General features: G+C 52.4%; 49 protein-coding genes (2 of these 49 cut by a window edge). 11 read left to right on the plus strand and 38 right to left on the minus strand.

Annotation, left to right across the window (positions count from 1 at the left end):
* The 6 genes from LZ24_RS07635 to LZ24_RS07660 all read right to left on the minus strand — a co-directional run.
* A protein-coding gene (locus LZ24_RS07635; protein ID WP_144684203.1) for a flagellar motor protein MotB crosses the window boundary here: on the minus strand, nucleotides 1-348 show its 5' portion. The gene continues 300 nt to the left of window position 1, outside the view; the window shows 348 of its 648 coding nt (coding positions 1-348); the start codon lies at nucleotides 346-348; its stop codon lies off the left edge, out of view.
* Entirely contained in the window at nucleotides 345-1,025 is a 681-nt protein-coding gene (locus tag LZ24_RS07640) for a hypothetical protein (protein WP_144684205.1), read from the minus strand. Before LZ24_RS07640 ends, LZ24_RS07635 begins: the two co-directional genes overlap by 4 nt.
* Nucleotides 1,015-1,791: a motility protein A gene (locus LZ24_RS07645; protein WP_144684333.1), complete on the minus strand. Its 777-nt coding sequence runs from the start codon at nucleotides 1,789-1,791 to the stop codon at nucleotides 1,015-1,017. The genes LZ24_RS07640 and LZ24_RS07645 overlap by 11 nt, the downstream gene beginning before the upstream one ends.
* A 207-nt stretch (nucleotides 1,792-1,998) precedes the next feature.
* A complete protein-coding gene (locus tag LZ24_RS07650; protein ID WP_144684207.1) occupies nucleotides 1,999-4,740 on the minus strand; it encodes a flagellar hook-basal body complex protein in 2,742 nt (913 codons plus the stop codon).
* Between the two features lie 65 nt (nucleotides 4,741-4,805).
* Nucleotides 4,806-5,888 carry a FlgD immunoglobulin-like domain containing protein gene (locus LZ24_RS07655; RefSeq protein WP_144684209.1) on the minus strand — a complete coding sequence of 361 codons (1,083 nt, stop codon included), beginning with the start codon at nucleotides 5,886-5,888 and terminating at the stop codon, nucleotides 4,806-4,808.
* Between the two features lie 16 nt (nucleotides 5,889-5,904).
* Nucleotides 5,905-7,671, minus strand: a complete 1,767-nt coding sequence (locus LZ24_RS07660; RefSeq protein WP_144684211.1) for a flagellar hook-length control protein FliK — start codon at nucleotides 7,669-7,671, stop codon at nucleotides 5,905-5,907.
* A gap of 360 nt (nucleotides 7,672-8,031) precedes the next feature.
* Here LZ24_RS07660 and LZ24_RS07665 point away from each other — a divergent pair, with 360 nt between their 5' ends.
* The 3 genes from LZ24_RS07665 to LZ24_RS07675 all read left to right on the plus strand — a co-directional run bounded on the left by LZ24_RS07665 (nucleotide 8,032) and on the right by LZ24_RS07675 (nucleotide 10,383).
* The gene (locus LZ24_RS07665; protein ID WP_144684213.1) at nucleotides 8,032-8,679 is read left to right on the plus strand and encodes a hypothetical protein; all 648 of its coding nucleotides are present in this window, start codon (nucleotides 8,032-8,034) and stop codon (nucleotides 8,677-8,679) included.
* Nucleotides 8,680-8,686: 7 nt separating this feature from the next.
* Complete coding sequence (locus LZ24_RS07670) at nucleotides 8,687-9,139, plus strand: hypothetical protein (RefSeq protein WP_144684215.1); 453 nt, start codon at nucleotides 8,687-8,689, stop codon at nucleotides 9,137-9,139.
* Nucleotides 9,140-9,402: 263 nt separating this feature from the next.
* On the plus strand, nucleotides 9,403-10,383 hold the full coding sequence (locus LZ24_RS07675) for a hypothetical protein (protein ID WP_144684217.1): 981 nt from the start codon (nucleotides 9,403-9,405) through the stop codon (nucleotides 10,381-10,383).
* Here LZ24_RS07675 and LZ24_RS07680 read toward each other — a convergent pair.
* The 16 genes from LZ24_RS07680 to LZ24_RS07755 form a co-directional block, all read right to left on the minus strand.
* A complete protein-coding gene (locus LZ24_RS07680; protein ID WP_144684218.1) occupies nucleotides 10,373-10,933 on the minus strand; it encodes a MotE family protein in 561 nt (186 codons plus the stop codon). The genes LZ24_RS07675 and LZ24_RS07680 overlap by 11 nt on opposite strands.
* Nucleotides 10,930-11,379, minus strand: coding sequence for a flagellar export protein FliJ (locus LZ24_RS07685; RefSeq protein WP_144684220.1), 450 nt, complete (start codon nucleotides 11,377-11,379; stop codon nucleotides 10,930-10,932). The genes LZ24_RS07680 and LZ24_RS07685 overlap by 4 nt, the downstream gene beginning before the upstream one ends.
* Nucleotides 11,376-12,719, minus strand: coding sequence for a FliI/YscN family ATPase (locus LZ24_RS07690; protein ID WP_144684222.1), 1,344 nt, complete (start codon nucleotides 12,717-12,719; stop codon nucleotides 11,376-11,378). Before LZ24_RS07690 ends, LZ24_RS07685 begins: the two co-directional genes overlap by 4 nt.
* A gap of 1 nt (nucleotide 12,720) precedes the next feature.
* A complete protein-coding gene (locus LZ24_RS07695) occupies nucleotides 12,721-13,764 on the minus strand; it encodes a FliH/SctL family protein (RefSeq protein ID WP_144684224.1) in 1,044 nt (347 codons plus the stop codon).
* A complete protein-coding gene (gene fliG, locus LZ24_RS07700; RefSeq protein WP_144684225.1) occupies nucleotides 13,757-14,755 on the minus strand; it encodes a flagellar motor switch protein FliG in 999 nt (332 codons plus the stop codon). Before fliG ends, LZ24_RS07695 begins: the two co-directional genes overlap by 8 nt.
* Nucleotides 14,756-14,846: 91 nt before the next feature.
* On the minus strand, nucleotides 14,847-16,445 hold the full coding sequence (gene fliF, locus LZ24_RS07705; RefSeq protein WP_144684226.1) for a flagellar basal-body MS-ring/collar protein FliF: 1,599 nt from the start codon (nucleotides 16,443-16,445) through the stop codon (nucleotides 14,847-14,849).
* Nucleotides 16,446-16,475: 30 nt separating this feature from the next.
* Entirely contained in the window at nucleotides 16,476-16,778 is a 303-nt protein-coding gene (fliE, locus tag LZ24_RS07710) for a flagellar hook-basal body complex protein FliE (protein ID WP_144684227.1), read from the minus strand.
* A 110-nt stretch (nucleotides 16,779-16,888) separates the two neighbouring features.
* Nucleotides 16,889-17,389, minus strand: a complete 501-nt coding sequence (flgC, locus tag LZ24_RS07715) for a flagellar basal body rod protein FlgC (protein WP_222427578.1) — start codon at nucleotides 17,387-17,389, stop codon at nucleotides 16,889-16,891.
* A complete protein-coding gene (gene flgB / locus LZ24_RS07720) occupies nucleotides 17,389-17,796 on the minus strand; it encodes a flagellar basal body rod protein FlgB (protein ID WP_144684229.1) in 408 nt (135 codons plus the stop codon). Before flgB ends, flgC begins: the two co-directional genes overlap by 1 nt.
* A gap of 129 nt (nucleotides 17,797-17,925) precedes the next feature.
* Nucleotides 17,926-19,278 (minus strand): sigma-54-dependent transcriptional regulator, encoded by a 1,353-nt coding sequence (locus LZ24_RS07725; RefSeq protein ID WP_144684231.1) that lies wholly within the window; start codon nucleotides 19,276-19,278, stop codon nucleotides 17,926-17,928.
* Between the two features lie 93 nt (nucleotides 19,279-19,371).
* Nucleotides 19,372-21,846, minus strand: coding sequence for a tetratricopeptide repeat protein (locus LZ24_RS07730; protein ID WP_222427579.1), 2,475 nt, complete (start codon nucleotides 21,844-21,846; stop codon nucleotides 19,372-19,374).
* A gap of 744 nt (nucleotides 21,847-22,590) precedes the next feature.
* Nucleotides 22,591-23,649 carry a sigma-54 interaction domain-containing protein gene (locus LZ24_RS07735; protein WP_144684235.1) on the minus strand — a complete coding sequence of 353 codons (1,059 nt, stop codon included), beginning with the start codon at nucleotides 23,647-23,649 and terminating at the stop codon, nucleotides 22,591-22,593.
* A 147-nt stretch (nucleotides 23,650-23,796) separates the two neighbouring features.
* Entirely contained in the window at nucleotides 23,797-24,174 is a 378-nt protein-coding gene (locus LZ24_RS07740) for a chemotaxis response regulator CheY (RefSeq protein WP_144684237.1), read from the minus strand.
* Nucleotides 24,175-24,220: 46 nt separating this feature from the next.
* Nucleotides 24,221-24,682, minus strand: coding sequence for a chemotaxis protein CheX (locus tag LZ24_RS07745; protein ID WP_144684239.1), 462 nt, complete (start codon nucleotides 24,680-24,682; stop codon nucleotides 24,221-24,223).
* Nucleotides 24,683-24,807: 125 nt separating this feature from the next.
* Nucleotides 24,808-25,164 (minus strand): PilZ domain-containing protein, encoded by a 357-nt coding sequence (locus tag LZ24_RS07750; RefSeq protein ID WP_144684241.1) that lies wholly within the window; start codon nucleotides 25,162-25,164, stop codon nucleotides 24,808-24,810.
* Between the two features lie 359 nt (nucleotides 25,165-25,523).
* Complete coding sequence (locus tag LZ24_RS07755) at nucleotides 25,524-27,032, minus strand: HD domain-containing phosphohydrolase (RefSeq protein WP_144684243.1); 1,509 nt, start codon at nucleotides 27,030-27,032, stop codon at nucleotides 25,524-25,526.
* Between the two features lie 276 nt (nucleotides 27,033-27,308).
* Between LZ24_RS07755 and LZ24_RS07760 the strand changes: the two genes are divergently transcribed.
* The 3 genes from LZ24_RS07760 to LZ24_RS07770 all read left to right on the plus strand — a co-directional run bounded on the left by LZ24_RS07760 (nucleotide 27,309) and on the right by LZ24_RS07770 (nucleotide 31,020).
* On the plus strand, nucleotides 27,309-28,763 hold the full coding sequence (locus tag LZ24_RS07760) for a DEAD/DEAH box helicase (protein WP_144684245.1): 1,455 nt from the start codon (nucleotides 27,309-27,311) through the stop codon (nucleotides 28,761-28,763).
* 114 nt (nucleotides 28,764-28,877) lie between these two features.
* A complete protein-coding gene (locus LZ24_RS07765) occupies nucleotides 28,878-29,366 on the plus strand; it encodes an Lrp/AsnC family transcriptional regulator (RefSeq protein ID WP_144684247.1) in 489 nt (162 codons plus the stop codon).
* A 394-nt stretch (nucleotides 29,367-29,760) separates the two neighbouring features.
* Nucleotides 29,761-31,020 (plus strand): diaminopimelate decarboxylase, encoded by a 1,260-nt coding sequence (locus LZ24_RS07770; protein ID WP_144684249.1) that lies wholly within the window; start codon nucleotides 29,761-29,763, stop codon nucleotides 31,018-31,020.
* A 506-nt stretch (nucleotides 31,021-31,526) separates the two neighbouring features.
* Here the strand turns inward: LZ24_RS07770 and LZ24_RS07775 are convergent.
* Nucleotides 31,527-33,716: an acetyl-CoA hydrolase/transferase C-terminal domain-containing protein gene (locus LZ24_RS07775; RefSeq protein ID WP_144684251.1), complete on the minus strand. Its 2,190-nt coding sequence runs from the start codon at nucleotides 33,714-33,716 to the stop codon at nucleotides 31,527-31,529.
* A 619-nt stretch (nucleotides 33,717-34,335) separates the two neighbouring features.
* On the opposite strand from LZ24_RS07775, the gene LZ24_RS07780 reads away from it, so the two are divergent.
* Complete coding sequence (locus tag LZ24_RS07780; RefSeq protein ID WP_144684253.1) at nucleotides 34,336-35,685, plus strand: acetyl-CoA hydrolase/transferase family protein; 1,350 nt, start codon at nucleotides 34,336-34,338, stop codon at nucleotides 35,683-35,685.
* A gap of 49 nt (nucleotides 35,686-35,734) precedes the next feature.
* Here LZ24_RS07780 and LZ24_RS07785 read toward each other — a convergent pair whose 3' ends face one another.
* The 10 genes from LZ24_RS07785 to LZ24_RS07830 form a co-directional block, all read right to left on the minus strand.
* Nucleotides 35,735-38,803, minus strand: coding sequence for an efflux RND transporter permease subunit (locus LZ24_RS07785; protein WP_144684255.1), 3,069 nt, complete (start codon nucleotides 38,801-38,803; stop codon nucleotides 35,735-35,737).
* Nucleotides 38,800-39,909, minus strand: coding sequence for an efflux RND transporter periplasmic adaptor subunit (locus LZ24_RS07790; protein WP_144684257.1), 1,110 nt, complete (start codon nucleotides 39,907-39,909; stop codon nucleotides 38,800-38,802). Before LZ24_RS07790 ends, LZ24_RS07785 begins: the two co-directional genes overlap by 4 nt.
* A complete protein-coding gene (locus tag LZ24_RS07795; RefSeq protein ID WP_144684259.1) occupies nucleotides 39,906-42,332 on the minus strand; it encodes a TolC family protein in 2,427 nt (808 codons plus the stop codon). Before LZ24_RS07795 ends, LZ24_RS07790 begins: the two co-directional genes overlap by 4 nt.
* 287 nt (nucleotides 42,333-42,619) lie before the next feature.
* A complete protein-coding gene (locus tag LZ24_RS07800) occupies nucleotides 42,620-43,747 on the minus strand; it encodes an LPP20 family lipoprotein (RefSeq protein WP_186442993.1) in 1,128 nt (375 codons plus the stop codon).
* Nucleotides 43,748-43,962: 215 nt separating this feature from the next.
* Entirely contained in the window at nucleotides 43,963-45,798 is a 1,836-nt protein-coding gene (locus LZ24_RS07805) for a caspase family protein (protein ID WP_144684263.1), read from the minus strand.
* Nucleotides 45,795-46,160 carry an addiction module protein gene (locus tag LZ24_RS17185; RefSeq protein ID WP_222427580.1) on the minus strand — a complete coding sequence of 122 codons (366 nt, stop codon included), beginning with the start codon at nucleotides 46,158-46,160 and terminating at the stop codon, nucleotides 45,795-45,797. Before LZ24_RS17185 ends, LZ24_RS07805 begins: the two co-directional genes overlap by 4 nt.
* 162 nt (nucleotides 46,161-46,322) lie before the next feature.
* Complete coding sequence (locus tag LZ24_RS07815) at nucleotides 46,323-47,342, minus strand: reverse transcriptase domain-containing protein (protein ID WP_222427581.1); 1,020 nt, start codon at nucleotides 47,340-47,342, stop codon at nucleotides 46,323-46,325.
* The gene (locus LZ24_RS07820) at nucleotides 47,321-47,656 is read right to left on the minus strand and encodes a four helix bundle protein (protein WP_144684269.1); all 336 of its coding nucleotides are present in this window, start codon (nucleotides 47,654-47,656) and stop codon (nucleotides 47,321-47,323) included. Before LZ24_RS07820 ends, LZ24_RS07815 begins: the two co-directional genes overlap by 22 nt.
* Nucleotides 47,653-48,090 carry an HRDC domain-containing protein gene (locus LZ24_RS07825; RefSeq protein WP_186442996.1) on the minus strand — a complete coding sequence of 146 codons (438 nt, stop codon included), beginning with the start codon at nucleotides 48,088-48,090 and terminating at the stop codon, nucleotides 47,653-47,655. The genes LZ24_RS07820 and LZ24_RS07825 overlap by 4 nt, the downstream gene beginning before the upstream one ends.
* A gap of 165 nt (nucleotides 48,091-48,255) precedes the next feature.
* The gene (locus LZ24_RS07830; protein ID WP_144684273.1) at nucleotides 48,256-49,110 is read right to left on the minus strand and encodes a formylglycine-generating enzyme family protein; all 855 of its coding nucleotides are present in this window, start codon (nucleotides 49,108-49,110) and stop codon (nucleotides 48,256-48,258) included.
* A gap of 509 nt (nucleotides 49,111-49,619) precedes the next feature.
* Between LZ24_RS07830 and LZ24_RS07835 the strand changes: the two genes are divergently transcribed.
* The 4 genes from LZ24_RS07835 (at nucleotide 49,620) to LZ24_RS07850 (ending at nucleotide 53,505) form a co-directional block, all read left to right on the plus strand.
* Nucleotides 49,620-50,678: an Rpn family recombination-promoting nuclease/putative transposase gene (locus LZ24_RS07835; RefSeq protein ID WP_144684275.1), complete on the plus strand. Its 1,059-nt coding sequence runs from the start codon at nucleotides 49,620-49,622 to the stop codon at nucleotides 50,676-50,678.
* 396 nt (nucleotides 50,679-51,074) lie between these two features.
* A complete protein-coding gene (locus tag LZ24_RS07840; RefSeq protein WP_144684277.1) occupies nucleotides 51,075-51,650 on the plus strand; it encodes an AAA family ATPase in 576 nt (191 codons plus the stop codon).
* Nucleotides 51,647-51,838: a hypothetical protein gene (locus LZ24_RS07845; protein ID WP_144684278.1), complete on the plus strand. Its 192-nt coding sequence runs from the start codon at nucleotides 51,647-51,649 to the stop codon at nucleotides 51,836-51,838. The genes LZ24_RS07840 and LZ24_RS07845 overlap by 4 nt, the downstream gene beginning before the upstream one ends.
* 29 nt (nucleotides 51,839-51,867) lie before the next feature.
* On the plus strand, nucleotides 51,868-53,505 hold the full coding sequence (locus LZ24_RS07850) for an NAD+ synthase (RefSeq protein ID WP_144684280.1): 1,638 nt from the start codon (nucleotides 51,868-51,870) through the stop codon (nucleotides 53,503-53,505).
* Here LZ24_RS07850 and LZ24_RS07855 read toward each other — a convergent pair.
* The 5 genes from LZ24_RS07855 to LZ24_RS07875 form a co-directional block, all read right to left on the minus strand.
* The gene (locus LZ24_RS07855) at nucleotides 53,502-54,212 is read right to left on the minus strand and encodes an ABC transporter ATP-binding protein (protein WP_144684282.1); all 711 of its coding nucleotides are present in this window, start codon (nucleotides 54,210-54,212) and stop codon (nucleotides 53,502-53,504) included. The two genes, LZ24_RS07850 and LZ24_RS07855, sit on opposite strands and share 4 nt — an antisense overlap.
* On the minus strand, nucleotides 54,206-54,982 hold the full coding sequence (locus LZ24_RS07860) for an ABC transporter ATP-binding protein (protein ID WP_144684284.1): 777 nt from the start codon (nucleotides 54,980-54,982) through the stop codon (nucleotides 54,206-54,208). Before LZ24_RS07860 ends, LZ24_RS07855 begins: the two co-directional genes overlap by 7 nt.
* Nucleotides 54,979-55,935: a branched-chain amino acid ABC transporter permease gene (locus LZ24_RS07865; RefSeq protein ID WP_144684286.1), complete on the minus strand. Its 957-nt coding sequence runs from the start codon at nucleotides 55,933-55,935 to the stop codon at nucleotides 54,979-54,981. The genes LZ24_RS07860 and LZ24_RS07865 overlap by 4 nt, the downstream gene beginning before the upstream one ends.
* Complete coding sequence (locus LZ24_RS07870) at nucleotides 55,932-56,837, minus strand: branched-chain amino acid ABC transporter permease (RefSeq protein ID WP_144684288.1); 906 nt, start codon at nucleotides 56,835-56,837, stop codon at nucleotides 55,932-55,934. Before LZ24_RS07870 ends, LZ24_RS07865 begins: the two co-directional genes overlap by 4 nt.
* Before the next feature lie 151 nt (nucleotides 56,838-56,988).
* A protein-coding gene (locus tag LZ24_RS07875) for a branched-chain amino acid ABC transporter substrate-binding protein (RefSeq protein WP_144684290.1) crosses the window boundary here: on the minus strand, nucleotides 56,989-57,671 show its 3' portion. The gene runs 439 nt beyond the window's last position; the window shows 683 of its 1,122 coding nt (coding positions 440-1,122); its start codon lies off the right edge, out of view; its stop codon occupies nucleotides 56,989-56,991.

The following is a 57,671-nucleotide window of genomic DNA, read 5'->3' on the forward strand; positions in this document are numbered from 1 at the left end:
CCGCAGGGCAATGGCCCCCGCATCAAAAATTCCATCGGACTCCAGAGTCAGACGGAGGTTTTCTGCACTCTCTTCCAGATGCAGGGTTTTTGCAATACCTGCGGGGAGTGCTGCCAGCTCACGGCGAAGCCTCAGACTTAAGGCACCGGCCAGCCCCCCCTCTTCCCTTTCTTCTACGGCTTTTTCCTGCACAAAAAAAGAAAAGGCTTCCTGCAGCCTTTCCTTTTCAAGGGTCTTCATGGCAAAAAGCATGATAAAAAAAGTAAGCAGTAAAAGCAGAAGATCGGCAAAGGTGTGCAGCCATTCCGTCCGGGCAGGCCTTATTTTCTGTTTCTTTTTAAGCCTCATGGATTCTCCGAAAAAACCCGGAAGAAAAAATCCCGGAACATAAAAGGCCCGCCGCCGGAAGATCCCCTCCCTGAAAAAACCAGAAGGACCCTTGCATTTTCTTCATCCCTGCCCTGTCCGTAGGCAAACTCAGGAACCAGATCCCCGAATCCCCAGACCTGCATTGCAGACCCCATAACTTCGGCAACAGCCAATCCCCGGAGCAGGGTCTCGCGCAATGCGGCATCCGGACTGCGGCCTTCCTTCCGCCGGGCATGGACCATGATGCGCTTTCCCTCAAAATGCTCCGGAATGGCGGCCCGTATATCTTCCATCAGCAACTTCCCCTCACCGGAAAAGAGATGGGATTCCGGACCAAACAGGGCCTTTTGCGGAAAGCGTATCCAGAAATTCCCCTGGGCATCCACCATATACCTGCCTTCCGGCCCCAGCCTTGAAACCAGAGCCGTCAATTCCATGACACCCGGTTCATCAAAACGATACCGCCAGACTCCCGGCCGTAAAGCCCCCAGATCCGCAACACTGCCAAAGCCTGTCCGCACGGACTGAAGCACCCTTTCTCCCCGGTAGATATCCGGAGAAGACAGGGCATTGAGAAAGGCAAAAAAAGCCAGAAGAATTAAAAAAAGTGCTACCCAAAGCATGGCGTTTCCGGAGAAAAAAAACTTATTTTTCATCACTTTTTCCTGCTACCGTCTTAAGTGATGGCTGCCTGTGGGCCCGCATCCGCCAGGCCAGCACCCTTGGGTGCTCACCCCGGGCAAGGGAAACCAGCCCATCCACCAGCATCTGTTTTTCACGGGCTTCCTGCCTGTCCAGTGCCCGCAGCTTTCCCGCAAGGGGAAGAAAAACAAGATTGGAAAGAAGAGCCCCATAAAAGGTTGTGAGAAGGGCCACGGCCATCCCCGGCCCGATGGCATCGGGATCATGGAGATTCTGCAGCATCTGTATCAGCCCGATAAGGGTCCCCACCATGCCCAGAGCCGGTGCATAACTTCCCATGGTGGCAAAAATTTCCGCACCCGCCTCATGCCGCTCACCGGATGCTTCCAGCCCCGAAAGCATAATTTCCCTGATGATGGCAGGATCTACACCGTCCACGGCCAGTTGCAGACCTTCCGCAAGGAAAGGGTCTGTTTCCCCGGGGATCATTTTTTCAAGACTGAGAACCCCGTCGCGTCTGGCCTTATGGGCCATGGCTGTGAGCTTATCAACGCTGGCATCCCCTGTGTCACCGGAGGAAAAAAAAACCCGCATCAGCCGTCTGAAAACCGGAAGGAGGTCTCTCACCGGATAATGGATCAGCGTCGCCCCCAGGGTTCCTCCCACCACAATGAGAAAGGCCTGTAAATTGAAGAAAAAAAGCAGCCCCCCTCCCATGAAGACCGCAAGTCCCACCAGTCCGAAGGCCGATACAATGCCAATAAGGGTTGCCATATCCATATAAATACCTGTCCTGCCATAAAATGCAGCCTTGATATCAAAAACCTCACCCATGGAGACACACAAGATGTTTCAGGGCGAAACCCGGAGAATAAATGATCAGATATTATATATACCATTGCCTTCCATCCAAAAGCAAACCGGATTCAGGCCTTTGAAAAAGGCAGGAATCCGGTCAGAAAGTAACTGTTTATGGTAAAAGAGAAATCAGCGCTTCATTTGAATCACCGTTTCCAGCATACCATCCACCGTGGTTACGGTCTTGGAGTTGGCCTGGAATCCCCTCTGGGTAGTGATCATTCTTACAAACTCATCACCGATGTCCACATTGCTCATCTCAAGGGAGTTGGGAGAGAGCTTGCCAAGGCCGTTGGAACCGGGCCGACCCGTAATGGCGTTGCCGCTTTCCCGGGTTTCCCTGTAGAGGTTCCCCCCCTCCTTGTACAGGCCCTGATTGTTCATGAACTTGGCCAGCCCCACCCTGTAAAGGGGAATGAGCTGCCCGTTGGAGTACATACCCGTCATCACCCCTTCGGAAGAAACATTCACCCCTTCCAGATCCCCGGCACCATATCCGTCTGCCGTCTGATAGATGGTAGAAGAAGTCCGGGCATACTGGGTTGTAGTAAGGGATGAGTTGATGAAATTCAGGCCATCAAAGGCCGTACCAATATTAAAGGATATCTTCTGCTCGGTGGTACGATAGGTCCCATCCGTGGCCATGCGGCCCGCACTGCCCAGAAAATCCGCCGTGAACTCATAAAATCCGTCACTGTTAATATCCCTTGCACCCAGACGGCGCCAGGAAGTGCCCCCCTGTATGTCAAAGGAAATGACACTGCTTTCCACATTGGCTCCGTGACGCATGGGTTCGGTGAAGGTAAAAACAATGTCTTCTCTGTCATTTTCTCCACCGGAACCGTCAAGATCAATATACACCCTGTCCTTGTCACCCCTTACAACGGCATTGGGATAGTCTTCGGGCCTGACACGGGGGTTGATATCAAAGGAAAAAACATTTCCTCCAATTGCAGGGTCACTAAACGTCCATTCCACATCCGCATTGCTGCTGCCGTCAAAGCTGATGGCCAGCCTGGTGGGACTAACAGCAGGATCTATAGGATCATCATTAAGAATTACGGCGTTGGGGTACTCCCTTGGGGCTACAGGATTAATGGCAAAGGTTAAGCTATCTCCATCCATGCCCGGTGCAGGGAGGTTAAATTGCAAATCAATACTCCCATCACCATTTAAATCTATCATTATGTTGCCGTCGCCATCGACACCAATATCCGCAGCACCGTAGCCGGGAATAGTACCGTCCCAATCACCAGTAACATCATTGTAAGTTAACACAACATTTCCGGTTGCAACGGTCATTGCCCGAGGATTATTCACAGTCATAGTGGTGTTTGTTGTGGTAATCTGGCCGGCCCCTCCAACAAAGGTAGCATTTCTGGGGTCATCAAGGTTCCAGACCCATCCTGTCCCATCAACCCAGGTCACCTGCAACCCCGCCACCTGCTGGTTCAAAACCGCAGGATTTACAACTTCTATATTACCAATAGTGCCCCATCCGGGGACAGTATCACCCACCTCATCTCCCACCGCTCCCATCACATTCCGCACACTGGGATTACTCATGTACCATTCCCCCCGTCCGTCCGCACCTCCCCTGGGGTTCCATACAAGATTCATCCCCTCCATGTCCCTGATCATAACACTGGGATCATTGATCATCATCGTGGTGTTATCATTGGCCGTATCGCCCCGGTAACTGAGGCCCACCACATTCTGAACATGGGCATCCCTGGGCTTGTTGATGTCAAACTTCAGAGAATCCGTAGCCACGGCGTTGGAAGCAAGACGAATAATCATATCCGGTTCCGGCTCCGTATCCGTGGGATCCGGATCAAAAACAATTTCTATGCGCCGTGCATCGGAATAAATGATCTGGGCATTGGCATAGGCCTGAGGTATGGGGTTCTGAAACTGCCAGCGATCACCATCATATTCCACATGGAAATCAAAACCGTCTGAATCCATGGGTTCCGTGGAATTGAGCACAAAGGTGAGGTCATCGTAACGGTTCACTCCTTCAGAGCGCACATTACCAATGCGGCCCGTATATTTCTCCATGGTCATATCCGCAATGGAACCATCGGATTCATTAAAATGAATCACCCCTCTGGCCAGAAGGCCCTGCCCCGGAGTTCCCTGCACACCGAGCCGTTTGTCTTCGGAAGGGTTCATGGTGATGATGTACTCCCAGTCCGAACCGGATTTCTTATCATAATAAATGGTAATATCATGGGTGCTGCCAAGGGCATCATAAACCTTGACTACGGTCTGATATTCATAGCTGTTGGGGGGAACAGGCGGCTGTTTACCCGCATCCCAGGCATTGGACAACACAACGGACTGGCTTGCCGCATCGGCATCCAGGTTGGTAATGGCCGTAATTTCCGAAGTCTGTTTCGGAGGAGATGTAAAAGACTGCAAAATGATACTGGTCATGGCACCCATATCATTGCCCGTTTCTTCATCAAGCTTCCAGCCCTGAACCACCATACCCTCAGGGGTCACAAGTTTGCCGTCTTTGTCAAAATTAAAATTCCCCGCACGGGTATAGTACTCCTGATTGCTGGCCGGATGCCGGACCACAAAAAAACCGTTACCACCAATGGAAAGGTCGGTGGCATTGCCCGTGGATTCAAAGGATCCCTGATTGTGAAGGTTATCCACGCTGCCAAGGGCCATACCACGACCCATCTGGGCCGAGCCCGACTGGGTACCTACGGTCTGGTTGAGGACATCGGCAAAGGTATAGCGGCTTCCCTTGAAACCCACGGTGTTCACATTGGATATATTGTCACCGATCACCTGCATGGATCTGCCCATGTTGGTAAGACCGCTGGTTCCCGTATAAAGAGAGCTTGTGAGAGACATAAGGCACCTCCGGATCAAAAAACGTTAAAAAAAGACTCCGGTTCCGGAATACTATAAAATAATATTTATCCGACACTCCGGACGGCACCGGAAGAAACCAGACTCCCATCCACATTCAGATAGGGAATTCCATTTCTGTACACAAGGCCCGTAACCTCCCCGGAAACCCGGGTATCTGCCATGGCTCCCTTGCTGAGAACCCTGTAGGAATAAATGCCCGGAGCCACGGTTACACCAAAACGATCCTTACCATCCCAGGAAATCTCATGGAAATCCCCACCGGATTTTGTTCCTTCATACAAAGACTTCACAAGATTGCCCTCCCTGTCATAGATCTCCACCAGCACCTCATCTTCCCGGTCCAGGGTGTAACCGGGAATATTCCCGAGAATACGACCGTCAAAATCAATGCTGGCCGTTTCCGCGGTCACCTCCCTGCCGATATATTCCATGGGACTGATCACCGGGGCTGTGGCAGGTTTTTCCCACACCTTGAGAAGACTTTCAGGGTCCACAAAGGTACCCTTGACCTGAAGGTAGGCTTTTCCGTTGGCATAAAGAATACCCTCCACCGTACCCTCCACAGTAGTCTGTACCCGCTCCATCCCACCGGGTCCCATGGCAATCACATCATAGCGATAGGAACCATCCGCTACCTGCCGGTCTCCGGTATCCCTTGCATCCCAGGAGATGGGATGGGAGCCTGCCTCCTGCTGGCCCAGAGAAAGGGTTCGGACCTGCTGGCCCTTTTCATCATAAATGTTAATGGTGACAGAAGCGTTCTCCTCCAGGGTGTAAAAGCCACCCACGGCCTTACCGCTGGAAACCTCTATGGAATCCACCTCCGCAAGGATTTCCTTACCCATGTAGGCTTCCAGATCCCTTGAAGAACCAGCCTCCATGGCTTTGAGAATACTTTCCAGGGTTTTATTGGTATTAAAGGCCGCCTCCAGCTGGGAGAACTGGGCCAGCTGGGATGTAAAATCCGTTCCTTCCATGGGATTCAGCGGATCCTGATTCTGGAGCTGGGCCACCAGCATGGTGAGAAAGGCCTCCCTTCCCAGGGGATCTTTTTCCTCATCTTCCCTTGCTTTATACTCCGATGCAACCCTGGCCAGCGCTGCATTACCCATTGCATTTGTTTCCATTTTTGCCCCCTTATCCTCAGGCCATCAGATGCAGCCGGGAATCCCTGCTGTTAACGGGTATGGATACCGGATGCCTTCGGCCTCCGGATTCTGCCGCTGTGGTCCCATTTTTTTCAGATTTTTTTGATCTTCGGGACTCTCTCTCCCGCTCGCGCTCCCGGAAAAGGGCAGAATCAAAATCCGGAGACACACTGACCTCAATACGCTCCACCCGCATCCCCTGCTCCTGCATCTGGGCCTTGAGCTCCGCAGCCTGGGCAAGGAGCAGTTCATGGGTTCCCTTCTGCTCCGCAAGCATTCTGATATTCACAACACCTGCAATATTTTCAATGCGCAAATGCAAACGACCGAGATGCTCCGGCTTCAACTGGAAACTCACCTCATTCTGCCCATCACGGATGGCATCGGCCATCTTACGACCCACCTGATCCATCACAAAGGCAGGGGGGGGCGGGGGCGGAGCAGGGTCCGATCTCGTAATCCTGTTCTCAGAACCTTTTGCTCCCTGTGCCGCAAGAACCGGATCTGTGAGCTGGCCTTCTCCCTTTACATTTTTCTTTTCTGCTGCCCTGAACATATCCTGTGGTCTGGCCCCAGATCCGGATCCATGATCTTCTCCACTATCTCCCCCCTGAAACCCTCCCATGGATTTTATCTTCCCCAAAATAGAATCCTCACCATTCCCAGCTCCGCCAGTGTCGGCCTGCAAAAGGTACTCTTTAAGATTCCAGTGTTTCTTTGCCTCACTCTTCTCAATAAAATCGATTAAATCCTTTTCGGATAAATACGATTTCCGTTCCGCTTCCAGCACTGTTGCTTCCATGACTGGCTCACCACCACGCATATCCGCCCACTGATATGGCTGCCCCCCGGAATCTGTTACACCTTTCCCCATGGCAGCCTCCCTTGCCTCCGTAACCCCCAGAAACCTGCCCCCCGGCTGTATCTGACGAAGAAAATCTGCTGCAACCTCATGGGCTGGCAAATGGAATTCCGCTTTTCTCTCAGAAGCCCTGGCAGACATATCCCTGCCTGCCAGGGCAGCCAGCACAGATTTTTCCAGAAGCCTTGCCGTATCATGGGAAAAACCCTTTTCCTGCCCCCCCGCACCCATAGCCCTCAGATGCCCAAGCATGCTGTCCAGCACGCCGATAACACCGGCCCCGGATGTTCCCCCTGCACCACCCAAACCGCCTTCGCTCAGATCCTGCCGCAGAAGGGCCAGCTCACGCCCCAGCCTGTCCAAAGAAAACCCCTGCCCCTCCATAGCGGAGCGGTCCAGCATGGTATGGATTCTTTCCCGGGAAACCCCAAGATCATTGAGAAAATTGTATATATAAGGCAGAGAACCCAGAGACAGACCGGATGAATCGGGAACCAGCTCCATATCCATTTCCTCTGAAGTCATCCTCAAGCGATCCAGCAAACGCCCCATGGAAAGGTTTTCCCTGCTGCCATTTTCAATGACATCCAGAAGGGTGTCACGGGCATCCCCCTCAAGGCCGGACCCCAGAATCATCTGCCTGAGCCAGTCAAGGGCTTCCGGGTCTACGGTCATATCCTGTCGGCCCATTCCCGTGAGAGCCTGAAGCTGCATGCGCATCCTGTCGAGAACAGCCTGCAGGGAAAGCCTGGGATCGGCCTTTGCCCCTCCTTTTTCTGGCAGCCCTCTGGCTTTTTCCAGAAAAGCATCAAAACCTCGCCCCTCCGCCCCCTGACTTCCGGACCGGGATGGCACGAAACCCTTTTCAAAAGACATGGCTGGTGCTGGCGAAAAAATCATGGGAGGGGGTTCCTTTCTTCCGGCAAACAGATCCCTGTCAAAACAAGCAGATCCCAAAAGGTGTCTGCTTATCCTTTTAGCAATCCATATGCCAGCCGATAAAAAGAAGGAAAGCACCTGATTTAAAAAGACAAGTCACAAAAACACTCCGACATCCATGGTGCTGCAAAGGTGAAAACGGTAAATCTTTCCCCCAGAACCCGGAAAAAAACACCCGATGCATATCCTCCCGGCAGCTAAAAAACAGACCCTGCCAAACATGAAGCCATGGCACACTTCATGCTTGATGTGTTGCCAACGGAAAATCCTGCCCGTTGAAAACCATTTTTTCCGTTCAACAACGAAGATGAAGAGGTGACCATGAAGATCTTCCACCGTACCCATGCCTGTTTTATAATGATCCTGCTGCCTGCCCTTGTCTTTCTGACGGGCTGCGGTATCACAGGTCATCAGGTCCTGAAATACAAGGAACCAAAAATGTACCGCCACAATTTCATTCCCGGCATGGAACCGGAAGAGGCAGCCAATGCCATACAGGTGGCGGTGATCGGTAAAGGCCTTGCCCCTGAAACCGGATCTCCCCAGCAAAGAAGGCTGATGGCGGAACGTGCTGCGGTCATCGACGGCTACCGTCAATTATCCGAGCGCCTGGCCGGCACCATCATGCAGGTCTATACAGAAGCAGGGCACAACACCATCCGCAGGGATATGGTCATCAGTGAAACCAATGCCTATCTCCGGGGCGCAAGAAACTATGAGCTGAGCTACGAAGACGGCATTGCCACCACAAGGGTGGTAGTCTTTATCCACCCAAGGCAGCTTAAATTCTACCATGGCTCCGAACTTTCGCGCATGCTGGCAGGGGCTCTTGCCGGGGCTTCTCTGGGGGCTGTGGCCGGTGGAGCGGCCGGGGTTCTAACGGGTTCGTCGGATGCCATCATCTTCCAGACCATGGGCACAGCGGCCGCAGCAGGTGCCGCAGGTGGTGCCATCATGTCAACGCAATAGGCCGCAGATGAAACCCTGGCAGATGATTCTTACGGGTATCCTCGGCCTTGCACTGGGCTCCATGGTTTATATTCTTGACAGACCGGTGGGTATTTTTTCTGTTTTCGGAAATGGGGTGGAGGGTATAGGATTCGGCAGTGTGGGAGACTGGCTGCCCGATGCCCTGCATCCCTTTGGCATGGCCCTGATAAGCGCAGGGTTTGCAGGGGGCAGGGCCGCATCCTTACGGTTCTGGGCTGTCTTCTGGGGAATTGCAGGACTTATCATGGAAACGGGACAGTATTACGGAGAAAGGGCGGCTTCCCTTGTACCGGAAAGCTGGAGCAATATTCCGGTTCTGGATCTTGTGATACCCTATTTTGTCCATGGCACCTTTGACCCCATGGATATTATGGGCATCGTACTGGGCAGCGCATCTGCATGGCTCCTTTCCATCTCATGCAAAAAACAGCAGAATTAATGGATTTATTTCATCCGCCACAAGCAAAAAAACTTCCCGAAGAGACCTCTTTAAGCCGCTACTTAAAAAAAAGTTAAGTTTTTCTTTCCTGCATACGAAATATATAAAAGACAGAAAAATACTGGCCCAAAATGCTGAAAAAGAGCCAGTAAAAAAATTCAAAAACCAAAACAGCAGTATAATCATGGAAAACCATGATTAAAACCCCGTCGGCCTGAAAAAACTGCGTTTTGAACGGATGATACAACGAAAGGATTCAGCATATGCTGCTATCTATACTCAGGTCTTTTGCGCTTCTTTCCATCATGGTCATTGGCTTCGTCCTGATTGTGGCAACGGGCGAAGACGACTCTCCCAAGCCTGCGCCTCCTGCACCCAAGCCAAGTGAACCAACTCCACCCCAGATTACTATCCATGAACCAAATGTGTCTTTTTTTAACGAGGGAAGCAACATTTATTTCCGCGGGGAAGCCTATGATCCTGAAACAAAAAGCAATCTTGAGGGTTCACAGCTTATATGGACTTCGGACCTTGTTGGCCAGATAGGAACAGGTGGCAGCTTCTGGCTGAACTGGCTTTCAACGGGTACCCATGAAATCACCCTTGAAGCACGCAGCAAAAGCGGGGGGACGGCCAGCAAAACAATTACCCTGTCCATCAACCCCCATTTTAACACCCGTCCCGAAGCTGAAATTCTTTCCCCGGCAGACGGAACCTATTTTCATATAAATGAAACTATCATATTCTCCGGCATGGCTGAGGATGAGGAAGATGCCATGTTTCAGCCAAGGCAGCTTGTATGGAAGTCCAGCAGACATGAAAAAAAGCTTGGAACAGGTTTTGAACTTCAAATACAGGCCAATACCCTGGCCGAAGGCCAACACAAAATCTCTCTTACGGCTTGGGATTCCCAAAACATGCCCAGCGAGCCCGATTCCATAACCATTCACATCACAAAAAACCATCTTCCAGAAGTAACAATCATCTTTCCCACAGAATCAAACAATAAGTTCACAGAGAATGACTATATTATTTTTGAAGGAAAAGCCTGGGACAGAGAAGACGGTCTGTTACCATGTACTTCCCTCAAATGGTACTCTGATAAACATGAAGATGCCTTTGGAAACGATTGCCTGGTACGATCAAATATTTTATCTGTCAATGAACACACCATCACTCTGGTTGCCAAAGACAGTGTCGGTGGTAAAGGTACTGCATCGACAACAATCACCATTATTCCCTGACCCGCACATCCCTTTCGGCCATCTTCTGGCTGATCACCGCAGCCCTCTCGGCATTCATGCGCCCGAGGATATTTGCCGCCGCCTCGGGCCGCATTTCCCGAAAAATGTCCCTTGCCACATCGGGATCCATGGCATCGAAGATGGGGCCTGCCTGATTGGGCCGCATCCCCGCATAAAAGCGGGCCAGTTGCTGCACCTTGGCCAGCTCTTCCGCTTCAGCCTGTCGTTCTGCCTCACTGCGTCTTCTGGCAAGACGCTCCAGACCTTCCTCTACCTGCCGGTTCAGCTCCTGCAGCCGCTCAATTTCCTCTTCCACCTCCCGCCGAAGCTGGGTCAGGCGTCTGCGCTCCTCATTCAGGGCATCCATTCCCCTGCGGATCACCTCCCGCCGCTCTGCCAGCCCTTCAAGTTCAATCACCACGGCTTCTTTTTCAACCCTTTGCCCTTCAGCTTCTGCAGCCTCCTGAGCCAGAGAAACCAGGGGCAGAGATACGAATAAAAAACCCGCAGCAAGACCCATGAGAAGACCGCTGATTTTTTTCTTTTTCATGACATGCCCTCCCGGACTTTGCGTATGGAAACCATATCATCGGTCTCTTTCTGCTGCCAGAGATCCATCTCCTTCATATAGGTTTCCCGCTGCCCTTCCTTCAGGTTTTCCAGGGCTTTTTCAGCCATGCGGGCCTGATCCAGCAGCTTCTGCTTTTCCCGGAGCTGATAGAGAATACGTTTTTTTCTTTCCTCCATCTTCAGCATACGCATTTCCATATCCGCCAGATAATCCGTATGCAGACGAAACCGCTCCCCGGAAATTCCCTCCTGCGTTTCCTTTTCCAGCAAAATCAGGGCAGTCTGCTGATCCTCCCCCAGCTTCAGGATTTCAGCCTCACATTCTTCCAAAAGCTTCTGCACCGCCATGAGGGCCTGCAGGGCCTGCTTTACCTGAAAACTCCGGTAACGGAGAAGGGATTCCAGACGAAAAACAAAGCGTTTCATGGATTTTTATCCCCGGAAAGAATACCAGCAAGGGTGGAAAAACCCTCTTCTGAAGTGACCCGCAGATCCACGCGCTGGCGAAGAAACGCCTGTATCTTTGGCGCCATTTTCTTGGCAAGGTCGATGGCTGGGCTGGACCCGTCCACATAGGCCCCTATCTGTATCATGTCTTCGGCCTCCCGGTAGGTAGCAAGAATACGCACAGCCTGATCCCGCAGCGCCAGATTCTCCGGACGGCTGACATCCCTTGTCACACGGCTGACACTGGCCAGTACGTCAATGGCCGGATAGTGTCCCCGACTGGCAATCTGCCGGGAAAGCACAATGTGCCCGTCCACAATGGAACGCACCGTATCCCCCACGGGATCATTCAAGTCATCGCCCTCCACAAGCACGGTGTAAATGCCTGTGATGCTGCCCTTACCCTTTACCGTACCCGCCCTTTCCAGTAAAATGGGCACCTGCACAAAAAATGATGGGGTATATCCCCGGGTAGTGGGCGGCTCCCCCGCAGCAAGGCCCACATCCCGGCTGGACATGGCATAACGGGTCAAAGAATCCACCAGCAAAAGCACATCCTTACCCTGATCCCTGAAATATTCTGCCATGGTGGTGGCAAGGTAGGCACCCCGCATGCGCACCAGGGGAGGAACATCGGAAGTTGCAGCAATGACGACGGATTTCTTCCGGCCTTCCTCCCCAAGGATATCCTCCACAAAATCCTTGACCTCCCGGCCCCGTTCTCCGATGAGCCCGATCACCACCACATCTGCAGCCGTATGCCGGGTCATCATGCCCATGAGCACACTTTTTCCCACACCGGAGCCTGCCATGATGGCCACCCGCTGCCCCCTGCCCAGGGGGATCATGGTATTGATGGCGCAGATCCCCACATCCATAGGAATTTTCACAGGATCCCTGTCCAGGGGATTGATGGGCTTGCCATAAAGGGGATAGGAAGCATCGGCCTGCACGGGCCCAAGGCCATCCAGAGGCTCCCCCATGCCATCAATAACACGGCCCAGATAGGCCTCTCCCACAGGGGCAAGGGGCCTGGATGCCTCCACAATGACCCGGCTCCCGGGCCGGATGCCACGGGTACTGCCATAGGGCATGAGGAGGGTATTGGTTTTTCTGAAACCCACAACCTCAGCCAGCACATCCCTGCCATCATCCAGCACAATACGGCAGAAGCTTCCAATGCCCTGCCCCATGCCCTCGGCTTCGGCAATGAGCCCCACGACCTGCACAACCCGGCCTTCCGGTGCAGGCGGTGGCATTTCCCTTACCACTCGGTGATAGCGGGAAAAATCCATTTTAAAATCAAAGGATGCTGCCATCTCAGCCTCCTCCGGTATCCGCAGCCATGATCAGGGTTTCCTTTAAAACGGCCAGCCGCTGACCCAGATCTTCCCGTATGCTTCCCGATGCGGCAGTGATGCGGCACCCTCCCCTTCCCACACCGGGATCCGAGGAAAGATCCAGCTGGCGCAGCTCAGGAACCGCCTCAAAAAAGCGTTCCCTGGCCATTTCCACCTGCTGATAATCCTCAGGATGAACGGCCACCGCTACCTTGAGGGGATCGGGAAGACGCTGAAGGGCAGAAAGCACAGCCCTTTCCACCACAGCATTGTCAACGGCAAGGGTGGCCTTTACAAGAGTTTCCGCAATGTCTGTGGCAAGGGAAACGATTTCCTTTTCATAGCGGCCCAGAATAAAAGCCCACTGCTCCTGCATACTGACCATGAGCTGACCCAGTTCACCGGACCGGGCTTCCAGATCGGAAAGTCCCGCAGCCCTCCCTTCCTCATATCCCTTGTCATAGCCTTCGGCAGCGCCCTGGGCCAGCCCCTCTTCCCGGCCTGCGGCAAAACCTTCTCCATGGCCTGCAGCAAAACCCTGACCCTGACCCTCTTCCATCCCCTTTGAAAAGCCTTCTTCGTACCCCTGTTTCCGGGCGGATTCCCTCTCTTCTGTAAAGTCTTGAGTACCCAGCCTTTTTTCCCCTGAAGGAAGCGAAACCGGGCGATCCGGCGACTGTGACGGGGATGGAGCTGCCGGTTCACCGGCTTTTTTGCCAGCTGCCCCGCCGGAAGGGAAGGCATCCTGAAACCCCGGTTGCGACGATCTGCCCGCTTCGGAAGGAAGGGTTCCCCCGGCGGAAAAATCCTGTTTCGGAGTCACACCGGGTAGACGGTCTCCAAAGGAGCGAAAGGACTCTTCCGGAGTATGCTTACGGGTATAAACACTCTCAAAGCTGTCTTCCGCCTCTTTGTTCCTTGCCGCAGGAGAAGCCACAGGGATATCTTCCCGTACAAATTTCCGAAGACTTCCCACATCCATCTGCTGCCAGACTTCGCCATTTTCCTTTTTCTCATCAGACAAGGATATCGTCCTTTCCTTTACCGCCCAGACTGATGGTTCCCTGCTCTTCCAGCTCTTTGGCAGCCCGGACAATGCTCATCTGCGCCTCTTCCACCTCGGAAAGCTTCACAGGCCCCATGACCTCCAGATCCTCCAGCAGCATTTCCGAAGCACGGGCCGAAAGGTTGCCAAGAATCTTCTGGCGCATATCCTCGCTGGTGGCCTTGAGGGCCAGGGTAAGCTGACCGCCCTCCACTTTTTTGAGAATCTCCCGCATGTCCTTGTCGCTGACGCGTACCAGATCTTCGAAAACAAACATCAGCTCCCGGATTTCCGTAGCCATATCCGCACTCTCGGACTCGATCAGCTCCATGACCACCTCTTCGGTGCTCTTGTCCACACCATTGAGAATATCCACCAGTACCTGCAGCCCTCCGGTTTTACCAAGGCTTGCACCCACCAGCTCAAGGTCCCTGCGCAAGGCCGTATCCACATCCCTTACCACCTCTTCGGGAACCTGACCCAGCAGGGCTATACGATAGGCAATATCTCCCTTTTTCTCATTGGGTATGACCATCATGATTTCCGAGGCCACCTCCGGTGGCAGGTGGGCAAGGATCATGGCAATGGTCTGGGGATGCTCGCCTTCCACATAGGAAGCCAGGGTATCGATGTTAATGCGGCGGCTCCAGTCAAAGGGAATTTCCCTCTGGGCATCCTCGATCTCCTTGATGATGGCACTGGCCGCTTCTGGTCCCAGGGCCTTTTCCAGGGTCTTTCTGAAGAAATCATCCCCTTCCACAAAGAGGCTGATCTCGCCCTCAAAGGCCTCCACAAACATACTGAGAACCTCTTCCATCTCTTCAGGCTCCACCTTGTCTATGCTTCCCATGGCCGTGGCTGCTATGCGGATTTCATCGGGCTTCATCCGCCGGAACATCTCCGAAGCATATTCTTCTCCCATAAGCAGAAGAAAAATCGCTGCCCTCCGGGCTCCCTTGGTGATTTCCATACCCTTCTTCTTGTCTGCCACCTGTCCTGCCCCCATTTTTAAGTCCCCGGACCTTTCTATCGTAAAGAAAGGCCAGGGGAGTCAGATCCTATCACTCCTCATCCCGGAGCCAGCCTTTAAGAATATTGGCGGAGCGGTCCAGATCCGCCTGGGCCAGTTTGACAGCCTTTTCTTCCAGAGGCAACTCTTCCTCAAGGGACTCATCCGTAATATCCAGAAGTGTTCCGGGCTCTTCCGGCAGGGCAGGAGGTTCTGCACCTTCACGGATTTCCTTCACGGTTTTATGGATGGGTCTCAAAACAAAAAGGAAGAGCATGAGCAGAAGAATCAGGTTCGCCGCAATGCGTCCGTAATCCTTACGCAGGCGGGCAAGACCCGTCAGCGGATCTTCTTCCATGGGCGGCTCTTCGTCGGGATTAAAAGCAAAGGATTCCACCACCACCTGATCTCCCCTTGCTTCAGAAAAACCCATGGCGTTTTTCACCACTTCCGTAAACTGCGCCATCTCCTCCGGTGTTCTCTGCACATAGCGCCTTGTCATAACTCCGTTTTCATCCCGCTGCCACTCATACCGGCCATCAATCACCGCAGCCACACTGAGGCGACTCAGTACGGCAAAGGGTTTTTCCGTAGTCCGTACCCGCTTACTCAATTCATAATTGACCACGTCATCCTGTTTTCTACCCTTTTCAAGGGTTTCAAGGGGGCCCCCTTCGGTTCCCGGCGGTACCACGGGATTGACACTGGAAATGGCACCCATGGGCCCACGGAGCCTTTCCGTTTCTTCATTGAGGTTTTTACGGCTGCGGACAAAAATGGCTTCTGTTTCATTGGGATCAAAAATTTCCTCACTCATTTCCTCACGGGAAAAATCCATCTCCGCCGTAACCCTTACAATGGCCCTGTCTTTTCCAACCACCCGCTCAAGGAGGCTTTCAATACGCTGGGCCAATTCCCTTTCCCGTATGGTTTTATACTGAACCTGATTTCTAATCCGGGTATTTTCAAGCTCCGCCAGCTTTTCCTCATCGCTGTGCCCCCGGTACAATACCCGCCCACGGGTATCCACCACCGTCACCAGCTCCGGTGTCATATCCGGAATGGCCGATGCCACCAGATGCACCACCGCCTCCACCTTGCTCTGGGGAAGATCGGCCCCCTGTTTCATACGCAGCAGAACAGACACGCTGGGGGGCCGGGTTTCCTGAACAAAAACAGAATCCTTGGGCATAACCACCATGACTCTCGCATCCGTCACTTCCTGAAACTGGCGGATGGTTCGGGCCAGCTCTCCCTGCAAAGCCCGCTGCAGATTCAGTTTCTGCACAAATTCCGTGGTTCCGAAATCACTCTTATCAAAAACCTCAAAACCCACGCCGCCCCCCTTGGGCAAGCCCTCACCTGCCAGAGAAAGACGGGTCTCATGGATCTGACCAGAAGGAACACGGATGGCACTCCCCCCCCCTTCCAGCTCATAGGGAACACGCATCTCTTTGAGTCTGTCTACAATCTCTGATGCGTCCTTTTCAGAAAGATTGGTATACAGCACACCAAACTCAGTTCTGTTTGCCATGAAAAAAAGGGAAGTAAACCCGATGGTGGTCAGCACCACAACAGCCCCCAGAATAATTTTTCTTGGAAGGGGCATACTGCGCCAGATGGAAAGGATCTGTTCAATAACAGGGTTCATGGCGTACTCTCCGAAAAAAGGTGACGATCATCAGAACTGCATGTGCATGATTTCTTTATAAGCTTCAAGGGCTTTGGACCGGGTCTGCACCAGAAGACGCATGGAAAGATCCGCCTCCTGAAGGGCCATCATGCCTTCATGCAGGTCCAGCTCTCCCAGCATTACCTTTTCCGCCGCATAGTCCGCAACGTTCTGCAGGGTGTTGACTTCCCGCACAGCACTGTTCAGACGCTCGGAAAAACTCATGCCTGAAAAGGGGGGCAGAACCGGAGCAGAAATTTCATTGCTGTCCGGAACCGGAAGAGAAAAAAAACGATTATTTACGGGATTCATCCAGTTCTCCTTTCTCAAGAAGGATGTCGCAGTCAGAACCTCATCCATATTTCAGGCCTATCGGAAAAAGTGACCGAAGGGTATCCGGCCATACCGGATAAGGGGCATGATTACTTACCGATTTCGAGCGCCTTCATCATCATGGCTTTGGTATTGTTCATCACCGTTACACTGGCCTCATAGGCCCTGCGGGCTACCATCATGTCGGCCATTTCCGTAAGATGATCCACATTGGGCATGGCCACATAGCCCGTCACAGGATCCGCATCCGGGTGGCTGGGATTGTATACAAGACGAAAATCCTCCTGGGACTGGACCACATGGGTGACCTTCACGCCCCGCTGATCTCCTCCCCGGTCCCTTTCCCGTTCAAACATCTCATAGAAACCTAAATCATCGTAATTCTCCCTGGCCTCTGCCTTCTGCAGACCCAGCGGAATCTCCTCCAGCTGACGCCCCTCGTAGACCACCATTTTCCGGCGGTAGGGCCCACCTTCCTCTGTCCGGGTGGTGTCCACATTGGCGAGGTTCTGGGCAATAACATTCAACTTCTTTCTATGGGCGGAAAGGGCAGTTCCACCAATCTTAAAAGACTTGATCAGATCTGTCATCAGCTTCCTCCTTCGGCAATGGCATGGCGAAGAATAGTCATTTTACGTATCATCATTTCAGCCGTTGTCCGGTATTTCATATTGTTTTCCACCAGGTTGCTCATTTCTTCATCAATATCCACAGAGTCCAGATGATAGGCATCGGCATTATCATACACCGTTGCCCTTATGGGATCCGGCGGAGGGCCGGCATCCAGATGTTTTTCATGGGTCATGGCCACTTCCCTTGGCGGAGGTCCAGCCATGGCCCGCTTCAGCGTTGCGTTAAAATCCAGATCCCTCGGCTTATAATGAATAGTATCCACATTGGCCACATTGGCAGAAATAAGACTGTGCCTGTAACTGGATACATCCAGTCCCTTGCCCATCATATTGTAGGTGGAATCAAATAAACGGTGACCGCCCAAAAGGCACCTCCTTTCCCTAAGGATACAGCATCCATACTGCTGTGAAAAATATGCAACAGGTGTGCCATAAAAAAAGCCCCGTTGGACAGCGGGGCTGAATGACTGATATTTGAAATTATTGGAGGGAAATCAGACCGCAGCCGTCATATCCGGATCATTTTTATACTCATTGAGCTTGTTACGCAGGGTACGTACGCTGATCCCCAGAAGCTGGGCCGCATGGGTACGGTTACCGTCAAAACGCTTCAAGGTATGAAAAATCATCTGTTTCTCCACCTCTCTTAAAGGAGCATCCACAAAGGCGTCAGGCAGAACCCATGGGGCATCGGCAGATTCTGAAGAAAAACTGCCGGAACTTTCCTTTTCCAGAAGAAGGTCTTCCGGCCTGATCTCAAGACCATCACAAAGCAGGACGGCTCGGCGGATGACATTTTCAAGTTCCCGGACATTACCCGTAAAAGTGACGGAAGTTAAACAGCCCAGGGCCTCATCCGTCAAACCTTTGACACTGCGACCATCCTCCGCATTATATTTTCCAATAAAATGGCGGACCAGCAAAGGGATATCGCCAGGACGCTCCCGTAATGGCGGAATACGCAAAGGAATGGTATTCAGCCTGTGATAAAGATCTTCACGGAAAACACCTTCCTCCATGGCTTCCCGGAGATCCCGGTTGGTGGTGGCCACGATCCGCACATCCACATGGACAGGACGTAAACCACCAACCCGGTCTACGGTCCCTTCCTGCAAAACACGCAAAAGCTTGGCCTGCAGGTGTACGGGCATTTCCGTAACCTCATCCAGAAGTAGGGTCCCCCCATGGGCCAGCTCAAACTTTCCTTCCTTGCGGAAAGTCGCTCCCGTAAAAGCCCCTTTTTCATGACCAAAAAGCTCACTCTCCAGAAGATTTTCCGGCAAGGCCGCACAATTGATAGCCACAAAGGCCCCCTGACTTCTGGGGCTGTTATCATGCACCATACGGGCAAAAAGCTCCTTGCCCGTACCGGACTCACCCTGAATAAAAACTGGCGCACGACTGGCTGCTACCCGCAGGGTCAGATCCACAAGACGCTGCATTCCCGGGTCTCTGGTAACAAGATGACTGCCGGATACAGGCAAAGTCTTTTCACCAAAAAGCCCGGTGAAAATTTTTTGCAGGCGGTCCTCTTCAAGGGGCAGCAGCATAAAATCGAGGGCTCCTGCACGAATACACTCCACAGCCAGTTCCACATCCACACTGCCGGAAATCACCAGCACGGGAATCCGGCCGGATACGGCCTGGGCCACAAAGGGCAAGGGATTCTTTTCAGCCTCCCAGACCCCAACAACCAGACTGGGCGTCTGGGACTGCATCAGCTGCAGGGCTTCTGTTTCCGTTTTTCCGGGGCGCACCGAACAACCGCTGTTTTCAAGCATACGGTTCAGGGAATCACGGACTCCGGAGTCAGAAGCAAAAATCACGGCCTGTCGTGAACTCGTCATGGTAAAACCCTGTATTATTAATAAAATCCATCAGGAAACATATGATAAAAACAGGTGCCAACACCCTCGTCTTAACCAGACAGCAAGCGTGAATCAGGAATCCAACAACTTATCTTCTATGCGCATTCCGGCCAGACGCTCCCGGGCCATGGAACCCCACAGGGGATCCGCATCCTCAATCAAAAACTCATACAAACGCCTTGCATCTACCGTATCTCCTGTTCTTTCAAGGGTCTCTGCCAACCTGAAACGCACGGCATTTCTATCTGCCACAGCAATCCCCGGTATGGCTTCCGCCTTCCCATAGGCCGCTGCAGCTTTGGCATATTTTCCCTGTGCCGCACGGGCCTCTCCCAGAGAGCGCAGGATGGTAAAATGAAGATCTGTGGAATCTTGACTTTCCACGCCTGAAAATGCAAGAGCCTTCTCCAGAATTTCTGCTTCTTTCTGCCTTTGCCCCTTATCCCGGAGAATTTTTGCCGCAGAAAAAAGAAACGCCACTTTCTTTTCATCGACTTTGGCAAGACTTGCAGCATCCTGATACGCCTTAAGGGCCACATCCGGCTCACCCATTTCCAGACGGATATCTCCAATATGGCCCAGGGCAAGGGAACTGCGCAGGGGGTCATCGGGGACAGCCCTTAAAAAAAGGGTAAGCTGAGCCAGTGCCATTTCTCCGTCTCCGGCCCCCTTTGCTGCCACACCATATCTGAAACGGATCTCCGGCGGTACAGATGCGCCGCCAAAAAGCTTTTCCGCCCTGCGATACTGATTGACGGCCTGGGGATAAAGATGACCCTCCAGAAAAGCCCTGCCCACCTGGGCATGCAGCTCTGGCTTTTCAATATCATATAAAGGGCCCTTTTCCCTTTCGTAGCGGCGGATCACTTCGGGATAAAGACCGGCAGAAAGAAACTCATCAAAAAGCGCTTCAAGGCTGCGCCCCATGAGATCCAGTGCTCCCCTGCGCAGCGCCCTGGGATCTGCGACCAGAAGCCTGCGGACGAGATTCACGCTTTCACTGTACTCACCAGATTCATAACGGGACTCGGCCAGACGCATCAGTGCCAGACGGGCAAGGGGGTGGTCCGGATAGTCACGGATCACCATCTCAAAGAGTTCATTTTTTTTTTCTCTGTCCTCAAGGAGCTCCGCAAGGCGGATGGAGCTGATCACAAAACCATCGGTTCCCGGAAAAAGCTCCCTGACAATCTCATAAAGCTTTTTGGCCTTGTCCTTTTCCTCCAGAAAAGAATAGGAGTCAGCAATGCGGGTCAGAACAAGGGACCGCTCCGCCATATCCGGAAAATCATTGTATGCCCTTGTCAGGGATTCGATGGCCTTGGCATAGGAACCCGTATGAAAGTGGCTGTTGCCCACAAGAAGCAGGAGATCTTTATCTTTAAATATTCTGTCCGGCGTTTCCCGGATGAGCGTTTCCAACATTTTTAAGGTATCAAAATATCTTTTTCTTTCAAAGAGCAGACGTCCCAGTTCCATCCGGGCATCCATGGCAAAAACCGTATCCCCGTAACTGGCCACAAGATCCCTGAGCAGGGGTTCGGCCTCTTCAAGGCGCTGTATACGCATATACATCCTGCCAAGGTATAAAAGGATCTCAGGCATTCCGGAAAACTCCGGATCCTTTTCCCTCAGAAGCTCAAAATAGCCCATTCCCATGGGGTCATTGCCCATCCTGTGATACAGAACCCCAAGCATGGCATAGGCCCATGGCAGATAATCAGAACCGGGATTTTTCATCACAAGGGAAACCAGATTCCTTGCCAGAGTAAGCTGCTCCATGGGCCTTGCTGCCCTGTCAAAATCACACCAGGCACGTAAGTAGTCAAAAACATCCCCGCATCCGTCCATCAGGCCCTGAGCCAGAGTATCCAGACCCTGGGCACACATTCCTTCACGGATATTCCGCACGGCAACCCGTACATGCACCCCTCCTCCGCAGGGAGAATGGAGTACCGCATCCAGGAGTGTATCAATACCGCCATAACCCTCAAGGTCAAGGGGAAGACTCTCTTCCTGAACCGTTTTGACAGGGATGGCCTCCGCTCTCTCCCTGGCAATGGCCACTCTGTCCGCTTCAGGATCCGGTGAAGGCTTTTTCTTCAGAGCCGTATCCACACGCCTGCGCTGTTCAAGGCTGCCGCGGGGAACCTTGTGTGCCTGCTGGATTTCAGGGTAGAGATAGATTTCCAGAATCCGCACCCCCCCCCGCCAGCGGGTTTCCACGGAACGGATAACAGGGCCTGTTTCCACAATGAGGGTCGCATCCCCTTCCGCAGTTCTCTTATAGACGATGCGCTGAACAACGGGAAGGGCCGAGCCACTCCGGGCCAGATCCCTTGCCACGGAAGCGCTGGCCAGCGCCACCACCAGCTCCCGTGGACCCGTCTGAAAAACCCGCCACTGCACATCCCTGTCAAAACGCAGGGCAATCCGGGCAGGATTGTCAGCAAGTTCTATTCCCTCCAGCAAGGATGCGGCGGCAGCCGGAAGGGCCAGCATGAAGAAAAAAATCCCCCCCAGCCAGACCCGGCATGACACTTTCATGAATTTGACCATAAGGACTCGATCCATGGAAAACCGCCTCGTTAAATATCCGTTTTTCTGCCTCCTGAAGACAGGCTTTTGAAACAGCAGTCTGCAGGCTTTTAAAGCCTGTCAGACATCAATCCCCTTTACATCAGACAACCGACGCTGCATGAAGAATAAGTAAGCTTCGGGCAGGTCTGGCAGGCTGCAATACCTTACATCCAGACATTAGCAAAGAAGGTGCCACCATACACAAGATGCTGCACAGCTATGGAAATCAGAGCTTTTCCAACAAAAAACCGGCGGTTTTGCCGCCGGTGACCGTGTCATAATTCCAACACCTCTGCCAAAAAAGCCCGACGCTGACTAAAAAACCCCATCGGCATACGGGAACAAAAACTGTTATCTTAAAAAAAATCGTAATTATTCAGCACCGTTTATTCCGAACTACCAATGCAGTCATTGCAGCAGCTTCGTACTGTTGCAAGGCTCCGAGGCTATTTGAAAGTGACATTGCAATCGTTTCGGATCAGAGCTTTGCAGACCTGTGCGAAAGAAGCGGCAAACTGTCTGAGCCGCCACAAAGGCAGCGTACTTAAGCCTGCTATGGTAATCAAAAAGCTTATCCTGCCTGTGGCGGGGAGTTTTTGCCGCTTCCGCACAGGGCAAGAAGCTCCCGAATAAGATTGCGTCACGGGCAAATAGCCTGGGGCCTGTGCATCTGTCTTACAGGTATGGTACTTGGAAAACGGTGCTGAACAGTTACAAAAAATCCAGATCCGTGGACAGGGGTTCTTCCCGCACAATCTTCAGTTTTTTTATCTTTTCCACAAGGGTGGTCCGGTTCATCTTCAAAAGGGCTGCGGCCTGGGCCTTCACCCAGTCGCAACGGTTCAGGGCCTCAATGATCAGGGTTTTCTGATACAGATCCACCGCTTCAGCAAAACCCATTCCATTATGCAGGGGGTTTAAGGCCAGTACCCGCTCCGGGGTACGGATTCCCCTGACGGATTCCGGAAGGTCCTCTTCGCCGATAAGGGAAAACTCACTCATGACGGCCATACGTTCCATCATATTCTCCAGCTCCCGGATATTTCCGGGCCACTCGTAGGCCAGAAGGAGATCCTGAGCCGCCGGAGAAAATGTTTTAGTTTCTTCATCAAAACGGGCAGCCAGACGATCGAGAAAATAGCTGCACAAAAGGGGGATATCCTCTTTGCGCTCCCTTAAGGGCGGCACTTTAATGGGGATAACGTTCAGGCGATAGTAAAGATCCTCCCGGAAATCACCGGTGCCAATGGCAGACACAAGATCCCTGTGGGTGGCCGACAGCACGCGCATATCCACATGAATGGACTGGGCTCCCCCGACACGTTCAAAGGTCTGTTCCTGTATGGCCCGAAGCAGTTTTACCTGCAGTCCCGGACTCATGTCTCCAATCTCATCAAGGAAAATGGTTCCGCCATGGGCCATTTCAAAACGCCCCATGCGGCTGCGGTGGGCACCGGTAAAGGCCCCCTTTTCATGACCGAAAAGCTCCGATTCCAAAAGCTCCCCTGGAATGGCACCACAGTTAATCACCACCAGAGGACCATTTTTCCGGGAACTCATATGATGGATGGCCCGGGCAATCAACTCCTTTCCCGTACCGGATTCACCGGTAATCAGAACGGAACTGTCCGTTGCAGCCACTTTCCGGATGGTCTTGAAAACCCTTTGCATCGAAGCACTCTGCCCCACAAGACCCATAAAAGACGGGGCCGTTTCCCCGACACCGGCATCTTCCGATAAAAGCTCCCGCTGCATCACTCCAAGACTCATCTGAACGCATCCGTTCCGGCTGCGGTAATCCGCAAGCCTGTTTCATGCCCCGACTTCCAGCCCATCCATGCCAACACAGTTATGTCAATGATATTTAAAGATATTATAAAAAATATCATGGACACCCATCACACAGACTGGCGGTTCTTATTTTGCAAGAATTTTTTCTATCTTTTCAGATATGGATTCCGCAGTGAAAGGCTTCACAACATAATTGGAAACTCCCGCCTGCACGGCCTCCACAACATTCTGCTTCTGGGCTTCTGCCGTTACCATGAGGAAGGGAATATCTTTATAGTCATCCATCCCCCTGACCGTCTTAAGCAGTTCAAGCCCCGACATTTTCGGCATATTCCAGTCAGAAATAATCAGATCAAATTTGCCCTTTTTCAGCTCTTCCAAAGCCGTTGTTCCGTCATCCGCCTCGGTGATGTTTGTGAAACCAAGCTGCTTGAGAATATTTTTTAAAATGCGACGCATGGTGGCAAAATCATCAACACAGAGAATTTTAATGGAAGTATCCATGGGAGAAAAGCTCCTTTTCCTGTAAGGATTTTCAGCGAAAGCGAGATTATCTTTCCAGACAGACCTCAATGGTAAACTGACCGCCCTCCGTTGTGAAGGGAATGGCAATCTTGGGTCCGTCCGTGTAGTGGGTAATGGTATGGTTTTTACCACTGACCACGGAAGGGATTGCCGCTTCAAACACCTTGCCCAGCCCCTCCAGTTCCCGGCGGGCCTGACCGGATATCATGTTGGTAATCTCACCCACGGCATCGGCCACCTCATTATTGAGCTCCGTCATGGGTTCTCCGAACATATTGGAAACCACCTTAAGGATAGAGCCTTCGTCAAAGGTAACGGCTATGGTGCCATTGGCAGCACCGGTCAGACCGATTACCCCCGTGACATCTCCCCGGGCCACATCTTCCTTTTTCAAAAAAGGCTTACCCGGCTTTGACTTCACAAAGGCCATGGTTTCCAGCACATTGATGGTGGCGTTGATAAAAGGATTGATCAGTGTTGCATCCATGCAGGATTCCTCTCTGATACATTTTTTCTGTATATTAAAGATAGCGTTTCTGGCACGCCCTGGCTGTGGCCAGCCGTTCTTCATACGTTTAAAAAAACAAAGGCAGTGGTTCCTTAGCCCCTTGCTTACATACCACCACCATTATCACTATTATAAAGTACCACATTCCGTAAATGGGTAAAAGTTTCAAGATCCATTTCAAAAAATTCCACGCCCACCCCTTTAGGAACAATACGCGCAACTCTGCCCTTCATGAAAAGACAGATCGGCTCCTCCATACCGGAAAGCTGAATTTCCACACGGCACTCCGTCCCTTCCTTTAAGGGAACATCCGTGGCAACAAAAACCCCTTTCTGGCTCAGATCCCTTGAACTCCCCTCCACACGGATCTCATGTTCTCCCACATGAAGACGCACCTCGGTCTCAAAGGCCACCCGCTTCATCCGCCGCCTTTCACCCATACCATCCGCTGTTTCAACCATATGGCCTCCTTCGTGGAAACATCATTCGCCGTCATGACTTTCAGGCAGATCAAAGGTCATTTTCGTTTTTTTGAAACTGTTCATCACAGTTTTCCAAGTACCATAGCTGCAAGACAGATGCACAGGCCCCAGACTATTTGCCCGTGACACAATCCGGCACTCAAGCTGAAAAGCTCAAGCCCTTTACGGGAGCAAAAATGCCTATGGATCTTGAGTGCCGGAATCCGAAACGATTGCAATGTCACTTGCAAATAGCCACGGAGCCTTGCAACAGCACGAAGCTACTGAATAATTACATTTTTTCCCGATTCATTTTTCAGGCCCGCACCAAAAACACAGCTCTTCCTTCTGTGTCTGCGTCATCCCAGCCGGCCTTCCTGCCCAAGGCGTAAAAAAACATCCAGTATTTCAGGGTCAAACTGTTTTCCGCGTACTTCCTGCATCACAGAAAAAATTTCGTTCTCCGGCATACGCCTGCGGTAGGCACGATCCGAAGCCATGGCATCGTAAGCATCCGCAACACTGAGAATCCGGGCCAGAAAAGGAATTTCCTTTCCGGAAAGCCCCTTGGGATACCCCGTCCCGTCATAGCGCTCATGATGATACAGAATAATTTCCTGCTCCCGGTTCCAGAGTCCGAGTTTACCCACAATACCCGCTCCAATCACCGGATGTTCCTTGATGGCCTCATACTCCTCATCGTTCAGGCGACCGGGCTTGAGCAGCACCTCATCCCGTACGCCAATTTTTCCAATGTCATGCAGACGGCCTGCAAAAAGCAGCACATCCAGAGATTCGGCATCCAGCCCCAGCTCCCTGCCCAGAAGAACAGAAAGATCGGCGACACGGTTTGAATGCTGCTGGGTGTAGGCATCCTTGGCTTCTATGGCAGAAACAAAGGCATAAAGGGTTGAAAAAAGATTCTCATAAATATTTTCATACAAGGCAAGGTTTTCTATGGCGTGGGCCGCATGCACCGCCATGGCGCTGGCATAATAAAGATCCTTATCCACAAAGGCTCCCCCGGTTTTTTCCCGGACCGCATAAAGAAGACCAAAAACCTTTTCCCTGATTTTAAGGGGAATCACCATGGCAGATCCCACATGATCCGGCAGAGATCCATCCATGGGATTTTTTTTCACCAGAAAAGGCAGGCCATCCGATGCCACATCCTGCAGCAGCATGGCCAGACGGGAATCCGGCCCACCGGCCCCCGGAACCATTCCCGAAACCGCCGCCACTTCTCTGGGAAAGGGAAAAAGATCATTGACCACATAAAACCAGGCGGCACTGGCAGAGCAGAATTCCCGGGCCATATCCACCAGACGGCGGAACACATCCCCGCTTTCCGGAACATGGGTGAAGGCATCCATGATCCGGTTCAGAATTCCCAGCTCAGCAACACGGGCCTCCAGATCCCTGTTCAGATTTTCAAGCTGCACCTTGCGGGCAACCTCCTCTTTCAGCAGAAGGTTTTCCACAAAAAGCCTGCGTTCCCGCAGTACCCTTTTGACACAGAGATCCATCTGATTGAGATTCACAGGCTTGATCAGAAAATCCACAACACCATTTTTTAAGGTTCGAATGGTATTTTCCAGGGAAGGATACCCCGTCATGACCACAACCGGCAGGGTATTGTCCATGCGCCGGATATGCTCCGCCAGTTCCAACCCATCCATTTCCGGCATATTGATATCCGTAAAGCAGCACCCAACACGCTCTTTTTCTAAAATTTCAAGAGCCTTAACACCATTCATCGCCGTAAAGACCCTGTATCCCTTATGCTGAAAAAACTCCTGGGCTATTTCAAGAATGCTGATTTCATCGTCAACAAAAAGAATGGTTTCCTGTTTATCCTCTTTTCCCATGCGCTGGCATCCTTTTTCAGACACAAACATCAAAAATACATGCGGATGATTCAGCCTGCAAAAATAAATCCTGAAAGCACGCCCCACATACAGGACAAAATAATGTTCCTCTGCTGTTATCCGTACTGAAAAATTCAAAAAAAGCTGGTTTTCATGCGGTCTCTGTCCTAAGACAGACTTACGATAACAACCGGGGGCTTCTGTACCGGAATAGCGGAAAGCCGTGCCCTCAAGGAACCATCTCCTGTAATTCCAAATGCAGAATTTTATTCTATCATGCAGACCACATCCTTTTCAACCGGGAATACCAATTCCCTCCCTTTACTCCGGCTGGGCCGGGATCTTGAGGTACGCCGTCTGCCGGAATCCCTGAAAGAAGAGCTGTGCCGGACACTGCGCATGGAAAACCCGAAATGGCTGGAAAATCAGCGCATGGGAAGGTGGAACGGCAACACGCCAAAGCACCTTTTTTTTTATACCGAAGAAAAAGACGGGGGCCTCCGCATCCCAAGGGGATTTACCCGAAGCCTTATGCTGATGCTACGCAGCCACGGTTTTTCCTGGGAACTGGAAGACCAGCGCCTCTTTCTGCCTGAGGTCCACTTTCATTTTACAGGAAAACTCAGAGATTTCCAGCAGAAGGCCGTCTCTGCCATGGCAGCCAAGGAATTTGGCACCCTCAATGCCCCCACAGGTGCAGGAAAAACCGTGATGGCCCTTGCACTGGTGGCTGCAAGGAAGCAGCCCGCCCTCATTGTGGTCCATACCCGGGAGCTGGCCCTCCAGTGGGTTTCCCGCATTGAAGAATTTCTGGAGATTCCCGAAGACCATATCGGCATGGTCGGCGGTGGCAAAAACCGCATCGGGGAAAAAATTACCGTGGCCCTCGTCCAGAGCCTTGTAAAAAACAAGGAAGAAATCAGTCCCCGCATCGGGCACATCATTGTGGATGAATGCCACAGAACACCGTCAAAAACCTTCACCGATGCCGTTTCCGCCTTTCCCGCCCGTTACAGCTTAGGGCTTTCCGCCACCCTTTTCCGGCGGGATAATCTGGCAAGGCTTATTTTCTGGTATCTGGGGGACGTCCACCACGGCGTGGATTCCCGAAATCTGGTCCGGAGCGGAGATATTCTGGCAGCGGAGGTCCATTTCCGGAAAACGGATTTCAAAGCCTTTCACGACCCTGTCACAGCCTACGCAAAAATGATGAAGGAACTGATCACGGACAAGGCCAGAAACCATCTCATTGCCGAAGATGTGGCCCGGCAGTGCCGCATACAAGGAGATGGTGTCATACTGGTTCTCTCCGACAGACGTCAGCATTGTGAAATCCTCCACGGCCTGCTCCGTTACGGCCATAAAATCCGGGCGTCCCTGCTCACCGGAGATCTCAAAACATCGGAAAGAAAAGAGGTAAGGGAAGCCCTGGATGCCGGAGAGGTGCAGGTGCTTGTGGCCACAGGCCAGCTCATCGGAGAAGGTTTTGACTGCAGGGATCTCTCCACCCTCTTTCTCGCCACGCCCATCCGTTTTTCCGGCCGCCTTCTGCAATACCTCGGCCGCATTCTGAGGCCCTCGGACGGAAAAAAAACCGCAAGGGTCTTTGACTATGTGGACATCCATGTGGATGTTCTCACCTCCATGGCCCGGCACCGCCTCCGTGTTTACGGAGAAAACCAGAACAAAGACGAGTGGAACAGGCTATTCCCAGAAGATTGTTCTTTCTAAAATAAAAAAATACAAATTTTATTCTTGACCAGGGCAGCAAAACAGGCATACCCTGTCCGCAATAAGGGTTCTGAACAGAAGCCATATCCCGAAAAAGCGAGAAACGAAAACAGCATGATCGATGATATCAGTCTGCAGATTCTGAAAATACTTCAGGAAAAAGCCCGGATTCCCAATGTGGAGGTGGCCCGGCAGGTGGGCCTTGCTCCATCCGCCGTACTGGAGCGCATCCGTAAGCTGGAAAAACAGGGAATCATAGACGGCTACGAGGTCCGCCTGAATCCGGAAAAACTGAACAGGAATCTGGTGGCCTTTCTCCAGATATCCCTTGTCCGGCCGGAAGCCTATGAAGATGTGGCTGCGGCACTGACAGCCCTTCCCGATACCCAGGAAGTGCATTTTGTCTCCGGAAACGATGTCTTTCTTGTGAAAATGCGCAGCTCCTGTGTTGCAGAGCTTCACCATACGGTTCAAAAACAGATAGCCGGCCTTCCGGGCATTGCAAGGGTCAACACCAGGATTGCCCTGGCCACCCACAAGGAAAGCGCCACCATTCCGCTGGATGCCATCAGTCCGGAAACCCGCAGCAGCGCACTTTTCTAAGTACCATAGCTGCAAGGCAGATGCACAGGCCCCAGGCTATTTGCCCGTGACGCAATCTTATTCGGGAGCTTCTTGCCCTGTGCGGAAGCGAAAAAAACCCCCCGCCACAGGCAGGATAAGCTTTTTGATTGCCATAGCAGGCTTAAGCACGCTGCCTTTGTGGCGGCCCAGACAGTTTGCCGCTTCTTTCGCACAGGCCTGCAAAGCTCTGATCCGAAACGATTGCAATGTCACCTGCAAATAGCCATGGAGCCTTGCAATAGTACGAAGCTGCTGCAATTACAGCATTGGCAGCTTGGAATAAACCATGCTGAATAATTACTAAAAAACATATAAAGCACTTTTGAAATAAAAGATCCCCTCTGTCACAGCGATCTGAAAGGAGCCCCTTCCCATGCCCATGTCCGGAGAGTTCAAAGACCGTCTTTTTCCCCGGCTGCCTGAAATTGCAGCCCACTTTGGCACCCCCTTTCACATCTATGATGAAAAGGGCATTCTGGAAACCGGCGCAGCCCTGAAAAGGCACTTCAGCGGCATCCCCGGTTTCAGGGAATATTTTGCCGTCAAGGCCCTGCCCAATCCCACCATCCTCAAGCTCATGCAGTCCATGGGCTTTGGCTTTGACTGCAGCTCCAGGGCCGAGCTTACCCTCGCAAGAAAAATCGGCGCAGGCCAGCAGGACATCCTGTTCACATCCAACAACACATCACAGGCAGATTTTGACATGGCCCTTGAAAACGGGGGCTGCATTCTCAACCTTGACGACATCAGTCTCATTCCCAAGGTTCCCGTCATGCCTGAAACCATTTGCTTCCGCTACAATCCCGGCCCCAGACGCACGGGCAATGCCATCATCGGCAACCCTGTGGAAGCCAAGTACGGCATTACCCACGAACAGGTAATTCCCGCCTACAGGGCTGCCATGGAAAGGGGAGCCACCCGCTTTGGCATGCACACCATGGTGGTCTCCAATGAGAGAAACTATACTTATATGGTGGAAACAGCCCGTATGCTCTTAACCCTTGCAGCAGATACGGAAGATGCCTTAGGCATACGCTTTGATTTCCTCAACATCGGTGGCGGGCTTGGCATTCCCTACAGGCCGGAGGATACGCCCCTGAATCTGGAAGCCATGGGCAAAGAAGTCACCGCCCTTTTCAAAGACTTTGAAGAGCAAAGGGGATACATGCCCGCCCTCTTCATGGAGTCCGGACGCTTCATGACCGGTCCCCATGGCGTGCTGGTGACCCGTGCCATCAATCACAAGGATACCTACCGCCGCTATGTTGGCGTGGATGCCTGCATGTCTTCGCTCATGCGTCCGGGGATGTATGAGGCCTATCACCATATCGATGTACTGGGAAAAGACAGCAGCCCTGCAGATCCGCCCGTGGACGTGGTGGGTGCCCTTTGTGAAAACAATGACAAATTTGCCGTCCAGAGACCCCTGCCCCCGGTGGAAGAAGGCGACCTTCTCATCATCCATGACACCGGTGCCCACGGCCATGCCATGGGTTTCAACTACAACGGCCAGCTGCGGCCCCAGGAACTGCTCTTCCATGAAGACGGAGGCAGCTCCCGCATACGCAGGGGAGAAACCATAGAGGATCTTTTTGCCACCCTCACCTTTCAGGAAAACAGGCTGAAACCATGATTTTTAAAGTTCTGAGCTAACTGCTCAGCACATTTTATTCAGCAATAATCATACTTGACAGACAGATGGACAGACACCCAAGCTATTTGCTCGTGACGCAATCCGGCACTCAAACTGAAAAGCTCAAGCCCTTTACGGGAGTAAAAATGCCTATGGATCTTGAGTGCCGGATTCGGGAGCTTCTTGCCCTGTGCTGAATCGCCAAAACTTGTCGGCACAGGCAGGATGAACTTTTTTATTGCCATAGCAAACTTAAGTACGCTGCCTTTTGTGCCGACTTCAGACAGTTGGCGATTCTTTACGCACAGGCCTTCAAAGCTCTGATCCGAAACGATTGCAACGTCACTTACAAATAGCCCGGGTGCCTTGTAAAGACACGAAGCTGCTGAAATTACAATGCGATACCTAGAAAATTATGCTGAACAATTACTTCCGACCAAACCATAAAGCCGGTATTCCCTTTTTGGAAAAACCGGCTTTATGTATGGAATAAAATACTGAAATCCTTAGATTGCGCCCGTATCCTTCAGGGCACAGAGAACAACCTTCTGCATGGCTTTTTCTTTAAAGTTTGCAGGATTTTCCAGATCCATCCGCTTGAGATAAGGCTTTGCGGATTCAGGAACAGATGCCATAAACTGACCGATAACACCCTTGGCTGCGGCAAACTTGCTGATCTCCGCCTTGGTTTTGAAGGTTCTTAAGGCCTTGCCAATGGCAATTTCTTCGTCCGTAAAGACCGTACCAAAGGGGAAGGGTCCAAACAGCCCGTCCTTCTTATAGGGAGCAATCAATTTTTCAAGTTTTTCAGGATAGTTACTCCTGAATGCATCGGGAATTCTGTAGTCTGACTCAATCTTGCCCGCCTGCTTGGCTTTCTCCAGAAGGCCTTCCTGGAAACGGGAATCCGCAACATTCAGAAGCTGCTTGATCACGTTCTTATCGGACTGCCCCCTGAGATCCGCAATACCATACTCCGTAATAATGATATCCCTCAGATGACGGGGGACGGAGCAGTGGCCGTAATTAAATACAATATTGGAAACGGTTTTCGGACCTTCTCCACGGGTGGAACGGATCATGAGGGCACCCCTGGCATCTGCAAGGGCATGGGCCATGGCCACAAAGTTATACTGACCACCAATGCCGGAAACCACCTTCAGGTTGTCCAGACTGTCCGAAACCACCATGCCGGACAGAGTCACCATAAGACCCGCATTGATGAAACGGGCATTTTTACGCTGAAGCACCCTCAGCTCAAGGCTGCCGTACTTGTTATTGGAGTAAAGCTGGTTCACGTTCAGGACACTGGTCATGTTGATCAGCGCCCTCTCCTCGTCACTCATGGCATTCAGGGTATCATAAAGCTTCAGGGGACCAAGATAGAAACCCGCATGGGCCCAATACCCCTCCTTCAGCTTATCTCCCAGCATGGTTCCTGCAACCACTTTAAGATTTTCCACATCCCCCATGTCCGCAGACACAGTTGTTCCACCATCCACCAGCTTGCCATCCTGATAGACAACGCTCTCCTTCAAAACACCAAAACGCTTGAGGAATTCCACGTCCTTTTCCGTAAGCACCCGGTGCACGCCGCCATCCACGATAATCTGACGGAAGCCTTCAGGCGTTACATTTCTGTCATCGGTGAAAAGACCGGCATTAACCACCCGCTGAATGCGGATATCATCATAAACCCTGCGGTTCATGATGCCTTCCTTGTAAAGATCCACAAAGGTATCCACCAGCATTTCCGTGGAGCCGTAAAGACCTTTTTTAAAGGGATCCGTCCCCCCCCAGGTATCAATCATGTCTTTGTATTTATCCATGATTCCTGCTTCATTGAGCAGCTTCCTGTACTGATCATTATGCTTGTGGCGAACGGTGAGTCCATAGGTGATGGCATCGCCGAGGGAACCGATACCAATCTGCAGGGTGCCGTCATCGGGAATCAGGGTGCTGGCATGGAGACCGATGCAGTAGTCAATGGTATTGATGGATTCCTTGGGTGCACCAAAAAGCCTGTAATCACTCTGGGGGCTTTCCAGAATGGCATCAAAAACCTCAGGCTCCGTAACGGCATCCCCAAACATGAAGGGGAGATTATTATTGATCTCACCGATGGCTATCCCTTTGAAGCCCTTCTCACATTTGGCCTTCATGATATCTACTGCGTCAATGGCCGTATCCGCATTACACCCAACGGAGTACTTGAGCTGCCCGTTGATCTCTTTTTTGCCCAGAAGGGCTCCGGCCACGTTCATACCGTTCAGGTTCACGTCCCGGGCCGCATGGGTATAATTACTGTTGATATAATTCTGCTGCATGTGGGGGTTGTTCATGAAGGCCCCGGCCTTGTAGAAAAACTCGCTGATGGTGACATTGGGCGGGAGCTTCTTAAGTCGCATATCCCTTGCATAATCCAGCTCCACATAACCACCCCAGACCCTTTCCACAAGGGGGCCGAGGAAACGGCGCTCCAGCTCGCTCCCCGGTACGGGGGGCTCCAGGGAAAGGCCCGTAATGATCCGCAGGCTGATGCTCTGATCCTTCTGGGCACGCCTGTACACCGCATTGAGAATATTATTGGGCTTCCCCAGCCCCAGCTGTGTCCCAAAAACCAGATCCTTACCAACATTTTCAATGATAAAATCTACCATCTGCTCAGGATCATTGAATATAACAGGTTTTTTCATACTTCCCCCCGCAGCTCTTTTTAGGTTGTTAAGATATTAATCAATTTCCATTTGCACACTAAGCAAGACCGACCGCTCTCACACCGTAAACACTATTCACTTTAAAAATTGAAAGTATCTTATATGCATAGACGAAGCAAAAGTAAACATTCCCCCGCCATACACTGCACAATCCTTTTCCATGGAAACACAGCCACTGCAACATCAAAGCTCCTGTCATGCGGGCTTCTTTTTTTAAAATACAGTGCTACCGGAAGCCTGTGCATTCCATGGGACACAAAATAAAAAAAGGCTTTTTTTAAAAAAAACCGCAAAAAAAAGAGTGTTTTCAAAATGAAAGGCCACAAGCAGCCCGCAACAGGACACAACATCAATTCAGCGCCCACTCCAAGGAACGGGGTTTATGCTTGACAGGAGCAAAAGAGAATTTATATGACACACAAGCTATTCATAAAATAAACTGTTTTTTCAGTTGTTTATAAACCATAACCCCGTTCACACAAAGAACCTGCATGCCTCATTTAAAAGACATTGAAATAAGAGAATAAATATCTCTTTATATCAAAAAAAACAGAAGTTATCATCGGAAACCCGGAAAATTTAAATGAAAGGAAAAATAATGAGTTACCAAAAAGAGTATCAGCAGAAACTTGTTTCTGCGGAAGAAGCCATGAAATGCATTCGCTCCGGAGACCGGGTGGACTACAGTTTCATGACCACCAAGCCCGTTGCCTGTGATGCGGCACTGGCTGCCCGCCACGGAGAACTGCAGGATGTGGAAGTATATGCGGCCATCACGGTGCTTCCCGTTCCTGAAGTGGTCAAGCATCCCCAGAGCTTCATTTACCACGACATGCACTTCAGCAAAATCAGCCGCATCATCCAGCGGGATTTCAACCTCTGCTACTATGTACCCATCATGTACCATGAGGCGGGAAAATGGCTGAGGGAAGGGATTGCCAGCCAGCACCATGTGTTCATCGGTCAGGTCTGCCCCATGGATGAGCACGGATACTTCAACTTTTCCATCACCAACTCCGCAAGCCTTGCCAATGCCCAGCACTGCGAAAAGGTCATACTGGAAGTCAACCCCAACCTGCCCGTGGCTCTGGGAGGAGCGGAAGAATCCATCCATATCTCTCAGGTGGATTATATCGTGGAAGTGAAGGAAGACATGCCCGTTTTTGAGGCTCCTGCAGCAGAGCCCTCAGATGTTGACCGGCAGATTGCCGCCAATGTCATGGGATTTATACATGATGGCTGCTGCATTCAGCTTGGCATCGGCGGCATGCCCGATGCCGTGGGAAAAATGATTGCCGCATCGGATCTGAAAAACCTTGGGGGCCATACGGAAATGCTGTCCGAGGCCTATGTGGACATGATTGAATCCGGCCGCATGACGGGTATTCACAAGCCCTTTGACAAGTGCCGGGTACCCTATACCTTTGCCCTTGGGCCTAAGCGTCTTTATGATTTCATCCATAACAATCCTGCGGTGGCTTCCTACCCGGCCCAGTACACCAATGATCCCCGCCGCATTGCCCAGATCGACAACTTCATCTCCATCAACAATGCCGTGGAAGTGGATCTTTACAGTCAGGTGAATGCGGAAAGTGCGGACATTCACCAGATTTCCGGCAACGGTGGCATGTGGGACTTTGTCATGGGTGCCCAGTGGTCCAAAGGCGGCAAAAGCCTGATCTGCCTCGCTTCCACCGCCACCAACAAGGAGGGCCAGCGCATCTCCCGCATTGTTCCCCACTTTGATCCCTGCTCCATCACCACCATTCCCCGCCAGCAGGTGGATACCATTGTCACGGAATACGGAGTGGCCGAAGTCCGGGCCCGTTCCACATGGGAGCGCGCCGAAATGATGGTGAACATTGCCCACCCCGACTTCCGGGATGAGCTGATCAAAAAAGCCGAAGCCCAGAAAATCTGGAAGCGCTCCAACAAAAAAGACGCCTGATACGGCAAACAACCCAATGACAGGGGCAGGCCTTCACGCCTGCCCCTGCTCAGTTAAAACGCACGCGAAAAAGCAGGGCATAAAGGACAGGCACCACCCCAAGGGTCAGCACCGTTGAAAAAATCAGCCCGAAAATAATTCCCACGGCCATGGGCGCCCAGATGGGCCCTCCCCCCCAGAGCAGGGGAACCATGCCAAGGGCCGTAGTGGCCGCACTCAGAAGAATGGGCCTCATACGCCTGCATGCCGCCTCCACGATGGCCTCCTGGGGCTTACGTTTCATCTCTTCCATTTCAATGCGGATACGGTCCAAAAGCACAATGGCATTGTTCACCACAATACCCGAAAGGGAAATAATCCCCAGCAGGGTCATAAAACCAAAGTACAGCCCTGTCATATGAAGCCCTGCCACAACACCGATCAGCCCCAGGGGAATGGTGGTCATGATGATGAGGGTTTTACGGAAAGAGTTGAACTGCAGCATGAGCAGCATCAGAATGATAAAAGCCCCCACGGGAATCTGTTCCATGATGGCGGCATTGGCCTGGGTGGATTTTTCCCTTTCTCCGCCAAAGGCGTAACGGAATCCCATACCCCATGAAACCATTTCCTGATCCAGCCAGGGCTCCATGCTGCGAATCACCTCTTCCGCCGTATATCCCGGCATGAGCCCGGAGCTCACCGTCACCGTACGCAACCTGTCCCTGCGCAGCACCTCCGAGGGCTGCCAGACAATCTCAATGTCTGCCACCTGACTCAGGGGAACGGAACGCCCCGTGGCCTGGGCATAGACATGGATACTCTCCAGCTTGCCGATATCCTTTCTGTCTGCGGCAACACTGCGCAGGGAAACGGGAATCAGCTGATCACCCTCCCTGAATTCCGTGAGGGTGAAACCGGAAAGACCAGTCTGAAGGCTGATGGCAATATCCTGACTGGAAACCCCGGCCATGCGGGCTCTGGGCTGATTCACCCGAACCACGAGCTTTTTGATCCTTCGCCCCCAGTCATCGGATATCTGGCGTACCCCCGCTTCCATGGCGAGACGCTGCTTCACCTCTTCGGCAATGGCAAAGAGCTTTTCCGTATCCCTGCCGGAAATCCGTATCTGCACAGGATCCTGTACGGGCGGGCCGTTCTGGATTTTTTTCAGTTCAATTTTTGCATCGAGATATCTTTCTTCCACATAGGCTTCCATCTCAGCCTTGATACCCGGCATGAGATCAAGATCCGTTATATTAATAATCATCAGGGCATAGTGGGGGACTCCCTGCTCAGGCACATGGGTTAGCAGATATCTCGGCCCGCCCTGGGCGATGTGGGTTACCCAGCTCCGGATGCCTTCGCTGCGATCCGGCCCCGTAAGAAAACCTTTTCTCATGAAGGCTTCCACATCCTTTACCATGGCCTCGGTACTTTCTATGGTGCTGCCTGCGGGAAGCTCCAGCTCGGCCGTAAAAAAAAGTCGGTCCGATGGCGGAAAAAAAATCACGGGAAGGTAGCGGAAGGTGTACATCACAGAAAGAAAAAGCATGAAAACAAGACCCAGGCTCAGGCCCCTGTGCCGCAGGGAAAGCCCCAGCATCTTCCGGTAGATCCGGTAGAAACCACTGTTGTAGGTCTTCTTCCCTGCCCGGCTTTTTCTTACCTTCAGTACCTTCGTGGCCAGCAGGGGAATCAGGGTCATGGAAATCAGCCAGGAAGACAGAAGAATCAGGGTTACCACCTTGAAAAGGGGGGCGGTGTACTCCCCGGTGGTGGATTTGGCGAGGAATATGGGAAGAAAGGAGGCCGCCGTCGCCAGTGAGGATGTCAGAAGGGGAACGGTGAGTTCTCTGGCAGAAGCAATGGCCGCAGCCACAGGCGCTTCCCCTTCCTCCATGCGCACACTGACAGACTCACTCATGACAATGGCATTGTCCACCAGCATACCCAGAGAAATCACCAGAGAAGCAAGGCTCATCTGATCAATGCCGATGCCGAAAAATGCCATAAGCATCAGCCCCATGAGCATGGTCATGGGAATCAGGGCCGCCACCACAAGGCCCGTGCGCAAGCCAAGTGCAACAAAGGTGATACCTAAAACCATCAAAACCGCCTGAAAAAGATTTTTCTGAAACTGGCTCACCTTGTCCCGCACCTCACCCGGCGAAAAATTCACCAAATGAAACTCAATGCCATAGGGATAATAAAACCGCACCCCTTCCAGCAGCCCGGTCACGGCATCTCCCAGATCAATGAGATTACCTCCCTCGCGCATGGATACGGCAAGACCTATGGACGGAATGCCGTTGGCCCGCATCATGCTGGACGGAGGATCTGCGTAGCCCCTGCGGATATCCACCATATCCCCCAGAAACAGCATTTCCGCCCGGCCGGGTACCTGCACCACGGTCTGCCGCAGCTCATCCAGGGACTCGAAATTTCCGGAAGGTTCCAGGGCAATGCGCTCGCCCTCCACATCAATGGCGCCTCCGGGAATAATGATGTTCCTTGACTTCAGTATGCCCATGAGCTGATAGGGGGATATACCCATCTCCCCCAGTCTTGCATTGCTGTACTCCACAAAAATCCGCTCTTCCTGAACACCGTAAAGGTCCACCTTGGCCACTTCGTCCAGCATGAGCAGGGCATCCCGCACCTCATCGGCCACCGCCTTCAGTTCCCGGTAGGTGTAATCTTCACCGGTGATTCCTATGAGGGTGCCGAAAACATCGGAAAACTCATCATTCACTATGGGCGCATATACGCCTTCGGGAAGTTCCAGAGCGGCCCGCTCCACCTTGCGCCGCAGGTTATCCCAGATGGGTCGCATGTTCCGGTAGCGCTCCTTCACCCATACATCAATGATGGAAACCCCGGTTTTGGACTGGCTTTTCACATAATCCAGCTCAGGAATTTCCTGAATCACCTTTTCAAGCCTGTCCGTGACCAGCTGTTCCACCCGCTCCGGAGAAGCGCCGGGGAAATAGGTCACCACCCTTGCAACCCGCAGCACAAAACCCGGATCATAATCCCTGGGAAGATCCCTGTAGGCAATGAGTCCGCCAACAACAATAACAAAGAGAAAAACAAGGGATATGCGGTTTTTTTCTATGGCAAGGCGGGTCAGGTTCATGGCCTGCCCTCCTTCCAGAGCTTCACCCTGAGCCCATCATGGATGTGGGCAATACCCGCTGTCACCAGAAGGTCGCCGGGTTGCAGCCCCTCTGCTATCTCCAGTCCGTCGGCCCTTATCCCGGCGACTTCCACGGCCTGCCTTCTCACCCTGGCGGTTTCCCCGTCTTCCATAAGATCCAGAGAATAGACAAAACGGCCCTTTCCATCCTCACCAACGCTTCGGAAAGGGACGACTGGCCCCCTGCTGCTGCTCACATCCATGGAGACATCCACCTCCGCAGCCATGCCGGGAAGGATGCGCACATCCGGATCTTCCAGTCTTACCGTCACGGGAAAGGTGGTTTCAAGCCCCATGGACGAGACCCCCACCTCAGTGATGATGCCAGTATATTCGCCATTGCCAAGGGCATCCACCCGGACTTTAACGGGCATACCCTCACGCACACCGGAAATATGGATGGCAGGCACGGCAATACGGACATCCACGCCTGTACCGCAGTTAATGACTGCCACGGCCTGACCGGCTCCCACATTCTCGTTTTTCTCCACGGGCACAGCCGCCACGGCACAACGATCCGGTGCTTCCAGCCTGGCATAGGTAAGCTGGCGCCTGGCCAGAGCCAGCTGGTTCTCGATGGAACGTACCGCTGCTTCCGCCGATTCCGCACCCGTTCTTGCCGCATCCAGCTCACTGCGGGAAGCATTCCGCCGCTCATAAAGGGCCTGCACTCTGCCATAAATGGCTTCGGCATTCCTTGCCTGGGCCTGGGCCCGGCTGAGGGCAGCCTCGGCTTCCTGAAGTTTCAGTTGAAAATCCGTGGCATCCAGCTCGGCAATAAGCTGTCCCTTTTCCAGCACGTCTCCCACCCGCACATGGAGTTTCTGCAGGGTTCCGGATACACGGAAACTCATGCGGGATGCCATACCCGCGCGGGCAAGACCTGTAAATGTCCTTACCCGAAGCCCTTCATCGGCCTGCACCTCAATATAACGAACGGGCCTCAGTTCGGGTTCCTGCACTTCATGGGGAACTTCCCTGCAGCCTGCAAAAACCAGCAGTATCAAAAAAACGCATCCCAGTATCAAAGGTGATTTTTTCTTCATTCCTCTCCCCCTCCCGCAGAAACCACAGGCAGATCCATCCCCGAATCCTCAAAATGCCTTTTCAGGCGCTCAAACATGGCATCCCTGGCCTCCAGAGTTGCAGAAAAATCCACGTTCCCCAGAAGACGCTGGACAGCCATCAGATCCTTTAAAAAATCATAGACACTGGTGGCAGACATCTGCTCTGCCACAAGGCTTGCATGCTGGGCATCCAGAAGTTCCATGGCGGAAACCACCCCCCGCTCATAGGCATCGGTAACCAGCTCCAGATTCTTTGAGGCAGCCGCAGCAGCATCCGAAGAAAGCCGTATGCCCGGCCAGGATGCCGTGGTCCTGTGCAGGGCCACCCGCATCCTGGCCTCCAGCCCTTCGGCTGTCTGCAATCTGCGGGTACGCAGGGCCTCCAGCCTTTCAAGCCCTTCATCCAGAGCAGCCGGTCTGGCCCCGCCCGTCATCAAAGGATATGAAGCACGGATTCCCACCTGCCATCCGAAATCCTCGCTTTCCGGCAGCTTTATGGGCGGCACCCCGGGCATAAGTTCGATTTCCGCAGCACCGCTTCCCCTGCCTTCGGAAACCAGACGCTGACGCATCCCGCCTTCGGCCAAAAGATCCGGCAGATACCAGGATCTTCTGGCCGCAAGAATGCCCCTTCGGGCCGCTTCCATGGCCAGCTCCACACGCTCCAGCTCCGGTGCCTGATCCCTGGCCTCTGCCACCACAAAATCATGGAAAACTCCCATACGACCCGGATTCTCCGAAAACCAGCGGATACGGGGATCACTCACAAAGAAAAGGGGATCAGAAAGCCTGGTATCCGAAAGAAACACAGGCTGATCCAGAGGCCGGTTCAAAATAAGGTTCAGGCCCGTTTCCGCCTGCCGCAGCAGAGATCTGGCTTCCAGAAGTGCCTTGCGGGCCGAAGCCAGACGGCTCTGCCATCGATAAACTTCCGAAGGCCCTGCATATCCAACCTCCCTGCGATTTTCCGCCCGTTCCAGGTTCGCCCGGCTCAGATCCAGATCATCTTTGCGGATCTGCACCAGACGCCCTGCCCGGAGTACATCCAGAAAAGCCAGGGCCGCAGATTCTGCAATATCCAGCGCCACCTGCCGACGCATCACCTGCTGCGTTTTCAGCTCTATGTCCGCCACATCCGCAAGACTTCTCTTTTTTTCGGAAAAAAGAATCTGTCGCAGCATCACTTCTGCCCAAACCTCCTCTTCGGGCTGACGCCCCATACTGGAAGCCGCATTTTTACTGTCCGTAACACGGCCTTCCAGAGAAAAAAGAGCCTGAGGCCGCAGGGGCGAACGCTGACTCCGGGCCAGGGCTTTACGGATGGCCTCCTCCCTTTCCGCCAGTCTGATTTCCAGATTGGCGGAAAGGGCAGCCTGCACGGCCCCGTTAATGGCAAGGGGCCTGCCAGTGGGATGCGGGTCTTCATGGATCAGATCCGCATCAAGCAGAATATCCCAGTCCGGATACACCCCGATGCGTCTGGCTGTTTCCATATTAACCGTAAAATCCATGTCCGGATGAAAGGCAACGGAAAGACTTCCCGCATCCCTGCCCAGAAGAATCTGCTGCACATGCAGGGCAATACGTCTGGAGAGACGATTGATACGCTCGGAAGGTGCCATACCCGCAAGAATACCCCTTTCAACCTCATCCCTGCCCCAGAGGGAAAAGGATGGCAGTTTTTTTTCTTCAAGCCCCTGAATCAGAAGAGCAAATTCATCATTAGAAAATCTCATCAGAGGAGTAATGAATACAGCGTCCACGGATTTCGGAAGAGAAGCCAGTAAAGGAGCTGCTTCCGATGCCGCAGCAATGAAATCAATCTCCACCCCAAATTTTTTCCCTGCGCTTTTTGTCCTTTCCGCAAGATCAGGCAAGCCAGCCACAATGGTTTCATCACCAATGAGGGCCAGCCTTTTAAAGGGTACCATGCGGCCGAAGGCTTCCATGTCCCTGTCAAAATTCTGAAATGATTTGATGTAGTTGAGATTTCTGACCCCGGAGCTTCCCTGACTTTCGGGCAGATTCTGGAGATTTGCATCAATCACCAGCGAGGCAATGGCAGGTTTTTGAAGATTATCCCTGTGGCAGAGAAGATGTGAAGAAATAACGCCTGCGGCAATGACCATATCCGCCATGGAATCTGTCAGGGCTCTTTCCACCTGCCGGCCGATTTCCTTCACATCCCAGTTCCCGGAAAAATGCAGGGCCTCTGGAAAACGGACATCAAATTCATTTTTTGTCAGATCCAGAATCTCGGCCTTCAGCTCTTCAATACCGCCATAACGCATTGCAGGACCATCTTCTATGACAGCGATATGCACCACAGGGAGATCCGCAAATACCGGGCTGCCGGAAACAAAGCAGAATATCCCCAGCAGTAAAATAATTTTCCGCCGCATTCTTCCTCCGTCACAGATAAAAACATCGTTCCGCAAGCAGCCAAGATAACTTGCACCAGCACTGTACCGCTGAAGTTACAGCAGTAAAATTTCAGAACAGGATGTCTGAACTCTTATCTTTTTTAAAAAATTTCTTCTACCATGCACCCATTCACTAAAACTGTCAAGAAAAGGTAAAGATCACTCACCCTCTTCTTTTTGCCATAAAACCCTCTGCTGGGACGGGTAAAAATATACTCGGCATGGTCATTTTGGTGACAAATCAAAATTACACTAAAATTTTTAAATCACCTTGTCTCCACCTCCAGCAAAGACACCCGGCTTCCCGGAGGAAGGGCCTCAAGGAAAGCAGCCAGCCTGTGGGCACCGTAACTGCCCTCCCCGGAAACAAGGCCCTCCACATCCCCAAGATGGCGAAAACGAACCAGCTCCAGAGGCTCTCTGGTAAACACGGCAATATAGGTGTCCAACTGTGCCACACCCTGCTCAAGGATGGCGTTGGTGAAAAAATCCCAGGCCTGTTCCGGCACCCTGAGACTGCCCGGCCCTGCGGCAAGGTTGTCTTCCATTACACTTACCCTGCCGTCTGGATAGAGGTTGAAAAGGGAAAACCAGCCAGACGATGGCAGGTCGTCCATGCGGAAAACCACCTGCTCTCCGTGACGTAGACGGTTGGGCAGGCGTTTTCCCGAAGGCGACTCCATGAAAAGTCTGCTTTTACCCGAAGCATATACGGAAAAATCAAAGAGTCCCTTGACTTCCGCAAGGGCTAAAGACTCCCTGCAAAGGCTGATAATCCATAGGCCATCCTTTCTTTCCAACGAAAGGGGCAGCACCCTCTCCCCTTCTCCGTGGGGAGATGAAAGAAGGCTTTTCAGCCGCCGTGCCAGAGGACCGGATGTCAGGGCTTTTGTTCCGTCAAAGCGGAGATGGGCTGGCATGGCAAGGCCTTCGGAAGCCCATATTTTTCTCATGCGTCCGGCAAGGATATCCGCATCGGGGCGTATATCCACCTCCATGGCCACATAGTGTACCCCCTGAAGCACGGCATGCTGGGTGCGCCTTGCCCGCTGCATCTGTCTTCCTGCCTTGAGATGCACCTCTGCGGCCACACGCCTTGATACACTGTCTCCCTGCTGCGTGGTCCTTGTACGGATTTCAGAGGATACCTGCACCTGCATTTCCCTTGAAATGGCAGACAGAGCCATGGCATCGGCTTCGGCCTGGGAAGGGCCTTCACCCACACCCCTGAGAATATTTTTTTCGGATCGAAGGGTTTGGTACCATTGGGGATGAACGGCAAGGGGATAGACAGAAGGGGATTTTATCTCATTTTGAACTGCTGCTGACGGCGCTGGAAGCGTTTTTGGTCCGCAGGCGCTAAGGGCGAAAAAAAGAAGTGGGAAGATCAGCATACAAAACAGCACTCTTGCATGCCTTTCAGAAAAAGCCTCCATCAAAACGCCTCCTTTGAACAGGTTCAGGGCAGGCATGGGGCCTGTCTTCTGAAGTCTTTAGAGTCTTTGAAATCCTTAAGGTCCTTAGGGTCCTTAAAGTCTTTAAAGTCCTTAAAAAAGACCTGAAAAGACCCTAAAATCCCACAAAACCCTCTAACGAAGCCCTGCCCTGCTTATTTCAGGGTTGCCAGCACCCGTTTGGGATCTCCTGTCATGACAGGCATCTGCTCCCGGCCCGAACCCCTTCTGGCCTGATGGGGCACCTCCCTTTGCAGATAGGCCGAAAGTTCCGCTGCTGTGATACGGCCATCTTTATTGACATCCGCAGCACCGGAAAGCCCTGCAATGAAATAATAGGTAAAGAGGGTATGCCCCTTATCCGGATACCAGGTGGCCACCTGACCTGCATCGGCGCTGGTGAAAACAAGGGCATTGTTTACCGCACGGCTGCCCGGTACATTGCGCATCATGGAAGAAATATTGGTAAACAGGGCACCGCCTGCCGAATCCCCGGAAAAACAGGCATCCAGAACCACCGTAAGGCTTTTTGCGGGAAGCTGATCCAGATTGTCATAGAAGACATCCAGAGAATACCCCGTACTGGCAATATAATCCACATGGGCATCTACTGGCACAAGATAGGCGGCTCTGCCTTCCGGCCCCGGTGCCCCGTGGCCCGAATAATAAATGAACACATCGGATTCACCGTCCCGGATGAAGTTTCTGAGCCGCCCAGAAGGATTGCCTTGGGTTCCAAAGGTGGAAAGAAGATCTGAATTTGTGGCATTGGTCAGATCAATAATATTCCTCTCGCTATAGCCCATTGTGGAAACAAGATACTTTTTCATGACCGCCGCATCCCGCTCCGCATAGGCCACATCCACAATGCCCCTGCCCTGGGCCGCATATCGCTGATTGCCGATGATAACAGCCACGGCATGGGGGTTGGGTCTTGAAACCTTGGGAATATTTCTTACAAGCTCACTCTTTTCAAGGGAAACAGGTGGTGCTAAATCCTGTGCTGGCGACCAGATAGTTTCAATAAGTGCATCAGCCTGACCGCCACTGCCTTCGGTTCTCCGGTTTCTGGCAAGGGGCGCAGGCACATCAATGCTGGAAGCATCACCGATAAAGGCAGCAAAGAGCTTGTCATAACCTTCCTTGGCCATGGCCGCATCGGGATATTTTTCATGAAGAGCCTTGGCCCTTGCAACAGACTGTGCCCTTTCTCCCCTGCCAAAAGCCGCATACATGGAAGCAATCTCTTTAGAAATAATCTCATCCCGAAGGCCCTTCACAGCACCGTTGCCGGAAAAGCTTTTTTCAGCAGAAATGGCGGCTGTCAGGGCAGCATCGGTCCGGCCAAGGGCCGCAAGGCTCAAGGCATGGGTGCGTGCGCCCTTTGGATCAAAGGTGAGACCCGAAAGAACCGCCATGCCCGCATCCGCCTTTCCTTCCTGAATGGCCTTCAAGCCTTCGGCCATGCGCATATCCAGCACCTTATCGTAAAGGGCGGCGATGCGTTTTTCAGATGACCATTTGCTTTTGGCAGCCCGGATGGTTTCAAGGGCTTTCTGATTCTGGCCCGCAAGGAGAAGGGCTTCCGTATGAATATGGGCATATCTGGGGCTGCTGGCATCGCTTTTCACCGCCGCTTCCGCAAGGCTCAAGGCTCTGGCAGGGTTTTTCCCGGCATCAATATACATGGATGCAAGGTTGGCCTGCCACTGGGGTTCTGCCTTGGCCTTTACGGCCTTTTCCATGGCTTCAATGGCTTTGTCCCCAGCACCAAAACGCCAGTAGGCCATGGCGAGGTTGGCGGCATATTCCGGCTCAGGGCAAAGGGATTCGGCCTTGATGAAAAGCTGAAGGCCCCTTGTTCTATCCTTTTCAAAATCTTTTACCGCCTGAGCTGCAATGTCTCGGGCCACAGGACAGGTGTCGGCAAGGGCAGGGGTTGCAAGAAGCAAAAAAACGGCAAAGCATAAAAGGGGTTTTACGGGGTTCATGGTCTCCTCCTTGGTTTTATTGAAACGGTATTGCGTATCTTTTCTTTTGGCTCTTCCCAATCCATGTACGCCTCTTCTCCCTTTTCGAGAAGGGCCTCCCTTTCTTCAAGGACGCTTATGTGCCATTCGGGGGATGGCAGTGTATCGCCTTCCCGGCAAAGGTCATCCCACAGCAGCTCCATGGCAAGAATTTTCTCTTCAAAACTCATGGTTTTCAAGGACTGTACCAGACCCATTGGAACCCTCCTTTCCTTTTTTCGTACAGGCTTTAAAGAAAACACCACCCCAAAGAGGCCGTGCTTTCCTCCATGTTCTTCGTCCGGCAGGCCGGAGCGGGAGAGAAGACGGGACACGGGACGCACACGCATTCCATCCGTGAACGAAACACCCCCACCTTCCCGCGTACTGCAAGGCGAAACCCCAGGTTGTTGTTGCGATTATCCGCCCCGTTCCTGTTGCGATTGGCCGAACGGCAGTTCCTGGCGTTGTTGTTCCAGCCGCCGCCCCGATTGACGCGGCGTTCTTCAGTGCGCCTTCTCCCCAAAAAGCCCACGGCTTCGCAGCATAAAGGTATCCGCAAAGGCCATATGGGCAAAAACAGAACGAAGACCGTCCTCGTACTGTGTTTCTGTGATGTTTCCTGTCTTACAGGCTTTTTCCCTTTCTTTCAAACCTTTTAACATGCGCCTCCGGTTGGGGGCGGAAAGCCGGAGAAGACCGGGATATATCCGGAATCCGAGAAAGGGCAAACCATGGATATTTCCATGGATCCGGGTGACACTGGGCTTCAGCCTGAGCCGCAGCACTTCCCCGAGAAAGGCTTCCACGGTTTCAAGGAGGTGACGCATGGCCAGGGCCGAATCCCCGAAGGCCACCATGTCGTCCATGTAACGCAGATAAAAGGGAAGCCCCAGATCATCTTTCAGATGATGATCCAGAGGCGAAAGGTAAAGATTGCCAAAAAACTGGCTGGTCAGGTTGCCAATGGGCATTCCGATACCCGGTGCTTCCCCTCCTGCTGCAAGGATTTTATCGAGAAGATCCAGCACAGAATCTTCCGCCACCTTCCGGCCCACCATCTTCCTTAAAATGCTGTGATCCACACTGGCAAAATAGCTTTCCACATCCACCTTCAGATGATAGCGGCTTTTCCGGAGAAAGGCCTGGGCACGACCCACGGCCTTGTGCATTCCCTTCCCGACCCGGTTGGCATAGGTATCGTAAATCATGGAAGGTTCAAAAACCGGCTCCAGTACCGCCACCAGCGCATGATGCACCACCCTGTCCCGGAAGGGAGCGACACTGATGACCCTGCGCTTGGGATCCTGAATGACAAATTTCCGAAAGGGCCCTGGACGATAAGAGCCGGAAACAAGCTCTTCGCCAAGGCGTAAAAGCTCTCCTTCCTGCTGAAGATGAAAGCGGCAGGCCTCCCGGCCCCTGCCCGACCCCCGAAAGGCTTTCCGGAAAGCGGCTTCAAGGTTTTCCCGGCTCACCAGCCTTTCCCAAAGACCGGTAGGAATTATCCTCCGCTTTTTGCCCATCCGCCCACCATCCTTCCCGCTTCTTCCACCATATCGGAAATCCGCTGCCATGTTCCATTTGCCAGATAGGTTCTTTCCCTTGCAAGACGCAGAAAGACCCGCAGTTTTTCAAGATCCAGGTTGATTTTTCGCAGAATCGGCCCCCGGTTCCGGGTATAGATGGCTTCGAGAATGTCTTCCATCACAGCCATGGCCAGCACCACAGTACGGTCTCCCATGGTAAAACGGGCGGAACGGGGATAGCTTTCCACTGCGGTAAGGATGGCTTCCAGGGTACGGTACCAGTGCAGATACAAAGGGTAATCTTCCTTCATTTGCGCTCCTGAAAGCTTTGCACCAGTTGCAGGATGTCTTTTCCGTATTTTTCAAGTTTGGCGGCTCCAAACCCCTTCACCGTTTTCAGGGCCTCCAGAGTCTGGGGCATGGTGCGGGCAATCTCCCCAAGCTCCCGGTTGTTGGCCACCAGAAAAACGGGAACCCCTTCCTTTTCCGCCCGGCTTTTGCGCCACTCTTTCAGGCGGTGGAAAAAGGCCTTGGCCGGGCCATTCAGGTCGAGTTCCGGCGGCGGGCTTTCTCCTCCAGCCAAAGGGTCGCAGAAGAGAAGAACCGTCCAGTAACTTCTGCCCCCCTCCTGAAAAAACTCCGCCTTCCAGGAGACAAGCTGTTTGTTCAGGAGAAAACGATCCAGAAGGCTGTCATCAAACCCGCCTTTTTCCGGATGAAAGGGAAAGGTCAGAATTTTGAACATGAATCCTCCTGAGGGATAGGGAAGGCTTCGCCCGGCGGCTCGTGTTTTGGGACGTATGGCCATAAACCCGGCCACGTCCCAAAACACGAGCCGCTTGAGGCGGCCTTGCGGCCGCAAAAAGGAAAAAAACGCTACAAAAGGTAAAAAAATAAAAAAGACAAAAGGTTAAGATCCTGCAAGGCGAAACCCCAGGACGTTGCCGCGATAATCCGCCCCGTACCTGCTGCGATTGGCCGAACGGCAGCGCCTGGCGATGCTGTACCAGCCGCCGCCCCGAACGACGCGGCTACCGCCTGCGCTTGACGCATATATGGGATCCGTTTTGGGCAATGTCTCATAATCTTTTTTGTACACATCCTGAACCCACTCCCACACATTACCGTGCATGTCATACAACCCCCAGGCATTGGGTTTAAAGGAAGCCACTTTGACTGTGGTTTTTCTGTAACTGCCCTTAGGACACCCGGATAAGGGATAGTTACCGTCATAATTGGCATCACTTGTGGAAAGGCAGGTGCCAAAAGCAAAAGGCGTATCTGTCCCCGCACGGGCCGCATACTCCCACTCGGCTTCTGTGGGCAGGCGTACCGTAAGTGTTTTATCCATGGCATTGAGTTTTTTAATGAATTCCTGAACATCATTCCAGGAAACCTGCTCCACAGGGCAATCTTTGCCGCAGTTTTTAAAACGGGAAGGATTGCTGCCCATCACCCTTTCCCACTGCGCTTGCGTCACTTCCGTGGTCATCATGTAAAAATCTTTAGAAATCTTAACCCGGTGACGTTTTTCATCATCAAACCGCCCCGGCTCATTTGAAGGAGACCCCATCCAGAACTCCCCGGCAGGAATCTTCACAAAGGTCATGCCCAAAGAATTGGTGATTTTATCTCCGGAAACTGAGCCACCGATGCGGTAATTATCTTCCCAAACAGGAATAAAAGACTCATCCATCCACCCAAAAACTGGCAGGGTCAGAAATGAAAAAAACAAAATACATGTAAAAATTTGCCGCAGCACCATGATTCCTCCATGCTCTGAAATCCGTCAAAAACCAAAAAAGCCTCAAAAAAAAGATGCCCCCACCATAAACCATGGAGACATCAGGAAACAAGCCTTCAATTTAAACATAAAAAGGAGTGCCCCCCCGTGCTTGCCCAAAACTAAAGCAGGCACGGGGGCTTGCCCCTACAATATATTCCAAACGGTCAACGGTGAAACTACGAAAAGCCCCCCGCTCTTGCCAGAATTTCAGATGTTCACACCCCTTTTTGCTTTATAAGAAATTTCAGGCGTACGATGTACAGCAGAGGCCATTGTAATAGTAGAAGCGGCTTACAGCCGCTTTAAAGAATGCGCCAGGATGGCGCATCTACAAAACGCAGCAATACGGTGCAGGCTGCTGTTCAGGAGTTTTTCAACATCGTTTTAAGACTGGCCCGTGTATCAAAAAAGACCGTGCGGAGTATAAAACAGAAATTTTACTCTATCCCCTCTTTTCATCCCCCAAAGCGCCTGCTATTCTGACTTCCATGAAAAAGAAAAAGCAGGACAATTATCTGGATGATCTCCTGAAGAGCAACCCCCATGATGCTCTGGCAAAGAGAATCCTTGGCAAAAAAAGCCATGCCGTGGATTTTTTCAAAGTCATGCTGCCAAAAGAGGTGGTCGCCCTTCTTGATATGGAAACCCTCAAGGCGGAAAAGGACAGTTTTGTCAGCCAAAAACTCCGGAGTGCCTTCAGCGACCTTGTGTTCAGCGTAAAGCTCAAAGACAGCCGGACAAAGGCTTTCCTCTACACCCTCATTGAACACAAAAGCCAGCCAGATATCTGGTATATCCTCCAGATACTCAAATATATGAGTGCCGTATGGGAAAGTTTTCACAGAAATACCCCAAAAAAACTTCTGCCCCCCATTCTTCCTCTGGTAGTCTACCACGGCAGGGAAGGATGGCTTTCAAGGGATATCGTGGATCTGTTAGACGGTGGTCATCCAGACATCTTCCGGCCCTTCACGCCCCAATTCGATACGCTGCTTTGTGATGTCAGCACCCTTGACCCCAATACCCTCCAGCACAATATTGTGCTAAAGGTTTTCTTAAAGATTCTGGGTTCCGCCATGGGGCCTGAAATCAAAGAGGATCTGCCGGAGCTGATTCAGATGCTGAGTGAATTGATGGCGCCCGGCAAAACGACATTGGAATACATCGAAATCTTTCTGCGCTACGTCATTTCGGCAAGCCAGGACATTGACGAGGCCACCATTGAAAAGGCCCTCGAAAACAGCGGATACATGGAGGTGCTTATGCCCACACTGGCCCAAAAATGGATTGAAGAAGGCATGATGATGGGGGAACAGAGAGGCGAACAAAGAGGCCTGATTATGGGAGAACAGAGAGGTGAACAGAAAGGCCTGATGCGCATGATGCAGGAAAAATATGCAACCATCATGAACCTTCAGAAATACAGGATGAAACCAGAAGAGATAGCGGATATCACAAGCCTCACCCCTGAAAAGGTCAGAGAAATTCTTGCTGCCGGTGACAAGGGCCTGGATCTTCTCATTAGTGATAATACCACCAAACATTAGTCATTGTTCTGTACCTAAAAACTAAAAGGCAGGAGTGGGAAATGGGCTTCGAGAGCCTCAGCCACCGGGCTTTTGTAGGGGCAGGCCCCTGTGCCTGCCCGTCCTTCACCCTGATCACCCATCAAATTTCATGAATACCCACAAGGATTTTGACTCTGCCAGTGCCAAGGTCCCAGATGCCCCCCCCCTTTGCTTTTCAAGAAATTGCAGAGCTTCCACATGAAACAGAAATTTTACTCTCTCCCTCTTTTCATCCCCCAAGGCTCCTGCTATTCTGCCTTCCATGAAAAAGAAAGAGCAGGACACTTATCTGGAAGATCTCCGGAAGAACAATCCCGGATACATGGAGGTGCTTATGCCCATACTGGCCCAAAAGAAGAAAGGAATCATGGGGCAATGAAGCCTGTCTGCTGGATCATCGCCGGACCCAATGGGGCAGGAAAGACCACCTTTGCCATGGAATATCTGCCCCGGATGGCAGGATGCACCCACTTTGTGAATGCAGATCTCATTGCTGCGGGGCTCTCTCCCCTTGCGCCGGAGCGGGAACTGCTGACCGCCAGCAGAATTTTTTTAAAGGAGATTGAGACCCGTATACAAAAACGTAGAGATTTTGCCTTTGAAAACACCCTCGCAGGGCGCAGCTATCTGGCTCTGGCAGATCGTTTGCGGGAGGAGGGCTGGCTGATTAAATTGATTTATCTGGCTCTGCCAGATGTTGAAATATCAAAATTACGGGTTTTCGAACGGGTCGCCCATGGCGGGCATTCCATTCCCTTGAGGGACATTGAGCGACGTTTCCCCCGGAGCCTGCGTCTCCTGCTGCTCGATTACAGTTACCGGGTAAATACATGCAGCTGTTTTATGAACATCGGAGACAGTCCTGCTCTTATATTTGAACAATGCGGCAGCAGTCGCACCATCAATCATGAAGACTTTTATCACCTTCTCATCCGGGAGGCCGGACTATGAATATCAGGCAGGAAAAAAAACCGTCCGCCGAGGCCCAGCAACAGCTGGAAGCCCTGCGGACGGCCGTGGGAAAAGCCCTGGAAAAAAAACGACGGCTGGGCCAGTATGCGGTTTTCTGGGAAAATGGCAGGCCAGTTCTGGTGGGCGAAGATGCGCCCCAAACACAAAAAGGGGTCAGACCCCTTTAAACGTTTAAACGCAGAAAGAAACACAATCCATGAAAATTGCCATGGCCCAGCTCAATCCTCTGGTGGGAGATCTTGAAGGAAATGCCACAAAAATCATCGAAGCCTGCGAAAGGGCCGGACAGGAAGGGGCTGCCCTTGTGATTTTTCCGGAGCTCACCCTCACGGGCTATCCTCCCTTAGATCTTCTGGAACGAAAGGCCTTTATTGAGGCCAATCTTGCCATGAAGGAAAGGCTCATCGGAAAAATAAAGGACATCGCTTTTCTTTTCGGCTATGTGGCCATGAATCCGGACGATGAAGGGCCGGAGCTGCAGAATGCCGCTGTGTTTGCAAAGGACGGAATAATTCTCGGGGAAATCCGGAAAGTGCTGCTGCCCCAGTACGATGTCTTTGATGAATGCCGCTACTTTGCACCGGGAAAAACCGCCACACCCGTTCTCTATGGGGGGCTGCGCTTCGGTGTCACCATCTGCGAAGATGCCTGGAACAGCGGCCACATCCCTGCCAAAAAAGGCTACACCCAAAATCCCGTGGCAGACCTTGCCCCGGGCTGCGATGTTCTCATCAATCTCTCGGCCTCTCCCTTCCATGTGGACAAGGTCCGCCTGCGGGATCAGCTCTTTTCAGGCATTGCAAGGCAATACGCCATTCCCGTTCTGGAAGTGAATCAGGCAGGAGCCAATGACACCCTCGTATTTGACGGAGCCAGCACGGCCTATGACGAAAAGGGCCATATCCTTGGAAGGGCAGCTGCCTTTGAGGAAGATCTTATCCTTGTGGATCTGGAAAAGAAAACCGGTGACATCCGAAAGCTGCCGGAAACCGAAGAGGACCAGATCCATAGGGCGCTGGTAACGGGAATCAGGGATTATCTGCATAAGTGCGGTTTTACAAAGGCTGTGGTGGGGTCTTCCGGCGGAATCGATTCCGCCCTTGTTCTGGCCCTGGCTGCGGAAGCCCTCGGTGCTGAAAATATCATCAGTGTCTTCATGCCCGGCCCCTACACGGCAGCGGATAATTTTGAGGATACCCGGCTGCTGGCGGAAAATCTGAAAATCCGCCTCGACATTGTGCCCATTCAGCAGACCATGGAAGCCATGGCGGCCTCATCTTCCCTTTTTGATCCTGAAAGCCATGGCATTACGGAGCAGAACCTGCAGGCCCGCATCCGGGGAACCCTGCTCATGGCCTATGCCAACCGCTACCATGCCCTGGCCCTGCCCACGGGCAACAAGGCGGAAATGGCCGTGGGCTACAGCACCCTTTACGGTGACATGAACGGCGGGCTTGCCGTGCTGGGGGATGTTTCCAAGACAAGGGTCTGGGCCCTTTCCCGCCGCATCAATGAAAGGGCTGGTTTTGCCCTGATTCCTGAGCGTATTATCGAAAAAGCACCCAGTGCGGAACTCAAACCCGACCAGAGGGATCAGGACGATCTGCCGGACTATGCCGTGGTGGATGCCATTGTGGCCCACCATGTGGAAGACCTTGAAGATGCGGAAAAAATCATTGCAAGGGGATATGCGGAAGATGCCGTGCGGGATGTGATCCGGAGAATCCAGTTCAATGAATACAAGCGCCAGCAGGCAGCCCCTGTGATCCGTATCACCTCCAGAAGTTTCGGATACGGCAGGCGCTACCCCATGGCATGCAGGCTGCGGTATTAAGCCCCATGCCCCAGATAGGCAGAATGGATCTCCGGATTGGCAAGAAGGCTCTCTGCCGTATCCGCCAGAACCACCTTTCCCACCTCCAGCACATAGCCCCGGTGGGCCAGACGCAGGGCAGCCCGGGCATTCTGCTCCACCAGAACCACGGTAACACCGCTGCTGTTAATTTCCCGGATGGTTTCAAAAATGGCCTTGATGATGAGGGGAGCAAGGCCTAAGGAAGGCTCATCCAGAAGCAGCAGCCGGGGGTGGGCCATCAGTGCCCTTCCTATGGCCAGCATCTGCTGCTCTCCACCGGAAAGGGTGCCGGCGAGCTGCCTGCGTCTTTCCTTCAGAATGGGAAAAAGGGAAAAAATCCAGTCACGGGTTCTGGCATCCCGGTTGCGGTCTCTGCTGGTGAAGGCTCCCAGCCTTAAGTTTTCCGATACGGTGAGGGTGCCGAACACCCGCCTCCCTTCGGGAACCTGGGCAATGCCCATTTCCACAATTTTATGGGCGGGCAGGGTATGAATGGGCGTACCTTCAAAGACAATGCTGCCGGATGCGGGTTTCACAAGGCCGCTGATGCCCATGAGTGTCGTGGATTTTCCCGCACCATTGGCGCCGAGAACACTGACAATCTCCCCTTCCGCCACCTCCATGTCAATGCCGTGCAGGGCCTCCACATTACCGTATTTCACCACAAGATTCTCAAGGCTCAGCATGCATCCTCTTCCTCGTCACTGCCCAGATAGGCCTCAATGACTCTGGGGTTGTTTTTTACCTCTTCGGGACGGCCCTCGGCAATTTTTGTACCATACTCAATGACCACCAGTTTTTCACAGGCCCGCATGACAAGACCCATATCATGCTCAATGAGCAGTACGGTAATCCCTTTGCGGCTGATTTCCCGGATCAGATGGAGCAGTTCCGCCGTTTCCTGATCATTCATCCCGCCTGCGGGTTCATCCAGAATAATGAGACGGGGACGGCTTGCAAGGGCGCGGGCAATCTCAAGGAGGCGCTGCTTTCCATAGGAAAGACTGGAAGCTGAAAGACCCGCAGATTCCCACAGATCCACAAATTCCAGCACTTCCTTTGCCGTTTCAAGGGCTTTTTTCTCTTCCCTGCGCTGCCCCGGTGTACGGATCATGGAAGCAAAGATACCGGATTTCATGCGGCAGTGGCATCCGGCCAGCACATTTTCCACCACCGACATATTCTGAAAAAGACGTATGCTCTGAAAGGTCCGGGCAATGCCCATATCCACAATCTTATGGGGCTTTTTCCCCTTTACGGACCTGCCTTCAAAAAGAATCTCACCGGAATCAGGGGTATAATTTCCTGTAATCAGGTTGAAGACCGTGGTTTTTCCGGCACCGTTGGGACCGATAAGGCCCACAACATCCCCGGCGTCCACGGAAAAACTCACCCGGTTAACGGCGGTGAGACCACCAAAGGTTTTTACAACCTTTTCAAGGGATAAAAGGCTCATGCATCCCCTCCCTTGACCCTGGGCACACCCGCATATTTACGGGCCAGTGGCGGCAGCAGACCTTTGTTGCGGAAAATCATCATCAGCACCATGGCAGCCCCGAAGAAAAGCATACGGGCATCGGCAAAATTTCTGAAAAACTCCGGCAGCCCCACCAGAAGAAAGGCACCGAGAATCACACCGGGAATGCTTCCTGCACCTCCCAGTATCACAATGGCAAAAATCAGCACCGACTCCCAGAAATTAAAAGAGCCCGGAGAGATGATGGTCATTTTGGCGGCAAAAAGCGTTCCTGCCATACCCGCCCAGACAGCTCCGATGACAAAGGCCGCCAGCTTGTACCAGGCCGTATTGATGCCCGAACCTTCCGCTGCGGTCTCATCTTCCTTGATATAGTTCAAAGCCCGGCCGAAACGGGACTGCTCCAGCCTGTAGAAAAACCATATGGTAATCAAAAGAAAGCCGCCGATGAGATAATAGAACTGCCAGGGCCTGCGGATACGCATATCAAAAATTTCCGGCCTTGGGATACCAAAGATCCCATTGGACCCTCCGGTCAGACCAAAAATATCGTTTTCAAGGGCAATGCGCACAATCTCCCCCACACCGATGGTGACAATGGCCAGATAGTCTCCCCTGAGATGGATGATGGGACGGGCCACGGCCAGTGCAAAAAGACCTGCTGCGGCACCGGCAACGGGCAGGAGCCAGAGGATGGGAATATTGTACCGGGTACTTAAGATGGCTGCCGTATAGGCCCCCACGGCATAATAGGCCGCATGACCCAGATTGAACAGACCCGTATGCCCCACAATCCAGTTCAGGCTCAAACCTAAAATGGCATAAAGCCAGATGTCATTCAGTACACCAATCCAGTAGGGATTGCTGAACAGCACCGGAAAACAGGCAAAAAAGGCCAGCAGCACACTGATGATAAATGCATTCTTATTCATAACTTATCCGCCACACGTTCTCCCAGAATGCCCCTCGGCCTTACCAGAAGAATGAGAATGAGAACACCAAAGGCAATGGCATCTTTCCATGCTGTGGAAATATAGGCTGCACCCATGGTCTCCAGAACACCCAGAAGAAGACCGCCCAGCATGGCACCGGGAATATTGCCGATGCCGCCGATAATGGCTGCGGTAAAGGCCTTGAGACCGAAGATCCACCCCATGGTAAAATTGATCTGACCGTAATAAATCCCCACCATCACCCCCGCCGCAGCACCCAGGGCAGGTCCGATGATAAAAACAATCTGGATCACCCGGTCCACATTGATGCCCATGAGCCGTGCCGCATCCTGATCAATGGCAGCCGCACGGATGGCCGTACCTATCCTTGTTCTCTGAACAAAAAAGTAGAGGCCTGCCATCATAAAAACGGAAACCAGAAACAGAAGGATTCTGAGCAGGGGGATATCAACGCCGAATAAAGAGACGGGCGTATTGGGCAGAAGGCCATGGGGATAGACCTGAAAGCGCGCACCATACATCAGCATGATGGCATTCTGAAGAAAAATGGATGCACCAAGGGCAGAGACAATGGCAGAAAGGCGGGGAGAGTTGCGCAGGGGCCTGTAGGCCACCCGCTCCAGAAGCACACCCATGATGGCCACCATGCCCATCACCATGAGGATAAGGACAAAAATACCACCAAAGGGTCCCAGCACCTCTGTGAAAGAAAACACCCCCAGAAGGGTCAGCCCGAGAAAGGCCCCCATGGTAAAAAGTTCCCCATGGGCAAAGTTCATGAGCTTCATGACTCCGTACACCATGGTATAGCCCAGGGCTACCAAGGCATAAATGCCACCCACGGCCAGTCCGTTAAACAGCTGCTGCAAAAAAAAATCCATGGTTTCTTCCTGAAAAACAGGGAAAGGATACACGTAAAGCGGACAGGAAGACGGGGCCGCCTCCCTTGCAGAGGCGACCCCGTACAGACTCAAAAGACTGTCCGGCAGATATCTTTAAGGATAAAAATCCAGAAGGGTAAAGGTCCTCATATTAAGGATTCATCAGAACAAAAGCGCCCTCTGCGTTCACCTGATACACCCGGTAAACGTCACCGATACGGTCGCCAACGCTGTTAAAGGAAATGGTACCGGTAAGGGCAGGCATATCCTTAAGCCGGGTACGCATATAGTCCGCAACCTTTTTGGAATCCGTGGAACCCGCCCCTTCAATGGCCGTCACAATGGCCGTAAAGGCATCCCCCGCCAGCACCGCCCAGATGGAACCGGGCAGCTTGTTGTACTTTTTCTCAAAGGCCGCAAGGAAAGCACGGGCTTCATCCGTGGGCAGATCCTGAGGCACCGGGGGGCTTAAAAAATAAAAACCACTGGCCGCCTGCCTGCCTGCAATCTCTACAAGATCCGGGTTGTTGGTGGCATCCCCGCCCATCATTGGAACATCCCAGCCCATTTCCATTTTCTGGCGCAGCAGAAGGCCTGCTTCGGGGTAGTAGCCCGTAAACAGAATCACATCCGGATCAGAGGCCCGCATGCGGGTAAGTACCGTATTGAAATCCCGCTCTCCGGGGGTCAGGGCATTGAAAAACACCACCTTTGCGTCGGAAACCTCACCTATGAATTTTCTGGCATCATCGGCAAGGCCTCTGGCGTAGGAAGTATTGTCATGGAGAATGGCTATCTTTGAAAAGCCCATGCTCTTCAGGGCATTTGCCGCCA

Source organism: Desulfobotulus alkaliphilus (assembly GCF_007830435.1).
Lineage (GTDB): Bacteria > Desulfobacterota > Desulfobacteria > Desulfobacterales > ASO4-4 > Desulfobotulus > Desulfobotulus alkaliphilus.

Coding starts and splice junctions, on each gene's coding strand:
- LZ24_RS07775 (WP_144684251.1), bottom strand. CDS start 33,716: ATGAAAAAACCTGTTATATTCAATGATCCTGAGCAGATGGTAGATTTT.
- LZ24_RS07745 (WP_144684239.1), bottom strand. CDS start 24,682: ATGGATGCAACACTGATCAATCCTTTTATCAACGCCACCATCAATGTG.
- LZ24_RS07725 (WP_144684231.1), bottom strand. CDS start 19,278: ATGACGAGTTCACGACAGGCCGTGATTTTTGCTTCTGACTCCGGAGTC.
- LZ24_RS07820 (WP_144684269.1), bottom strand. CDS start 47,656: ATGAAGGAAGATTACCCTTTGTATCTGCACTGGTACCGTACCCTGGAA.
- LZ24_RS07680 (WP_144684218.1), bottom strand. CDS start 10,933: ATGAAAAAGAAAAAAATCAGCGGTCTTCTCATGGGTCTTGCTGCGGGT.
- LZ24_RS07825 (WP_186442996.1), bottom strand. CDS start 48,090: ATGTTCAAAATTCTGACCTTTCCCTTTCATCCGGAAAAAGGCGGGTTT.
- LZ24_RS07815 (WP_222427581.1), bottom strand. CDS start 47,342: ATGGGCAAAAAGCGGAGGATAATTCCTACCGGTCTTTGGGAAAGGCTG.
- LZ24_RS07690 (WP_144684222.1), bottom strand. CDS start 12,719: ATGGCAGCATCCTTTGATTTTAAAATGGATTTTTCCCGCTATCACCGA.
- LZ24_RS07840 (WP_144684277.1), top strand. CDS start 51,075: ATGAAGCCTGTCTGCTGGATCATCGCCGGACCCAATGGGGCAGGAAAG.
- flgC (WP_222427578.1), bottom strand. CDS start 17,389: ATGACAGATCTGATCAAGTCTTTTAAGATTGGTGGAACTGCCCTTTCC.
- LZ24_RS07645 (WP_144684333.1), bottom strand. CDS start 1,791: ATGGATATGGCAACCCTTATTGGCATTGTATCGGCCTTCGGACTGGTG.
- LZ24_RS07740 (WP_144684237.1), bottom strand. CDS start 24,174: ATGGATACTTCCATTAAAATTCTCTGTGTTGATGATTTTGCCACCATG.
- LZ24_RS07850 (WP_144684280.1), top strand. CDS start 51,868: ATGAAAATTGCCATGGCCCAGCTCAATCCTCTGGTGGGAGATCTTGAA.
- LZ24_RS07795 (WP_144684259.1), bottom strand. CDS start 42,332: ATGCGGCGGAAAATTATTTTACTGCTGGGGATATTCTGCTTTGTTTCC.
- LZ24_RS07640 (WP_144684205.1), bottom strand. CDS start 1,025: ATGAAAAATAAGTTTTTTTTCTCCGGAAACGCCATGCTTTGGGTAGCA.
- LZ24_RS07650 (WP_144684207.1), bottom strand. CDS start 4,740: ATGTCTCTCACAAGCTCTCTTTATACGGGAACCAGCGGTCTTACCAAC.
- fliG (WP_144684225.1), bottom strand. CDS start 14,755: ATGGAAATCACCAAGGGAGCCCGGAGGGCAGCGATTTTTCTTCTGCTT.
- LZ24_RS07765 (WP_144684247.1), top strand. CDS start 28,878: ATGATCGATGATATCAGTCTGCAGATTCTGAAAATACTTCAGGAAAAA.
- LZ24_RS07660 (WP_144684211.1), bottom strand. CDS start 7,671: ATGATTTTTTCGCCAGCACCAGCCATGTCTTTTGAAAAGGGTTTCGTG.
- LZ24_RS07865 (WP_144684286.1), bottom strand. CDS start 55,935: ATGAATAAGAATGCATTTATCATCAGTGTGCTGCTGGCCTTTTTTGCC.
- LZ24_RS07655 (WP_144684209.1), bottom strand. CDS start 5,888: ATGGAAACAAATGCAATGGGTAATGCAGCGCTGGCCAGGGTTGCATCG.
- LZ24_RS07760 (WP_144684245.1), top strand. CDS start 27,309: ATGCAGACCACATCCTTTTCAACCGGGAATACCAATTCCCTCCCTTTA.
- LZ24_RS07730 (WP_222427579.1), bottom strand. CDS start 21,846: ATGAAAGTGTCATGCCGGGTCTGGCTGGGGGGGATTTTTTTCTTCATG.
- LZ24_RS07835 (WP_144684275.1), top strand. CDS start 49,620: ATGAAAAAGAAAAAGCAGGACAATTATCTGGATGATCTCCTGAAGAGC.
- LZ24_RS07790 (WP_144684257.1), bottom strand. CDS start 39,909: ATGAAGAAAAAATCACCTTTGATACTGGGATGCGTTTTTTTGATACTG.
- LZ24_RS07685 (WP_144684220.1), bottom strand. CDS start 11,379: ATGAAACGCTTTGTTTTTCGTCTGGAATCCCTTCTCCGTTACCGGAGT.
- LZ24_RS07750 (WP_144684241.1), bottom strand. CDS start 25,164: ATGGTTGAAACAGCGGATGGTATGGGTGAAAGGCGGCGGATGAAGCGG.
- LZ24_RS07845 (WP_144684278.1), top strand. CDS start 51,647: ATGAATATCAGGCAGGAAAAAAAACCGTCCGCCGAGGCCCAGCAACAG.
- LZ24_RS07735 (WP_144684235.1), bottom strand. CDS start 23,649: ATGAGTCTTGGAGTGATGCAGCGGGAGCTTTTATCGGAAGATGCCGGT.
- LZ24_RS07800 (WP_186442993.1), bottom strand. CDS start 43,747: ATGCTGATCTTCCCACTTCTTTTTTTCGCCCTTAGCGCCTGCGGACCA.
- LZ24_RS07780 (WP_144684253.1), top strand. CDS start 34,336: ATGAGTTACCAAAAAGAGTATCAGCAGAAACTTGTTTCTGCGGAAGAA.
- LZ24_RS07785 (WP_144684255.1), bottom strand. CDS start 38,803: ATGAACCTGACCCGCCTTGCCATAGAAAAAAACCGCATATCCCTTGTT.
- LZ24_RS07830 (WP_144684273.1), bottom strand. CDS start 49,110: ATGGTGCTGCGGCAAATTTTTACATGTATTTTGTTTTTTTCATTTCTG.
- LZ24_RS07805 (WP_144684263.1), bottom strand. CDS start 45,798: ATGAACCCCGTAAAACCCCTTTTATGCTTTGCCGTTTTTTTGCTTCTT.
- LZ24_RS07870 (WP_144684288.1), bottom strand. CDS start 56,837: ATGGATTTTTTTTTGCAGCAGCTGTTTAACGGACTGGCCGTGGGTGGC.
- fliE (WP_144684227.1), bottom strand. CDS start 16,778: ATGAATCCCGTAAATAATCGTTTTTTTTCTCTTCCGGTTCCGGACAGC.
- LZ24_RS07675 (WP_144684217.1), top strand. CDS start 9,403: ATGCTGCTATCTATACTCAGGTCTTTTGCGCTTCTTTCCATCATGGTC.
- LZ24_RS07770 (WP_144684249.1), top strand. CDS start 29,761: ATGCCCATGTCCGGAGAGTTCAAAGACCGTCTTTTTCCCCGGCTGCCT.
- LZ24_RS07755 (WP_144684243.1), bottom strand. CDS start 27,032: ATGGGAAAAGAGGATAAACAGGAAACCATTCTTTTTGTTGACGATGAA.
- LZ24_RS07670 (WP_144684215.1), top strand. CDS start 8,687: ATGAAACCCTGGCAGATGATTCTTACGGGTATCCTCGGCCTTGCACTG.
- LZ24_RS07855 (WP_144684282.1), bottom strand. CDS start 54,212: ATGCTGAGCCTTGAGAATCTTGTGGTGAAATACGGTAATGTGGAGGCC.
- LZ24_RS07860 (WP_144684284.1), bottom strand. CDS start 54,982: ATGAGCCTTTTATCCCTTGAAAAGGTTGTAAAAACCTTTGGTGGTCTC.
- LZ24_RS07665 (WP_144684213.1), top strand. CDS start 8,032: ATGAAGATCTTCCACCGTACCCATGCCTGTTTTATAATGATCCTGCTG.
- fliF (WP_144684226.1), bottom strand. CDS start 16,445: ATGAACCCTGTTATTGAACAGATCCTTTCCATCTGGCGCAGTATGCCC.